The sequence below is a fragment of the Pseudomonas kuykendallii genome (genome assembly GCF_900106975.1).
GTDB lineage: Bacteria > Pseudomonadota > Gammaproteobacteria > Pseudomonadales > Pseudomonadaceae > Pseudomonas_O > Pseudomonas_O kuykendallii.
This window is the reverse complement of sequence record NZ_FNNU01000006.1, coordinates 57672-109429: the sequence shown is the minus strand read 5'-3', so window position 1 is coordinate 109429 and position 51758 is coordinate 57672. Positions and strand designations below refer to the sequence as shown.

Here is a 51758-nt window from a genome sequence, read left to right as displayed (position 1 = left end):
CACGCCCTTGTCGGCCAACGCCGCTGTCGGCGTCGGCCACCCAGAACAGGCGGTCCCGGATGTGCGGAGCACCGACGCTCGAAGACGGGAACGGGATGGCCCCGAAGGCGTAGCCCATGGCTTCCACGTCAGCTTGTACAAGGTCGAGCCAAGGTTCTGCGTCCTTGCTCGCAACCTGTTCTCCAAGAACGACTGGAGGACGCCGCTTGCCGATGAGCCAACCGAACGCTGGCCAAAGATGGCGCGGGTCATCAAACCCAGCTCCTTCGCCTGCCGTGGAGAAAGGTTGGCACGGACAGGAACCGGTCCAAACAGGTCGATCATCTGGCCAGCCGGCGCGGCGAAGGGCGAGGGACCAAACGCCGATGCCGGCGAAGAAGTGGCACTGGGTGTAGGGCTTGAGATCATCAGGGTGCACATCCTCGATCGAGCGTTCATCGACATCACCGGGCGCGATGTGGCCCGCCTCGATGAGGTTGCGGAGCCACTGCGCGGCGTAGGGTTCGTGTTCGTTGTAGTAGGCGGCGTGCATGCAGAATCCCCTTCACTCACACAGCCCGTAAATCGAAGTGCAAAGCTCTACCGGGCTGTCCACGCGCAACATGTCGTACTGCCGGCCGCCGCGGGATGTCTTTGCCCACTCCACCCGGGCGTTGATCCCATGGGTAAGGGTTCCGGCGTCTGCTGCTGAGGTCGCACCCAGGTCCGAGGCAGGGAAGAACGTGCCAACGTTGGTCTTGCTGACCAGCGAGACGATTCGCTCCCATTCGGCGATGCGCTTCAACTCCTCCGGGAAGCGCTTGCTGATCTCCAGCAGCTCGTCCTTTCCAGCGTTGATGCAAGGCATGCAGCCGACACGCTTCATGCCTTGGGCATAGAGTGGGTTCGCCTTCAGGCCATGCTTGCGGTGCATCTTGAAACAGTCCTCGGCTTTCCAGGCCAGGATCGGGCGGAAGCTCCACAGCTCGGCGCCGTTCGGGCGCGTCATCGAGAGTTCGGTGGCAGTCAGCAGGTGCCGCTTACCTCCTTCGTCTGATCGGACGCTCTGCCAGGACTGGACGTCGTCGCCTGCGTCCAGCAGCGGAAGGTGGACCTGTTTGGTGAGCTGGTCCCGCTTTAACTCCTTGCTGCAGAAGGCCACCTTTGTGGAAGGGAACCGCCCATGTACGAGGCACATGTCCAGGAAGGGATTACCTGTTGGCCGCAGGATCTCCAGCGCTCGATGAGCGATAGCAGGCGTCCACTCATAGCGGCCTTGATTCTTGTGCGTGCCAGCGATGACGTTTCGCATCATCTGCCGGCGCCCTTCGATCTGCTGTGTGAAGTCCGCCCTGATCCAGCGGATAGGTACGCCGGTGGCTTGCTCGACATAGCGCACGTATTCGTAGGTGGACGGGTGCTCGTTTCCGGTGTCGGCGAAGACCACCTGCAGGTTGGGAGTTTCTCGCTCCAGAGCGAGCAGCAGCATGGCTGTGCTGTCCTTTCCGCCGCTGTAGCTGATGATGTTGTGCTCGGTCATGCCGCAGGTTCCTGATCGAGGAATACGTCGAGCTGTGAGTCGCCGTTCAGCCAGGCGGCGTCGAGCCTGGCGCGGGCGAGAGCGGCGTATTCGGGGTTGAGTTCGCAGAGGATCGAGCGGCGGCCCTCCTGCATCGCCACGAGGGCGGTGGTACCGGCGCCGCCGAACGGGTCGAGTACCATGCCGCCGCGTGGCGAACCGGCCAGGATGCAGGGGCGGATCAGGTCTGGCGGGAAGGTGGCGAAGTGGGCGCCCGTGAAACCGTGCGTTGCCACCGTCCAGACGCTGCGCTTGTTCCGCGTTAGTAGGTTGTGGGTGCTCTCGGCCCTATCTGGACGATGGGTTCCCTTGTTCTGGCCGGGGATGATCTGCTCGCGCTTCGACCCTTCGCGCTTGAAGCTGTCCCTTGCCGCCCTGGCCGCGCCGTCCTTGTGATAGCTGCCGTGGCCGCCATCCCCTGTGCTGGTGTCCCAGCCTTTCGGAACCGAGATGCGTCCTCGGCCGCGGTTATCAGCATCTGTGCCATGGCCGAACCCGACACCGGTCGGCGTCGGGCCATAGTTGGCCGGCTCGCGGATCGCATCCGAGTCGTAGTAGTACCGTCGACTCTTGCTGAGCAGGAACAGGTATTCGTGCGCCTTGGTGCAGCGGTCGCGGGTCGATTCGGGCATGGGGTTTGGCTTGTGCCAGATGATGTCTTGGCGCAGGTACCAACCGTCGTCCTGCAGGGCGAAGGCCAGGCGCCAGGGCATGCCCATGAGGTCCTTGGTCTTCAATCCAGAAGACGGAACCCGCCTCCTGTTCTGCACTACAGCTGCCATAGTGCCTGCGCCGATCCGCTGGCTTGAGCTGACTCCTCGGCTTCCGGTGTCGGAATAGCCTCCAGCGTTGCTGGCATAGCTGTCGCCCATGTTCACCCAGCAGGTGCCATCGTCGCGCAGCACACGGCGCACCTCGGCGAACACAGCCACGAGCCGATCGATGAACTCCGCCGGCGTCTGCTCGAGGCCGATCTGCCCGTTGACGCCATAGTCGCGCAGGCAGTAGTAGGGCGGGCTGGTGACGCAGGTGTGCACCGATTGCGCCGGCAGAGTGCGGAGCTGCTCAAGAGCGTCACCGATGAGTATCTGGTGGGTCGGTGGCATGCGCACCTCAGAACAGAGCCATCTGCGCGCCGGTGGCGGGCAGAGGCTGGGGAATATAGGGAGGGGCTGGCTCCGGCTCGGGCGGGGGCGCCGGTTCGTCCTGGCGCTCATCCATGGCGCTGCCCAGGGCGTAGCCGCGACGGAGCTTTGGCCCCCATAGCCCGAGGATGTGGGCCGGCGTGTACCAGTGCTCGCGCTCTTCCAGGGCCAGGGTGTTGCCGAGGATAACCACGGCCGGGATGTGCAGCAGGCTGAGCTGCAGGTAGGCCATGTGCACGGCGCGTGAGTCGACGTCCTGCGCGATGACGTGCAGGTGCTGCTGGTAGTTGATGTGCTGGTGCTGCATGGCCTCGGCCATGGCGATCACCAGCGCGCCGGCGCCGGCGGCTGGCTCGTTCAGGCGGATGAAGCCGCGCTGCTGGATGCGCTGGCGCAGGTCGGCGCCGTCGCCCACCTGGAGCCGGGCCATCGCCACACAGACTTCATACGGGGTGAAGAACTGGCCGCGGGCGGCGTTGCCCAGGTCCAGTTCACCGAACACACGCCCGAGCACGTCGTCCGGGCCGTACTCTATCGCCAGTACCAGTTCGCCGAGCATCTTCGGGAACAGCTTCTGCTCGTCGGGCTCGTAGCGCTGGATCAGCGCCAGGTAGCGCGCCTCGCGCTCGGCGAACTGGGTAAGGTTGACGCTGTTCGACATCGCCAGCGCGCCCATTTCCACGAAGTCGCCGAAGACCTCCCAGAGGTGCCGGCGGCGGCTAGCCTGGTCGAGAAGTTTGATCAGGCTTTTGCGGTGCGCAGCCGGATTGCCCGGCACGCTGTTGGCGGCTGCGGTCATGGTGACTCCGGATGCGAGGGTTATGAGCGGGAAGGCTCGCAATCGGCGTTGCGCCAATTTGGGCAGAGGAGCCAGGGGTTGGTCGGCTCCATCGTGTCCCAGCACCAGCCGGGGGGCAGTGGGTCCAGCCTGGACGGCTTCCTGCCGCACCAGAAGCACCGGGCGTATGCGAGAGCGGTCGGGGTTTTGGTGGCGAAGCACCAAGTCTCCGGATCGCTGAAGGGATCGCCCAGCCCATCATCGAAGGTCAGTTGATGCATGTGCCTCCGCCCGAGCCGGATGAACTGCCGCGCGCCACCGGGGCCATACATAGACGAGTAGGCCAAGAGGTGACGGCGATGAGTGATGAGCGAATTGAGGACTGCGACCAGGCGCGCTACCACGCGCAGCTGGCGGAGCAGCTGGGGATCACCCTCGAGGAGCTCGAGGAGTGGATGGTCGATGAGGAGGAGCTGCTGGACGATGCCGGGCACATCACCGGGCACGCCGTGCACTTCTTGAAGTCGATCCCACTGGACCTGCGCGCGCGGGTGCGCGGCATGGCGGGCGAGTACACCGCGCACACCGGCGTGGTGCCGCTGGACGAGGTGTGATGCAAGGGCGAAAAAAGGAGGCCCGTGGGCCTCCTTTTCAGTCTCGTTCCCTGAGCGCTGTTTTGCTTATCTCGCCGTTTGGGGTAGCGAGTAACGCACGCTTTAGGTCGCTGAGCTCGAACACCCGGGCGTGCTGCCCGGTCTGCTCACCCTCTCGCCTTGGAGCAACGCCAGCCTGGCGCGGCCGCTTCCTGCAGTGGGCTTACCTCATCGGCCAGCCTGGCCGATTGCGACTGCGGCCCGCCTCATCGTGATGCGGGACGTTGATAGGGCACCCCGGCGCCGGCATGGTTCCAGATCGCCATTACGAAGCGTGAACGGGTTCACATGACTGGCGGATTAGGTTTTCGGGCGCAGAATCACAGCTTCAACTGAACAGGTTGGAGTTCGCTGAGGCGTTTGGTCATGTAAGCCGATCGGCGCCGGAGGTTGGCCAGTGCTGCTATGGCGAACTCGAACAACTCGTCGCCGGTTACGCCCAGGTCCCCGTCGACGGCCAGGGCTTTCAGGAAGTCAGGGAGGGTGAGCACGCACGCGTCCTGAGGAACGGCGGTGACCACTTCCTTTCCATTCCGGTCGAAGCTCACGAGCCAACGGCGGCGAAGCAGGGAAGGCGCTGGCGCGTCGGCGGCTTTGCCCTGCTGCCAATACGCAGCCAGCGCCGCGTAGCACTCGCGCTTGTACTGGATCAACGTCGGGCGGATCGCCTCGCGGCAGCGGCTGACATCGATGCCGAACAGCCAGCCGTTCAGGTACTCAAGCGGGAGGCAGGTTACCTGGCGTCGCTGATCGTCGGGCGGCATCTGAATGTCCACCATGGACATGCAGGTCGAGAGCACTTCGTCGCGCTTCATGCGCTTGAGCTGGGCTTCCCACTGCAGGCCGATGCCTTCGCAGATTGGCTTCATGGCGACCAGGCGCTGGCCATTGGCGGTGATAACGGTAAGGGCTTGGCCGTGAAAATCCACGGTGGCGAGTTGGGTATGCGACATGGCGGTGACTCCTGTACAGATCGTGAATCCGCGCCCGAGACCAATCGGGTGAGCGGAACCGTGCGGGTTGGTCTACCGGGTACAGGAACCGGCGAGCCCGAGGGCTCCCACACACGGCCCGCCCATAACAGGATTGCCATGCTTGCGGGCACAAAAAAACCGCTTTCGCGGCGGTTGTGTGCCCCGCCTGTACATTCCGGGAGACCAATCCCAGGTCGCTGATTTTGCAGCGACCTGTGAAAGTTATTCCCGGAACGCTTTTTCGTCAATTCGCGAATTCGCTAATTAGCACCTCGTGACAGGGCGCCGTGACAGCTACGGCAGGCGGACGAGCTCGGCGAACACCGCGGGTGCCTGGTGGGCGAGTCGGTGGGCGCCGTGGATGAGGCGCTGGAGCATGTCCTGCGGCTCTTCGATGTGGGCGGTGGCCATGATCTCGATGAGCATGGCGTCGGTGCGTTTGAACAGGTCGATCTGCAGGCGGCGGGAGAGCAGGCGGGTGAGGCGTTCCTCTTCCGTCTGCCGGTCGCGCTCGCGCTTCTCGGCCTGGCGCTGCGCGGGGGTCTTGGCGGTCATACGCGGCCCCGCCCGTCGTCGCGCAGCTCGATCAGGTACTTCGCGGCGATCTGTTCGATCTGCAGGGTGTTGACCTTGATGCCGCGGGCCTTGAGCTTGCGCCGCACCTCGCTGGCGGTGTGAACGAAGGGACCGATCTTGGTTTCAGTGATCGCCACCTCGCGGATCTGCTCGGCCAAAACCTGCTGCAACAATTCGTGCTGGCGCCGAATCTTGCGCTGGCGGGTGATGCTGCTGTTCCAGCTGGTGGGCGGCGGCGGGGTGGCGGCCTGGAACCCGTCCAGTCGTTGCACCTGGCCGCCGTTGCGTTCGAAGTCCGCCACCTGGGCGGCCAGCTGCTGGCGCGCCTGCTCGCGACTCGCGAGGGTGTTGATGCGGTCGTAGATGGGTTCGTCGTGGGCCAGCATGTCAGGCCACCACCGCCGGGGTGCTGGCGGCTTTCTCGAAGCGCTCGCGGCGGGCCAGGGCCTCGACATACGAGCCCGCCCAGCCGATGACGCGGCCGCTCTGCTCGAGCTGCCAGAAGCCGGTTTGAGGTTTGGGGCCGAGCACGTGCCGGCCGGCGCTGCGAATCTGGATCGGTGCCATGGTGGTTGCCTCGGTGGGTTGATCTGCATGCGGCTGCGCTCTGCGCGCACGGCGACGTGCCCGATGGGGATCGGGGAGAGCGCATGCGGATGGGGATCGGGGTGTTGGGCCTTTTTCTGCCATGCCCAGGGCCGGACTCGTATGGCTCGCTGATTCCCAAACCGGGCGCCAACCGGACCGCCGCGCACAGATAAAACACCCGAGCGTGCGCGGACGTGGATGTCCGCTCGGGTGAGTAGCTCGACACAAGCCGCCTTATGTCCGAGCACGCGCTATCGCATGAGCTATTTCATGGGGGTGATCTCCGGTTGGGCGCGGCGTTGGAGGGGTTGGCGGCCGCTCGCCGAGGTCGAATGTCCGGGGTCTGGCACCGCGCCCGGTCGCGTTATTCGCAGGTCCCTATCAAGGGGCCGCCGGCCAGCTCTGCGGGTTGATGCTGGGGAGCATCGGGGAGTGATCTGAAACACCAGGGCGTTACCCCTGCTTACTTCCGCACCGCGCGCTTTTACGTACACGTCCGCAACTGCTCGGACACAGGGGTTTTCGCGGTCTTTCCTCTTCCTGCGTTGCAGCCCACGTGGGCACGCCTCAGATCATTCCCCGATACGCCCCATGAGGTTTCTCGGGCCGCTCTTTCGTCTCCCAGCGCAGCTACTGGGGTAGCGAGGCCGCCGCCATTCAGCGGTCGCCTCAGACTTCCGATTTACTCGAACACACGGGCGCTTTGAGCCGGGCGGTGAGCCGCCTGCTCTGCGGTTGATGTTGGCCGCGCTAACCCGTGTGCATGCCGAACCGGCACGGAGGGAGGAGTGTGTTACGGCAGCTCGGCCGGCTCTTCGACCGGGAGCGAGCGGCCTTTGATCATGTCGTCGCGGGCGATGTCCACGCCCTTCGGCGCGTTGATGCCGATACGCACCTGGTTGCCCTTGATGCCCATGACGGTGATGGTGATGTCGTCACCGATGAGGATGGTTTCGCCTACGCGGCGGGTGAGGATGAGCATTGTCCTTCTCCTTGGTCGATTGCCCGGGCGGGTGCCCATGGGAATGGTTTCAGTGATGGCGCCGGCGGGCCTTGATCCACAGCACCGCCCCGATCAGCAGACCAGACAGCACACCCGCGAGGGAAGTTGCGGTGATGTGCATAAGGTCATCCGATTGCGCGGTACTATCTGCCGACAGTTGAAAGGAGTATCAAATGGATTTGCACATAGGGATTGGTGAGGCCATCACCCTCGTAATTTCGGTGATGGTTGCTGTGTTCGAACTTGCTAAAGCGACGGATGAGCAGAGGCTTCGGATCCGGAGTTGGGCCGGCAAGGCCCTGTTTTATGCGATCCATATCTATTCCGTATTGATGCCGACTTATCAGTTGATCAAGTTCGCAGTTCAAGACGGCCCGGCGAGTAGGCATGACATAGCGTTCCTGGCGATCTACATGGTCACGTTGTCGGCGGTGCTCGCTAATTACATCGCTGGCTCGTATGCCCGAGCTATGTTAGATGCATACTTCCGCGCCAAGATCGATCGAACGCAGGCGAGAATCGATCGGCTAGAGTCGTTAATAGCGAGGTCAGGTTCTGCGGCGTCTGAAGTTTCGGACGCAATTGAAGCTGATGGGCCGACACCCAAAGCCTCGATACCCAGAACAGATACCCATAATCCTGGTAAGTGAGCCCGCCTATCTGCGATACCGGGCACCCAATCGCTTGGACGCCCGGTGATGCTTGCGCTCAGCTCAATCTCTTCCGCAGGCGCTCTAAGCTAGAAGAGAAATCGGCTCGAGCGGATGACGCCGATTTCTGCCAGCGCACTGCGGTCCAGCAGGTACTCGCAGTCCAGCTTGATGTGCTCCGCGATGAAGGTGAGTTCGCGCGCCTTGTTCTCGTGCTCGGCCTGCTTGTCGGCGATGGCTTTCTTGGGGTCGCCGTTGGTGTAGTGCATTGCTTCGATCTGGGCGTCTTCGAGGCTGGCGTGCTGCTGGGAGTACTTCACAGCGCGCTCTGCGTGGAACGCAGCCTGCTTGGCGCAGAGGTCCCGAAGCTCGGTGCCGCCTACCGTCACCTTCAGGCCTTCAATCGTTGTCGCTTGGGTCATGTCGTTACTCTCTCTTGGGTTGGCATCCCAATGCGCCCTGTTGCCAAGGCGCATCAGTGATGCGGTGGTGGTGCTCATTGCCGCCCGGTGGGCGGGGCGCAGTGCGTGCCGGGTCGTTCGCGCGGTTCGGGCGTTTCGCCCTCGATCCGCCGTCCAGGGTTGTCCTGGCGTGGGCAGGCGTTCGGGCCTGTCGGATCGCCGGTCGCCGGTAGAGGCACTACGGTCTGTTGTGTTTCCCCTGGATTCCTTTCGCCCGCCAGGAGATCGCTCGGGCTGCCTCGCCGCGTGTACGGCTAGCTGTTCATGGCGCTGGTTTTTAAAGAGCGTTCCGGTAGCCCGGGGTCTCTCGACCCATCAAGGCATTACCGCCTCGACGGGATTAAATATGCACTGGTGCAAATATAGTGTCAATGCACCAGTGCATATTATTTTTAAGCGAGCTTTACGTGGGGGAGGGTTGCGATGAGGGGCGATCCGAAATACTGTATTTACATACAGTGCATAAGGAGCTGCAGATGGCAAAGCAGAAGGGGCGTCAGGAACAAAAACCGCTGACGGCATCGGAGCGTTTGGGCCTACGCGTATCGGCGATGATCAACTCGCCCAGGGCGCAGGAGGCGCGGTCAGTGACCATCCATAGGATGGACTACGACGATGACGAGGCGTGGACCGCGGTGATGGAGCTGATCGCCGAGAACGACGAGGTCACAATCAACCAGAACGAGGACGGATCGGTGACGCTGTGCTGGGGGCTGCCGAGCGACTACGACGTGCTTTTTGAGCGAAAGGAATTCGTACCACTACAGGACGAGGCACCCTTTTGAGCAAGCTAGAATTCCGGCAGATAGCAGGCGTCGGGGCTGGGCTTGATCGCGTCGAATCTGCCTCCTAAGCGACCGATTGTATATTAACGACTACAGGCGGTGAGATCGGACTTATGACATCCATGCGGTGGAAAAGAACAGCTCTCGAAAAGCCTTCTGATGGGCAGGAATGTGTTGTCTTCAACTCATGTGATGGTTTCCGGATCGCAGAGTGGGATGAAAAGTATCAATGTTTTTACAAAAGTGTCCCCCTGGAACCGCTCAGAGATAACCTCGCGGTTTTCTGGGTAGCTCTTACTCCCTATAGCGAAATGCTAGAGCTGGATAGAGTTTTGCCTCTAAGCGGGGCGGCTAATTGATCAATGGATATAGATGCTGTTCCGCTTTACCAAGTAGCTTTTCTTTTGCGGAATCACTAGCCCCGAGTAGGCTAAGTTTGTCTATGTTGGATTTGGAGAAAAAAGTTATACCTTGGCTTATGAAACTCTCCGCAACCTCAATTGCCCTTAAAGCGTCCTGTGACATCCTCGACATTTTGTCTAGTCGTTGAGGTGACATCTCCGATATTTGCTCAGCAGATAGCTCTCGGATTTCAGAAATAGGCTTTACCAAGTTCTGCATCACTACTATTGATATCTGCTCCCTGAAGAACGAGATGCCGTCCAACACGCCTATCTGGACTTCAATTACAGGTATTCCTCCAGGGTAATCCGATCTGCGGAGCCTGTTTTGTTCTAGGTAAATATCAGCGTCACGCCCCTTCAATGCCTTCGGAACTGTGATTGCAGGATTTTTACGCCTAGCCATTCCTGAGACTTTATCACTTACATCACGCATCTCTCTTTTGAAGAGGAATGCGCAGGACGAAAGAACTTCTCCGATCCTAATGATTCTCGTTATTCGCTCCTCATGCTCACTGATGGAGCTTCTAATTTTTCCGATAGTTTCTATGTTCGATTCGACTCTCCGTCTTTCTTTTAGCGCAGCTTTGACGCTGCCGAAATTAAGGTTCAAATGCCTTTTTGCGCAATCCTTGCCTATATTGGTGATTAGGTCGTCGCTGGACGCTACGAGCCAACCATTTTGGTGGGTCTGTTTGCAGCCATCTATACCGCATACGGTTTCATCGAGTTTTGAAAAACTGTAATCGGTATATGCTATCGCAAACTTCCTGCCCGTGCCCTCGCTGAAATCTATTGATGGCGTATAACCCGGTATCTTGGAAAAGTCTTTTGGGCTACTAATTGGGTTGGCTTTTATAAAGGCGAAAATTGCTTCGTGATCCATACTCATCCTTGATTATGCGGTTTTGTTTTAAATATTTGATTGGAAATCTTGGCTCTAAATAAATGTGCGTGGACTTCTTTTTAGCTCTGTCGTATCAGGCTTTCTTTCCGTTCCAGATATAGAGAACCTTGGCGTGAATCCTTACGTCGTCGACCGGAACGACTCGGTCCTTGTGATTCCGATTGTCGGAGATCATGTCAAGATGATCGGGCACATCTGCTTTCTGGAGGCGCTTGATGTAGAGATCGCCATCCCAGGTCAGCACATAGACGCCGTCGCCTGAGAACTCGACCACACTGCGATCGATGATCAGCGGATCTTTGTCATTGATCGTAGGCTCCATCGACTGGCCCCAGCCGGTGATGATGGCGAGGCTTGAGGCCGACTCATACGCCAGGCCCATCTTCTCGAACTCGGACGAGTTGACGGCAACGTTCCGGATGAACTCCGAATACTCGGCAGGGACCTGACCGTGTCCCATGGACGCGCGCACATCGTATTGGGGTATCAGGATGTCGCCCTCGCCTATACGGACAATCTTGGAAAAATGGCCCGTAATGACATTCGACGCCGGGACGTAATCGGGCTGTGCCTCTTCAACGGCGGTCACTATCTTCTCGCGCGCGCTCTCGCTTAGGGCTTTGCCGTGCTTCGCAAGCATCTCCTTCACGATGTCAGCTGATGATCGAACCGGCGAGCTGTTCTCGGGCTCGGCATTGATTTCGGCAGCCTTGCTGTCCAGCGGCACGCGGCCGCGCAGCTGGTCTGTGCTCACTCGATAGTAGGCAGCAAGCTTCGAGACCTGCTCATCGGTTGGGCTCTTGATCCCTTTCGGGCCATTCGGCTTCAGGATGCGCGAAAGCGTCGACTGGCCGACGCCCGTCGATTTCGAGAGCGAAACCTGATTGTCGCCGTTCTTGGCCATCAGTTCCGCGAGGATTGAATCGATACCTTTATGCATCCGCGCATAGTGTTTCTGCGCGGTGCATACAGCAAGGGAGCAGTTCGTTGACATGTATGCACCAGTGCATGAAGATGTGCATATCTTCATAGGAGGAATGGTATGAGCGACGTTGCCCTGCCAGACAAATTGAATGCCCTGCTAAGCGGGGCCATGACCTACAAGGCGGTCGCAGAGCGCGCCAAGTGCGATACCTCGACGATCTTCCGCATCAGGAATGGGGAGATTGCCAACCCCAGCTACTCGGTGGGTGTCGCGATCGACGCCATGTACGAAGAGCACTTGAGCCGCGAAGCAGCTGGTGCCTAGCCAGGTGGGCTGCACAAGGCCGGCGGCTTTGACCGTACGCCTTGATGCTCGGTGAAGGGCTTCTTTCTGCACGGGTGAAATCCCTATCCGCTTTTCCATGAATCCAGCGTACGAGGTGCGCCGCCCCATGAACACGTCCAGTCCACGACATACCGCAGAGAGCCGCGACCAGGTGCTGGTGGCGCACGCCGCCGAGATGATCGCGCGCACGAGCTTCAGCCAAGACCACTTCGCCCACGCGCTGAACCGCGAGCTGTATCGGCTGGTGCCGGTGCGCGCGGCGGAGAAGGGGGTGCCCGACCTGCAAGCGATGGATAAGACCGGCGACGCCGCGGCGTACCTGACCAAGGCCGGCGCGTGGCTGAAGAAGGTGCAGCGCTGGCTTGGCGGCGACGTGGAGCTGCCGGCCTGGGTGGAAGAGGCCTGGGTGCAGGCGTTGGACGCCGAGTACCGCGAGCGCTGCCTGAACGAGCTGGCGGCGCGGCACGGGCTGATCGGCGCGCGCGCGGCCGGCACGGAGGGCTGCCCGATCAACGCCTTCGGCCAACTGGTGGTGCGCCTGGGCGAGGTGGTGGAGCACGCCGGCGCGGTGCTGGCGGACGGGAAGATCGATGCGAGCGACCTGCCGCTGCTGCCGAACGCGATCGCCGCACTGCTGGCGGTGGAGAGCCGAGCGCACGAGATGCGCCGGAGGATGGAGAACGAGCTGGCCGCGCACCGCGGGGTAAACACCCTGCACGTGGTGAGCTGAATCGCAGGCACAAAAAAGCCGGGTGGCAGCCCGGCTTCTTCAACAACACAACGCAACACAACATTCACTGGAGCGATTATGAGCCAAGTGACCAAGAGCGACAACCCGCTGACGATGTCGAGCCGGGAGATTGCCGAGCTGACCGGGAAAAAGCACTTCCACGTGAAGCGCGACATCGAGGTGCTGCTGAAGGACCTGGAAGAGGATGCATCCAAGTTTGGATGCATCTACCTGGACTCGGCGAAGCGCACGCAAACCGAGTACCGGCTGGACCGGGACCACACGGATTGCCTGCTTACCGGCTACAGCGCGCCGTTGCGGATGAAGGTGATCCGCCGCTGGCGCGAGCTGGAGGACGCTGCAAAACAACACGCCGTGACAGGTGGCCGTGACGCGGCGTGGTCGGAACAGCGCCGCATCGGCAAGGCGATGTTCAAGAGCCTGCACGACTACATCGGCACCCTGGACGGCAGCGAGAACCAGCGCCGCTGGGCGCACGAGAACGCCACCAACCGCATCTACCGCGCGCTTACCGGTGGCGTGGCGGGTACGGCCAAGGCGCTGCGCAAGCTCTACGGGATGGAGAGCGGCACGCCGCGCGACCGCATGAGCCACCACGCGCTGGCGCAGATCAGCCTGGCGGAGCGGCGCATCTGGGAGGAATGCCAGCGCCGCGGCCTGGAGACGGTGCCGCAGTTCAATGAGGTGGTGGACGGCATCTGCGAGCGGTTGGTGGTCGGCATGGGCCACCTGCTGCTCGAGGATCGCCCGGCCGACGTGCTGGAGCGCCTGCCGGTGCCGGCGCAGCTGGTGCGGCGCACGGTGGTGACTGAGGAGTACTCGGCCAGGGGGCGGCTGTGAAGCGCCCAGCCTTCCAGTTCTACCCGGCCGACTGGCGCAACAACGCGAAGCTGCGGCGCTGCAGCTGGGGTGCCCGGGGCGTGTGGATCGAGCTGATGGGGCTGATGCATGACAGCGACCACTACGGCGTGCTGCGGTGGTCCCTCAAGGAGATAGCCCAGGCCCTGGGCGCCCCTATTGCGCTGGTGCGCGAGCTGGTGGAGAAGGGCGTGCTGTACGGCGCCGAGGCCGGCCAGTGCGAGCCGATGATCTACACGCCAGTGAGCGGGCGGAAGCAGGGCGAGCCGGTGGAGCTGATCGCCGCCCAGGCCGGGCCGATCTGGTACTCGCCGCGCATGGTGCGTGACGAGTATGTGCGCACCAAGCGGGGGGAGAGTTCGCGCTTTGGTGCGAGCAATGGTGATGACCCCAACCCTTCACCCAAGGGGGGCTTTGGTGCGGGCAAGGGTGCAGCACCCAAGGCAGCACCCACCCCGCACGAAAGTGACGGCTCTACATCTTCCTCTTCTTCTTCATCTTCACCTTCGGTAGCTAACGCTACCTCCGGTGAGGACCGGCGTCGGCGGTTCGAGATGCATGCGGCCTGGCAGCCCGACGAGGTGAACCTGCGCTTTCCGCTGCGCACCGCCGGGCTGGCGCTGGAGGCGATCACGCCGGCGCTAGTCGGCGAGTTCACCGGCTACTGGCTCACCCAACCTCACGAATTCACCCACGCCGACTGGTGCCGCCGCCTGGTGCAGCACGCCGTGCGCAATCGGGCCACGCTGGCCGCTGGAGCAACCCATGACTCGACCCCAACCCGTGGCGGCGCTGCTGGCCGCAGCATCACCCTCGCCGAAAACCTCACCGACACCAGCTGGGCCGATGGGATCGACGTTCTGTGACAGCGCCGAACTGGCGGCGCGGGTGAACCTGGTGTTCGCCACGCTGCAGACCGATCTAGGCCTGGCGACGGCCTTCCGCTTCGAGTTCCCCGCCGGCGACCCGGCGAAGCTGCGCGCGGCCAAGGCGAGCTGGATGCGCATGGGCTTGGCCAAGGTGCCGAAGCCGTTGTTCGACTTGGCGCTGATGCGCCTCGGCGCCGAGCACCAGGTGGGGCGGGCCAGCAAGAGCCTGCCCAGCTACGGGGACTTCCTGGCGCTGTGCCTGCCCCGGCCCGAGGCTGTGGGGCTGCCGACAATGGACGCAGCCTACCGCGAGGCCGTGAGCCACGCGATGAACGCCCGGCACCGCTGGAGCCACCCGGCGGTGAAGATCGCCGCGATCGCTACCGGCGCGCACGACCTGCGCACCGCCGATGGCTACCGCACCGCCGCGCTGCGCAAAGCCTTCGAGGCGCACTACGAGCAACTGGTGCTGCAGGTGGCCTGCGGCGAGGAACTCACCCCGCCACGCCTGGCCCTGGCGCACGACGGCAGCAAGCCGGCCGCCCAGGTGCACGAAGAGCACGCGGAGCAGCAGATGCGGGAGCGGCTGGAGCGGGAAGGGCTGGCAGGCACCGGGCAGGGCGCCCGGGAGCAGCTGCTGAAGCGGATGGGACTGAATCGACAAGGAGCCAACCATGGCTGAACAAGAACGCGTGATCTGCATCTACCACGGCGGCTGCGCTGATGGTTTCGGCGCCGCCTATGCGGTGTGGCGCGCGCTGGGGCGCGACGTGGAGTTTCACCCGGCCAAGTACGGTTCGGCGCCGCCGGATGTCGCCGGCGCGGTGGTGCTGGTGGTGGACTTTTCCTACCCACTGGAAACGTTGCAGGCGATGGCGGACGTTGCCGAGCAAGTGCTGGTGATCGATCACCACAAGACGGCGGCCGAGGCGCTGGCGGCGCTGCCGGAGGCGCCGATGGGCTATCACGCATGGCGCCAGAGAGAGCTGCGGCTTTCGGCCATCTTCGACATTCGGCGCAGCGGAGCGGGCCTGACGTGGGATTTCCTGAACCCTGGCTGGGGTCGCCCGGCACTGGTCGATTACATCGAGGACCGCGATCTGTGGCGCTTCTCGCTGAGCGCCACACGCGAGGTGATGGCTGGCCTGTTCAGCTATCCGCAGGAATTCGAGGTGTGGGCGCACTTCATGGAGGGCGGCGTGCGCCAGTTGCTGCAGGATGGCAAGGCGATCGAGCGCAAGCAGCGCCAGGACGTTGCCGCCGTGATCCGCTCCTCGCTGCGCCGGATGATGATCGGCGACCACGACGTGCCGGTGGTCAACGCGCCGTACACCATGGCCAGCGATGTGGGCCACGTGCTGCTCGAAGGCGAACCCTTCGCGGCGACCTACTACGACGCGGCGGAGGAGCGCGTGTTCAGCTTGCGCAGCAGCGACAACGGCGTGGACGTCGGCGCCATCTCCGAGCAGTACGGCGGCGGCGGGCACCGCAACGCCTCGGGCTTCCGCGTGCCACACGGGCATGTGCTGGCGGGTGGGGTGAGCCATGGGTGATTCGCGCCAATCCAACGCCACCGCGTGCGCGTCGCTGGCGCTCTCTGTCCTGGCATCTGTTGCCATCGTAGTTCACCTGATCGGCGTGCTCGGCAGCGATGACACTGTCGGGACCTTCTACAACGAAACCATCGACGCAACCTGCGTAGTGGTCACGTCTGCTGGGCAGAAGGCGATGTCCTGCTTGCCAGGGGATCGCCGCCATGAGTGAGTCGCGTCGCTTCAAACCGGGCGATCTGGCGCTGATCATCGGCGGTAGCCGGCCAGAGAACATCGGGAAATGCGTAGTGGAAAGGAATCTCATGCCTCTGCGAGGTGACGGCTACGTTCCCCTTACCAAGGCGAGCGAGGTGCCGGCATGATCACTCGCCGCTCTTTGCTGAAGCTTATGGCCGGCGCGGCTGCGGCCGGCTTTGTGGTGCCCGCGCTTCAGTCGACGCGCTCGCCTTACGTGCTGGCTGGCGAGGTCGCTTCGTATATCGGGCATTGCCCGGGAGGCTTCATTGGCGGCCAGGTCGTCCACCAGGTACTGCCGTGGGATGGTGTCGGTTATCCCATGCAGGTCTGGAACAACGCCTTCGGCGTCCACCGCGCGCTTGAGACCTACTACGACGTGGATCTGGCGAACTTCAATCGCGAGATCCCGCGCAACTTCTGGCACAACCATTCCACCCTCGACTATCCGAACGTCCACACCTGGTTGCGCATGCAGCGCTACGGCGAGACGCGTGCCGAGGCCATCCGTGCGCTGAACTTCGTGGGTATCCGGGCATGAGCAAGCCCGCGGCCCTGCGGACGACCGGCCAGGTGCTGACTTGGTGGAGCGACCGCCTCGAACTCAACCGATCCGTCTCTGCCAGTTACCGCCGCACGATGCGCAGCCTGATCCGCCGGCACGTGATTCCTGCGTTGGGATCGGTGGTGGTGAAGAAGCTGAACCGCGCCGTGATCGACGACCGCCTGGTTTGGCCGATGCAGCAGACGCACTCGCCGCATACGGTGCACAAAGCGGTGCAGGGCTTGCAGCAGGCGCTGGCGCTCGCGGAGCGGCAGGGGCGAATCGACGAGAACCCGCTGGCGGCGGTGAACTGGCGGGACTTCTGGACCGGGCAGCTTCCGCCGCGCGCTGCCGGGTTGCTGCCGGTCGACGTGCCTGCGCTGGTGCCAGCGCTGTGCAAGGCCTTCGACGAAGACGCGGTGGGCGGCCTGCTGGCGCTGATGATGCTGGCCCATGGCACGCGGATATCCGAGACCGCCATGGCGCGCTGGCAGCACATCAGCCTGGCGGAGCGGGTGTGGATCATCCCGGCCGAGAACACGAAGACCGGTGTCGAGCTAACGGTGCCGCTGACTGCCCAGGTGTGCGCGCTGCTCGATCGCTACCGCCAGCGGCAGCACGCGGCTCGCCGGGGCAGCCCGTGGGTGTTCGCGCTGCAGGGCGGCGAGGCGCCCTCGAAGGAGCAGGCCAGCGCGATGATCCGTGCCATCAGCAAGCGGCAATGGCGTAGCCACGACCTGCGCAAGCTGGCACGCACGGTGTGGGCGGAGATCGGCATCGACTACCTGGTGGGCGAGCTGCTGCTTAACCACTCCATGGGCAAGCTGGCCGGCACCTACATCAAGACGACGGTGATCGACCTGCGGCGCGAGGCGCTCGAGCGCTGGCACGCGTGGCTGGATGAGCGCGGATTCGCCGAGGCGCACGGGCTGAAAACACCCGAAACCACATCTTCCACGAATGACGTTGCGGCTTAGTGCTGCGCGGCTTTCGGCGATAAATCCCATTTCCAATAGAGGTAGATGGAGAACATGGAAAACGAGCAGAAGCCAGGCGAAAAGCCGGATGCCTACGCCGCCCTGATCCGTGCTGCCAGCCTTGCAGAGATCGGTGTGTTCGAGCCGGATTCGGGCATCCAGATCGGCGGGCACCCAATGGAGCGCGAGGGCTGGGGAAAGGCGAGCTTCGTGGGGGTGAAAGCGCATCTGTTCAGGCCCATTTCGAGTGACCGGATCGGCGCCCAGGGCAGGGAGCGGCAATGGGTCTCGCTGTGCGGCGTGTCCGCTGTTTCGACCAGCCGCTGGCCGATGTTCGAGGCCGGGTCCTGGGAGCGCTGCAGGGTGTGCGAATCGAAAGTGCGCCGGCGGCCTCGGGGAGGAGCCATCTATGGGTGAGGCGCTGCTCAAGAAGTGGAAGCGGCCATCCACGCCGCGCCGTGCGCCTTCGGTCGACTACGAGGGGATGGAGCAAACCGCGCTGTTCCGCTGGCTGCAGGTGCGGCACCCGCTGGCGTGGAAGCTGGCATACCACGTGCCGAACGGCGGGCATCGCGTGAAGGCCGTCGCCGCGAAGTTGAAGGCCCAGGGCGTGAAGGCCGGTGTGAGCGACTTCTGCCTGCCGATGGCGCGCGGCGGTTGGTTCGGCCTGTACATCGAGTTCAAGGCGACGCCTCCGCACGCGGCGCCGGTCTCCGACTCGCAGACGGCGTTCCTCATGGCGGTGGAGCAGCAGGGGTACATGGCGATCGTGTGCCGCGGCATGGACGAGGCGATGCAGGTGATCGACGGCTACATGGCGCATTCGCCCACGCAGGCGGTGAAGGCGTGAGGCGTCAGCCCGGGCCGGACGCCCGGCTTGCCCTGCGCGCGGTGCGGGAGTGCGACGCGTGCCAAGGCAACGGCTGGGTGAAGGGAATCTTCCACCAAATGGAGTGCGCCGGCTGCGACGGCGGCGGCCTGGTTGACCGGGCCAGCGGCGAGAAGATCGAGGCGCAGGAGCTGATCTTGCTGCTGCGCATGCGGCTCAACCGGGCGATGCAGATCGTCCGGCTGTACGAACAAACCCAGCCGGCCGGGCCAGCGGCGGACTACGGCGGCAGGGACAACAAGCATCACCGCGGCGGCGGGAACTGGACGGGCGATTGAGGGGAGAAGGGCATGGTTTACCGAGACACACTAAGCGCGCTGGTTCGCTGCCTGGCGGCCGACGCGATCGATAGCACGGCGAAGCAGGCTTGGCAGAAGCTGTATTCGGCGGGTTACCAGGTGGAACCGTCCGGCATGGGGTTGCCGGCCGAGGTGATGAGGGACATCGATTGCTGGCTGCACGCGCGGTTGCACAGCCAACTGCGGCCGCTGCACTGGAATGTGCTGGTGGCGAAGTACTCGACGCACAAAGGGCGCAAGGTGCAGGCGATCGCAGCGGCGATCCCGTTCGTGCCGTCCCCGGCGGGCCGGCTGTTCGTGCAGTACGCCGTCACCACCTGGGCGATCCCGAAGCTCAAGGGCGTGGACGGCAAGCGCTCTACGGACATGCTGGTGTTACCGGACAGCTACTACGACATGAACCGCTGGGAGGGCGAGGGCCGCCCGGAGCAGACGCGCAACCGATGGCGGCGCGACATTCGCAACTGGCTGGAGGGGCGGGTGACCGAGGCGGTGAACCATGCGCACGAGGTGATGGCTGCCGAGGGGCTGCTGATCGACAACGCCGCCGCTTGACTCCAGTGAGCGACTGAGCGAAATTAATCCCATCCTGTCGATTCTGCGCGTGGTTAGGACGCAGACGACACCAGAGCCCGGCCATTGAGCCGGGCTTTTTTGTTTCAGGCGGCTGGTTCTACGCTCAGCACCAGGCGTTTGCCTAGCTTGGCCAATGCGTCTTCAAGGGCGTCCATCTTCGAGCTGTGCGTGAAGTCGACCAGGCGATCGCCCTGGGTTTGCGACACGCCGAGCAGGCGGCACAGATCAGCCTTGCGCATACCGCGCGCCACCATCTCGTTCCACAGCGCGATCTTCGCCACGGTGAGCGCCGGCAGCCGGATCGCGTGTTCGCCGGCCTCTGGCGGAGACGCGGCCGGAACCGCGCGTCGCTGGTCGACGTAGATCGAGAGGGTCGTCTCGATGGCATCCAGCGCTTCCGAAAGCGCGTGCGCTTCGTCATCGCCATAGGAGTTCAGCTCGGGCAAGTCACGGCAGAACACGGCCAAGCCTGGCGCGCTGTCGTCTTTCTCGAACCGGATTGCGTAGTCGTACATAGCTCCCCCTTATGTGGGTGGATTGGTGCGGTGAGGCAATAGCTCAGCGAAAAGGCGAAGGGGGCTCTTCAGAGCCCCAGTTGCTTAATGATCGCCTTGCGGGTCGGTTCAGGCATTTCCTTTGATCCGTGGTCCGCGAAGGTCGTCTGCTTGCCGTTCGGGGCGGTGATCTTGAAGTGGCTTCCCTTGCCGGCTTCGAAGGTCACCCCGTGGTCCTTCAACCATCGTCTGAATGCGCTGTGCTTCATCACCTCATCTCTGATGTTGGGATGGGACCAGCATACAACACTTATGTAGTAATACAACACCTTTGTGGTATTTTGGGAGAGTTCGATGGCTGAGCCAAGCACTGGGGTGGTGGTGATGACCACCGGCGCCCTCGGCGTCACTGCGGCAAGCCTGTTCCCTGGCGTTGACCTGAATGCGGTGGTGGGTGCGTTCGGCGGCGCCCTGTTCTTCATCGTGTTCAAACAGAACATTTCGCCGATCGCTCGCGCCGGCTATCTGATTGCGTCGTGGGTGTTCGGCTACTACGTCGCGGTAGAGATGCTGGGCCGGAAGTGGACTGCTACGTCCGGCCTGGCGTCGTTCCTGGGCGGCCTGCTGTGCACCGTCATCTGCGTCAGCCTGCTGGAATGGGGGCAAGGAGGCCGCGCGCCGGGCTGGCTGCGCTTCATCCTGAATCGTCGTGGAGGCCCCAATGACTGATATCTGGACCCTCATCGCTGCAGCCCTGTGCGCCGCGATCTGCTGGCGGATCGTCAGTTACCGGCGCGAGCAAGATTCCGCGTACCGGCCGACCGCTGCCCTGTGCGCCTGGCTGCTCGCTGTGGGCACTGGCTGCTTCGCGCTGTCGGTATGTCTGGGCACCTCGGGCCCGGTTTCGCCGTTCCTGCTGATCATTCTGGTGGTGCTGGCCGTGCTGGTGTTCCGCGCTCGAGGCAACGTCGCCCTGGTCGTGCGCCTGGACTGGAGCGCGAAGTGGGACGGCGAAGAGCGACGCAATACCGAGTACGACACCGGTCGCCGGATGCCGCGGCAGTGAGCGCAGACAGGGTGAGCGCGAGCACCCATGGGCCCGTGACATGTTCAAGATCGAAGCCAAAGGGCTTGCCGAGCAGCTGGGCACGCTGACTGATATCGTCGAGCGCCAGCTGCCGTTCGCTACTGCCCTGGCTCTGACCACGACCGCGAAGATGGTTGAGGCGGAGTTGCAGAGCGAGATGCGCACGGTCTTCGACCGGCCTACGCCCTACACGCTCAACAGCCTGCGCGTCTTCCCTGCCACCAAGGAGAAGCTTGTTGCCAGGGTGTGGATGAAGGATGAGTCCGACAAGGCTGCACCAGCGACGCGCTGGCTGACACCACAGGTCTACGGTGGCCAGCGCCAGGACAAGCGCAGCGAGAAGCTGCTGCGGGCTCGCGGCATCCTCCCTGATGGGAAGTACATCGTTCCAGGCAGGGACGCGAAGCTCGATCAGTTCGGCAACATCGGGCGCGGTCAGCTGCAGAAGATCATCTCGGGCCTTGGCGCTCAATTCGATCGGTATGCCAACAGCACGGACAGCAAGCGCAGCATCGGCAACCGCCGGCGCTACTTCGTGCTGCGCAACAGCGCCGGGCCGATCGGGATTGCCGAGCGTACAGGGCGAGGGCGAGACAAGGTGAAGCTGTTGCTCGCCTTCGCTGGCCGGCCTGGCTACCGCAAGGACTTCGACTTCTTCGGTGTTGGAGATCGAGTGGCAGAGGAGCAGTTGGACGTGCAGTTCCGGCTCGCTCTGGGACGAGCGTTGACGACGCGGCGCCGATGACGGTGCGGCGCGATGGACGACGGGTCCTCCCGGGGGCCACCCCGTCTGCGGGTAATTCGAGCCCCGCGCGCCAGCGATGTATGACCCAAATTCAGAGGTTGGTTGTTGTTTAGTCATGGCCAAAAACGAAACAACCAAGCAGCGCGGATGGTTGAACAAATCCGAGATGGCTTCGAGCCTGGGGATTTCTCCGCAAGCCTTTGAAAAATGGGGCGTGGAGCCAGTTGCGCGTATTGGTCGCGAGGCCTTCTACACCGTGCAGGATGTGGTCGGAAATCGCGTCGACCACGCCATGCGGAAACAGCAACCTGAGGGTGGTCTCCCTGAAGGTCTCGATCCGTTCGCTGAGCTTAAGCTCGTTCAGGAGCGGCTCCGCCTCACCACGGCCCAGGCCTATGCCCAAGAGCAAAAGAACCAGGTCAGCGACCGCATTCTGGTACCGGTGCCGTTCGCGACCTTCGCGCTCGCCAAGATTTCTGCGCAGATCGGCTCGAAACTCGAAACCGTCGGCAAGACCGTGAGTCGCCGCCACCCGGACATTGATGCCCGGGTGCTGGAGTCGATAGAGCGGGAGATCGCCCTGGCGCGCAACGTCGCCGCGGAGTTTGGCGAACACCTTCCGGAATTCCTCGATGAGTACCTTGAGTCCTTGGCTGACTGATCTTCAGAAGGGGATCAAGCTCGGACTCCAGGCGCTTTACAAGGAACCCCCGCTCACCGCCGTCGAGTGGGCGGACAAGCACTTCTACATGTCGGCCGAGTCCTCGTACAACGAGGGGAAATGGACGACCGATCCGTTCCAGGTGGCGATCCTCAACGCCATGGGGAACGACCTGATCGCTGTGGTCAACTTCGTGAAGTCGGCCCGGATCGGTTACACCAAGCTGCTGCTGGCCAACGTCGGCTACAAGATCCAGCACAAGCGCCGCAACGTGATGATGTGGAGTCCGACCGACCCGGACGCCGAGGACATCAGCAAAAGCCACGTCAACGGCCTGATCCGCGACGTGCCGGTCATCCGCGAACTCGCTCCTTGGATCGACCGGAAGCACAGCGATAACACCCTCGGTCAGAAGATCTTCGCCAACCGGCGGACGCTCTGGATTCGCGGCGGCAAGGCATCGCGCAACTACCGCGAGAAGTCCGCCGACGAGGTGATCTACGACGAGCTGTCGAACTTCGACGCCAATATCGAAGGAGAGGGCGACCCTGTCACCCTGGGCGACAAGCGCCTCGACGGCGCGGTGTACCCCAAGTCCATTCGTGGCTCCACGCCGAAGCTGGCCGGCACCTGCCAGGTCACGAAGGCGGCGGACGAGTCGCCCCACCGGCTGCGCTTCCACGTCGCCTGCCCGCACTGCCACCAGGAGCAGACGCTGAAGTGGGGCGGTAAGGACTGCGAGTTCGGGGTGAAGTGGGAGAAGAACGCCCTCGGCGAGGCGACCAAGGTCTGGTACGTCTGCGAGCACTGTGCCGCGATCTTCTTCCACCCCGACATGGTCGAGGCATCGAAGACAGGCCGCTGGGTCTGCGAGAACACCGGCATCTGGACACGGGATGCAATGGACTGGTTCGACCAGGCCGGCGAACCCGTCAACACGCCGCGCTCGGTGAGCTTCTTCGCCTGGGCCATCTACAGCACCTGGAGCACGTGGCTCAAGCTGGTCGGCGAGTGGCTCAAGGTGAAGGACGATCGGCAAAAGCTGATCACCTTCGTCAACACCACCCTCGGCGAAACCTGGGAAGACGATCAGGGCGAGAAGCTCGACTGGGAGCAACTGCACGGCCGTCGCGAAGTCTGGGCGGGCATCCCGGCGCGCGCGGTCACGCTCCAGGGCGGGATCGATACGCAGGATGACCGCTATGAGGGTCGGGTCTGGGCGTTCGGCGCCGGCGAGGAAGCTTGGCTCGTTTACCGCTTCATCCTGATGGGAGACCCCGCCAGCGAAGAGCTCCGCCGCAAAGTCGGCGTGGAGCTGCAGCGGCAGTTCACCCGCGCCGACGGCGTCGTGATGAAGGTTGACCGCTGGTGTTGGGACTCCGCCGGCCACTACACCGACGAGGTCTACGCCGAGAGCCGCAAACACGGCATCCAGTGGGTAATCCCGATCCGGGGCGCCCCTATCTACGGCAAGCCCATCGCCAACTTTCCCCGCGCCCGGACGAAGGGTTCGCGGGTCTACCTGACCGAAGTCGGCACCGACAACGCGAAGGAGCTGATTTACAGCAGGCTCAGGCTTCAGCCCGACCTGGCCAAGCAGGGCGAGTCGCAACCAGGCGTCGTGCATCTGCCGGCCAACGACGACATCTGCGACGAAACCGAACTCAAGCAGCTCACTGCAGAACGCAAAGTCCTGAAGATCGAGAAGGGCCAGCGCGTCTCGCGGTGGGACGCCGGCGGCCGCCGCAACGAGGCGCTCGACTGCTTCGTGTACGCCTTGGCGGCGCTACGCATCAGCCAGCAGCGCTTCGGCCTGGACCTTGATGCACTCGCTGCTGCGATGGCCACACCGGTGGACGGCGAAGTGGTGAAGCGCGAACAGACCAAACAACCCGCCAACGCTGCCTCGGGCGGCTGGCTCAAGCTCGGAAACGACCCATGGCTACCGTGACCACGGCACAACGGATGCTCGACAAGTACCTCGAGGCAGAGCTCGCGGTGCTCGAAGGGCGCAGCATCACCTTCGCCGGACGCAACCTTACCATGGCCGACCTGAACCAGATCCGCGAAGGGCGGCTGGAATGGGAGCGCCGCGTAGCAACCGAGCGCAATAACGCCGCCGGACGAAGCAACGGCTACTCGCTGGCGACCTTCGAATGATGAATTTCATCGACCGCCTGCTGGCTCCGTTCGCGCCCAGCATGGTTGCGCAGCGCCTGGCGGCGCGGCTGGCGATCCAGGCCTACGAAGCAGCCCAGCCCAGCCGCACGCACAAGGCAAAGGGGCAGCCGCGCAGCGCGGACCTGTCCCTGCAGGTCTCGGCCAAGTCCCTGCGTGACCAGTGCCGCAAGCTGGACGAAGACCACGACATCGTCACCGGTCTGTTCGATCGGCTCGAAGAGCGTGTGGTCGGTGGCGCCGGTATCGGCGTCGAGCCGATCCCGCTCACCTACGCCGGCGAGTTGCATCTGGATCTGGCTGCGGAGATCAAGGCGGCCTGGGCGGAGTGGTCCCTGCGTCCGGAAACGTCCGGAGAGCTGACCCGCCCGCAGATGGAGCGGCTTGTATGCCGATCCTGGCTGCGTGATGGCGAGGCCCTGGCGCAGAAGCTCCGCGGCAACGTGGCGAACTACACCTACCTGACCGAGGTGCCGTTCGCGCTCGAACTGCTTGAGGCCGACTACCTGCCCTGGGACTTCAACGACGAAGGCGCCGGCATCCTGCAGGGCATCGAGCGCGACGCCTGGCGCCGCCGCCGGGCCTACTACCTGCTCAAGCAACACCCGGGCAGCATGCAGGGCTTCGGCGTGCGTTTTCAGACCAAACGAGTCGACGCCGAGCGGATCATCCACATCGCGTATCGCAAGCGCATCGGCCAGAACCGTGGCCTGCCACTGCTGCACGCGGTGCTCATCCGCCTGGCGGACATCAAGGACTACGAGGAGAGCGAGCGCGTCGCCGCCCGTATCTCCGCCGCCCTGGCGATGTTCATCAAGAAGGGCACTCCCGACATGTACGACAGGCCCGCCAACGGCGAGCAGCGCGGCGACCGGACCTTCCCGATCGCGCCGGGCATGGTCATCGACACCCTGTTGCCGGGCGAGGAGGTGGGCACCATCTCCAGCAACCGGCCCAACCCGTTCCTCGAGAGTTACCGCAACGGCCAGCTCAAGGCCGTGGCCGCCGGCAGCCGCAGCGCCTATTCCACCGTGTCCCGCAGCTACGACGGCACCTACTCGGCGCAGCGCCAGGAGCTGGTGGAAGCGCAGCTTGGCTACGACCTGGTGCAACACGAATTCATCGACTACTGGGCGCGCCCCGTCTACCGCGAGTGGCTGGCCATGTACCTGCTCACCCGCGGGCGGCCGCTGCCGGCGGATGTCGATCCAAAGACCCTCTACGGCGCCATTTACCAAGGGCCGGTGATGCCGTGGATCAACCCGGTTCACGAAGCCACCGCGTGGGAAAGCCTGGTCGAAGCCGGCTTTGCCGACGAGGCCGAGGTTGCGCGCGCACGTGGCCGCAACCCGCAGGAACTCAAGCGCGCACGCGCCGCTGAGATAGCAACCAACAGGGAGAAGGGGCTGGTGTTCAGCTCCGACGCCTACCACCAGTTCTATGGGAAAAACGGAGGCGCCAATGGGCAGCCAAATGAAGCTGGGAATCCTGGCCGCGGCGGGCAGCCTGATGGCGCCGATGGCGAAACTGACGTCAGCGCTGACCGATGAAAACGTACCGGACAAGAGCTGGTACACCATCAAGTCGCTGTCCCGTGGCCGCGCGGAGATCTACCTCTACGACGAGATCGGTGGCTGGGGCATCACCGCGCAGCAGTTCGCCCGCGACCTGAAGGAGCTGGGTGACATCGCCAACATCGACCTGCGCATCCACTCGCCCGGCGGCGACGTGTTCGCCGGCATGGCCATCTACAACCTGCTGAAGAATCACCCGGCGCGCGTCGAGGTGTACATCGACGGTCTGGCAGCCTCGATGGCTTCGGTCGTAGCAATGGCCGGCGACACGGTCTTCATGCCCGAGAACGCCATGATGATGGTGCACAAACCCTGGGGCATCCAGGGCGGCGACGCCGACGACATGCGCCGCTACGCCGAACTGCTCGACAAGGTCGAGGACTCGCTGGTCACCGCCTACACCGCAAAAACCGGCAAGAGCGCCGACGAAATCAAAGCCCTCCTCAAGGAGGAAACCTGGATGACAGGCCGCGAGGCTGTCGAGGCCGGCTTCGCCGACCAACTTACTGAGCCGCTCGCCGCGGCAGCTCACCTCACCTCCAAACGCATGCAGGAGTTTGCCCACATGCCCGAAGCACTGAAGAACCTCATGCAGCCGCGCGCGTCAGTCACCCCGCCGGCTGCTCCGAACCCGACGCCAGCACCCGCTGCGCCGGCCGCCCAACCGCAGGAGCCGGTAGCAGCTGCACCCGCCGCACCGGTCGCAGCCGCGCCGGCTCCGGCCGCGCCAGCCACTCCGCCGGTCGACCCGATGATCGCTGCCCGCGCCCAGGTGCAGGCCGAAGAGAACGCGCGCCGCACCGCGATCAGCGCCGCGTTCGCGCCGTTCGCCAGCACCCAGGCAGAGCTGCTGCAGGAATGCCTGCGCGACATGACCATCACCGCTGCGCAGGCCGAGAAGAAGCTGCTCGCCAAGCTCGGCGAATCCACCACCCCCACGGCGGACCCCATGGCCCACATCAACGTCGGCAACGGCAACCTGATCGGCGACTCCGTGCGCAATTGCGTCGAAGCGCGCACCGGCCACGCCAAGGCCGAGAAGGAGAACAAGTTCGTCGGCATGCCTCTGGCGGAGCTGGCTCGCGCCTCGCTCATCCACCGGAACATCGGCATCGCTGGCCTGGACCGCATGGGCATCGTCGGCCTGGCCTTCACCCACTCCAGCTCGGACTTCGGCAGCATCCTGGGCGACATCGCCCACAAGTCGATGCTGCGCGGCTACGACGAGGCGGCCGAGACCTTCCAGCTGTGGACCGCCAAAGGCACGCTGACCGACTTCCGCCCGGCCACCCGCGTGGACCTCTCCACCTTCCCCAACCTGTCGAAGGTCGCGGAAGGCGCCGAGTACACCTACGGCACCGTGGGCGATCGCAAGGAACAGATCGTGCTCGCCACCTACGGCAAGCTGTTCAGCATCACCCGCCAGGCCGTGATCAACGACGACCTCGCCGTGCTGGAGCGCATCCCGCGCAGCATGGGCCGTGCCGCCATCCGTACCGTGGGTGACCTGGTGTACGCCGTGCTGGCCAACAACCCGAAGATGGCCGACGGCAAGGCGCTGTTCCACGCCGACCACGGCAACCTCCTGCCTGCTGCTGGCCTGTCCACCGCACGCCTGGACGAAGCGCTGTCCGCGATGCAGACGCAGAAAGAAGGCGATGCCGTGCTCAACATCATGCCGAAGTACTGGCTGGTGCCGGTGGCGCTGCGCTCCACCGCCAACGCGCTGATCAACGCCGAGTACGACCCGGCGCTGGTCGACGCCAAGGTCCCGAACCCGGTGAAAGGCCTGGTCGAGGTGATCGCCGATGCGCGCCTGGACGCGCAGAGCAAGATCAATACCTACCTCACCGCCGATCCGGCTGTGCACGACACCGTCGAGGTCGCCTACCTGGACGGTAACGAAACGCCGTTCCTAGAGCAGCAGCAAGGCTTCACCATCGACGGAGCCGCCTTCAAGGTCCGTCTCGACGCCGGTGTCGCCCCGATGTCCTGGCGCACCATCTCCAAACTGCCTGGCCAGGCCTGACAGCCAACCCTCTGAAAACCCCGCTCCGGCGGGGTTTTTTCACTTCAGCCAACAGGAGAATTCCCCATGGCCACGAACTACATTGAAGACGGCGAGAGCCTCACCCTGATCGCCCCGGCCGGTGGCGTTGTGTCCGGCGTTCCGCTGGCGATCAACACGCTGATGGTGGTGCCGCTCACCACTGCTGCCGAGGGCGAGACCTTCGCCGGCAAGCCTAATGGCGTCTGGAAGCTGGGCTGCACCGCGGGCCTCAAGGCCGGCGTCAAGGTCAGCCTCAAGGCCGGCGCCCTGGTTGCCGACGGCACAGCTTCGTCGGTGCCTTTCGGCAAGCTCACCGCCGACGAAGCCGGCGGCTACGCGCCGGCGCTGCTGATCCAACAGTGATGAAGGGCCGATTCGCGGCGGCGCTGTCGCGAATGCACTGCGTCGGCGCCCGCCGGCTGGCCGATTCGGTTGGCCGCTACCTGGAGCCCGGCAAGCCACCGGTGGAAGGCCTGCAACTGCAGGTGGACCGCAACCTGGTGCGCACCGGGCCGGACGGCCTGTTTCGCAGTGGGCAGGTCGGTATCACCTGGCTCAAGCGTGACCTGCCTACGGTTGCGCTCCGGGCTGGTGTGTTCGAAGTCGACGGCCAGCGGCTGCTGATCGAAGACATCGATGACGACGACGGCCACGTGGTCACCGCTGCCTGCATGGTGACCCCATGACCAACATCCTCACCGAAAGCCGCAAGGCGCTGTACGACCAGCTGCAGACCATCACCGTCGCCAACGGCTACCGGACCAACGCCGGCCAGAACGTCCGCAGCGGCTGGCTGAATGAAGTGCTCAAGGAAGAAGGCGTCTCTTTCCCCGTGATCGTCCTTCAGCCCGCGCGCGGCGCGGCGCCGGTGAAGGGGCCGAACGCGTTCAAGCTGGGCAAGGGCTTCAACGTCGCCGGCGCCGTGAGCGTAGGGATGGATTACGAGGACGCGCTCGACGACATCGAACTCGACCTCATCCAGTGCCTGGTCACCGAACAGGGCCGCTTCCCGAAGTGGCTGCCGCTGGGCGTCACCGCGCTCACCCTGGGCGCGCCGGAAAGCTTCCCGCCAGGTGAGGGGATGCTCGCCGCCGCCGTGCTCCTACCCGTCAACCTCAGCACCATCGTCGAAGGTAAATAACCATGACCGAGAAGACTACGGCAGCCGCCACCGCGCCTGCCGAGCCGAAGGCTGCCCCTCGTTTCGAGGTGAAGCTCATCGCCCCCCACACCCACGCCCGCAAGGATTACGTGGCCGGGGACACCATCAAAGTCACCGCCCGCCAGCGCCAGTTCCTGGTCGAAGCCGGCGTTATCGAGGGGGCCAAATAACATGGCGCGCAAAGTCGAAACCGTGATTCTGGGCGCTATCGTCAAGATGCGCCCGGCCAACACCGGCATCCCGTTCCGCGATGTGGGTCTCGTCTCCACCGTCCAGCAGGCGACCGAGACCAACGACATCACCCTGCCCAACACCCGCACCCCGGAAGGCGGCAACTACGACAAGCTCACGCGCATCAACGCCATGACGCTGTCGCTCAACTTCCGCGAGTTCAACTCCGAGAACATCGCCGCCAACCTCTGGGCCGATATCAGCGCGGTTCCCAGCGCGGCGGTCACCGGCGAGGAGCACATTGCCCAGGTCGGCAAAACCTGCGCGCTGGACAAGATGCCGCTCACCATCACCTCGGTGGTCGACGCCGCCACCGGCCTGGTCGAGTTCGAGGAAGACGAAGACTTCCGCATGACCGGCTCCGGCATCGAGGTCCTCGAGGGCAGTGCCCTGGCCACGGCGATCGCGGCAGCGACCGGCGACTACTCGCTTGAAATCGACTACACCTGCGCGGCTTTCGACGACATCGAGGCGCTGGTCAACTCCGGCGAGGAGTGGGAGATCCTGCTCGAAGGGCAGAACGGCGCCGGCACCAAGGGCCGCATCAACCCGCGCTTCTGGCGCTGCAAGTTCGCCCCAGCCGAGAGCCTGGACTGGATCGGCACCGACGACTTCATGGGCATGACCGTCGCCGCCGAAGTACTTGCCGACTCCACCCGCGGCACGGGCAAGTCGGCGTACATGAAGGTGCAGAAGGAGAAGAAGGGGGCCTAGTCTGCCCTCGTAAGCCGCGCTACGGCTGTGGATGGATAGCCAGTATCGACCATGGCTGGGCTTGGCCGTACTCTGTTGCGTTATCCACGCAACTTAGGGGCGCTCAATGGCTTCCCAGCCAGAGTCGATTGGAAATGCCATCGCCAAAGAAAGGCAGGACATTTTTAATGCATTGACACAAACACATAAATTAAACGAGCTTGCGGTTAAGCGGCTGCAGAACAAGATCACTCAAACACTGTCGCAACCTGGCGTACCTAGGTTGACCAAGGCTTTTTTGAATCATGAATTGGCTTACCTCTTTGCCTATCAAAGAAAGTTAGAGCGAGCCGTTAGTCTTGTTGAACTAGCTCTTTCCGATGGCTTGCCTGAAACGGCAGTGAAACTGTCTAAAGCACATATCAACTGGATGAATGGGAGAATCCTTATGTCAAAGGAAATTCTCCAAACGATAGAGCCGAATGGCGAGCGACAGATGCTGAGCACTCTAATAGGATGTTCTACATCGGTAGGAATGATTGCTCGCGCTGTAAGTTGTTTGAATGATGTTGGTGGAGAAGTCAGGCCTGAAGATAGAAATATAAAAGCCGCCTTATCGATACTTCAGCGGCAAGGGTTTGACGATTCACAAGTTTCGTTACGCCTTCAAACTGCAGCTGACATTATTCGGCAGTCGATTGGACATCCACTGTTGGCTTATGACCTATTTGCCACAGAGGAAGAAGGGATACTGTTTCAGTTTGTCGTTGATGGCAGTGTTCAAGATATTGTCGAACTTGATCAGAAAATGACTGAGGCTTTAGTAGATTTATATGATGATCCCATAGATTCTGTGTTCTCTGTTGGTATAAAGCCGCATGTGTTTACGGAAAGTAATACTTCGTACGGGCCATACTATGCCAGCATCTAGTGATAAAATGTTGGAGCTCGCACGGGCTCTTTTGGAAAATGATTCAGGAGAGATATTTCTTAGAGCATCGGTCGGTCGTAGCTACTACGCTTTATACCATGAAGCATTGCATGTGGCCGAGCAAATTGGGCTGCCAGATAATTCGGTTACGGAAAAGGGTGTGCATGATCGTTTGATCTCGCGATACAGGGTGGCAAGTAAACGACTTAGGGTCATCGCAGCGTGTATACATCGAGCGAAGCTACTAAGAGTTAAGGCTGACTATTATCTCGATGATCAAATCACTTCAAAAGATGCTCAAGTGCATTTGGCTGAATGCGTAGGGTTAGTTAATGACCTGCGTAAGATTGCCGAAAGGAATACCGCGACCACCGGGTAAATCTATTGGCCAATTAAAAAGCATGGCCCTAGCGAAAATCCGGGTTGACGCATCAAGTAGAGTACTGGCGCGGGCAGCTCCAGCTCACCCTCGGGCTTTAACCGGCCAAGGCTGCGCTCGGACTGCCCAGACTGTGCAACAACGCCCCAGCCCCTGTGCTGGGTTTCGGGGCTGCTGGTGCGGTGGTAGATTCCCTCGAACTTCACGGGAGGGACCCTATGTCAGAGCCGACAATCAAATCCGACGTCGTCGAGAAAGCACGCGCTATCAATCAGGCAAACCGCCGAGCCCCGGCGACGAGCAGCTATCTGGCAGCAGCAACAAAAGGCCTTGATGGCGTGCAGCCTGTTGTAGTGGTCGACGTGCACATGCGCTTCGGTTCAATGGTGATGTTCATGATCAAGTGGGCGATCGCGTCGATCCCTGCTTTCTTAATTTTGCTGGTGATTGGCTGGATCGTGGCCCGACTCTTTGGCGGACTACTGCTCGCGATTTCGTGATACCTGGTAACCCAAACAACCCGCTTCGGCGGGTTTTTTTATCCCCGGAGGAATCATGCAAGAAACCAACAGCCGAGAGATCGTGGTCGGCGGCCAATCGATTATTTGCCGAGAGCTGACCGTTCTGCAGGTGCGGAACTGGCTGAAAGATACCGAGCTCGAAACCGATCCGTTTGAGGCGATGCTTTTCACCGATTGCACGCTGGGGGACATCAAGCGCATGACCAGCCTGACGGACGAGATGATCGACGCCATGCGGCCGAGTCAGGTCGATGAAGTGATCAGCGTCTGCAAGGAGCTGAACCCGCATTTTTTCGGGCTGCTGGGTCGGCTGACCAAGGTTGTTCAACAAGCCAGAAGCTAGCCGATCTGGATGCCACGCTGAACGCGTTGATCCGCCTGGGTCACGTGCACGCTCCGTACTACCCCTGGACCTACTACCTCGCGGCTATCCGCGCGGCTTCTAAAGGCTGATTCTCATGTCTGATGTCGAACTGCGCCTGGTCGCGAACCTTGACCAAGCCACCAAGGAGGTGGGCGGCTTCCGGAAGGAATACGCGGAAATGGTCCGGGCGGTTGAAAAGCCGATCCGTCAGGTCCAGGCGCTGCAGCAGACACAGGAGGCGGCGAAGGCCGCATCCTCTGCATTTTTTGCCGCCAAGAAGCGCGTCGATGAATTGAAGACCGCTATTGCCGCGGCAGGCCAGCCCGTACGCGCATTGGATAGGGACCTTGGGCAGGCTCAGCGGACCCTTGCATCCACCACGCGCGAATTCGAAAAGCAGAAGGCTAAGGTCAGGGAGCAACGCGCGGAATTGCGTGCAGCAGGCGTCGATACGCGCAAGCTTGCTACGGAGCAACAGCGGCTGCAGTCGGAGTTGGCTGGTCGCATAGGATCTGGCCGTAACGATGCGGCTATGCAGGGGGCACTGCAAAGTCTGGGGGTTTCCCAGTTTCGCGGCACTCGCGAAGCCATCGCCGAGCAGCAGCGTCAGTTTGAACTGCTGCGCAAATCCGGCGTGCTCAGTACCACCGAGATCGCAGTTGCTCAAACCACTCTGCGCCAGAGCATCGCCGCGGCGTCTCGGGAAACCCAAGGGCTCACTGCGGTATCGGGCACTTGGCTTGATGTCCTCGGCCGCATCCGGGGAGAGGTGATAGCCGGTGCGGCGGCGTTCGGCGGTTTCGCAATGCTGGCACGCAGTTCGTTCAGCGACTACGCGGAGTTCGAGCAGCAGGTGGCCGGCATCGCCACCATTACCGATCTCACCGGAACGCAGTTGGAGGCGACCTCCCAGCAGGTCCGGCAGATCAGCACGGATCTCGGCAAACCTGCCGCCGAGAGCGCCGCCGCTCTAAGGGACATCCTGGGAAGTGGCGTTGAAACCGCCAAGGCCATGGACGTGCTGGCCCAGTCGACGAAGGCCGCGATAGCGGGCATGACCGACACCAAGACGGCCGCCTCCGTTGGCGTTTCGATCATCAATGCCTATGGCGAGGATGTGGGCAAGCTCGGTGAGCGCTACGACCAGCTCTTCCTGACCATTCAGGATGGTGTGGTTGAGTTCGACGAACTTGCAGCGGGCTTGGGTCAGGTACTGCCGAGCGCTGCCGCTGCTGGCGTGGGGTTCGATGAGATCGGTGCGGCGATCGCCCGGATGACCGTGCAAGGCATCAAGGCGCCGATTGCGATCACCGGGTTGCGTAGCGCCATCAACCAGCTCGCCGCGCCGTCGCCCGAAGCTGCCAAAGCCATGGAAGAGCTGGGCATCCGCTGGAACGGCCTTTCCGGCACGCTCCAACAGATCGCGCAGAAGAAGCTGGGGGCCACAGCCATGCGCCAGATCATCCCCGATACCGAGGGGCGCACGGCGGTGTTGGCGCTCACCAACCAGATCGGCGCCTTCAACGAGCAGTTGGGGCGGATGGACCAGGCGGCGGGCTCGACAGAGCGGGCCTATGACATCATGAAGGACACGCCGCAAGCGCAGATGGATCGTTTCAACGCGAGCCTTGGCGAGCTGAAGCTAGCTTTCGGTGAAGCGGTTGCCGCCGGCCTTCCCGTCATCAACCTCCTGACCGGCCTGCTCAATGCCTTCAACAGCTTGCCGGAAGGGTTACGTGTCTCGCTTGTCGGACTGGTGGCATTCGGTGCCGGCGCCAAGGCTGTTGCGGTAATCGTGAAAGGTCTGCGCAGCTCGTTCGGTGGCTTTCTCGGCACGCTGGGGCAGACCCCTTCCGGGGCGCAGGCCGCAGGTGTCGCGCTGGACGGCCTGGCAGGGAGCATGGGCAGACTGGGCAAGGTGAGGCTGGCAAGCGTTGCGAAAGGAGCTGGCCTGCTCTCCGTGGTGGGCTTCACCGCTGACCAATTATCCGAGCTATACGGCTTGTACAAGGAAATGCAGGAACTCGAAAAGTCCCAGGTGAGCGATCAGGCCGCACTGACTGGCAAAGCCACCGCAACTCGGCAATACGCCGCCGTGGTGATCCAGTCCGCCGATGCAGTGAAGCAACAAACCGAAACCGAGCGCAATGAGTACACGAAGCAACTGAGGCTGGCGGAGCAGCACTGGCGCGCGCAGGCCGAGTTGATCAGCCGTGCGGATATGGAGAAAAACGGGCCAACCGCGCCTGTCAGCCAGGAGGCGCTTTCTGCGGCCAAGCAGGCCCGTGCCTACCAAACCACTCGGGAGGCTATCCAGGCAGAACTGGATTCCCGCGCAAAGAGCGAATCCGCCTTTACAGCTCGGATTGGAAAAATCAAAGACGACGAACTGAAGATCGTCCGAGACAAGCTTTCACAGCAGCTCATTGCGTACGACGAGGCTAACAATCGCCTTGAGGCTAGTCGCAAAGCGCGAGAAGGCATCCAGAAGGAGTTCGCTAAGCTCGCCGCCGAGATGGCTGGAGGGACTGCTGCAACCGGCGGTAACTCCTTCGCCGATCTTAGTCAGGCCAAGTACAGCGCCCGTTCAGCAGTTCGGTCCGGGGATAGCGAAACTGCGCTGGCCGAAGCCCGCCGCGCCGCGCAGATCATGAAGGAGTTGAAAGCGGCTGGTGCAAACACCTACGGATTTGAGGGTATCGCCAAGGAGCTGGGCCAGATAGCGGACCAAGCCGCGAAAATCGATGAGCAGAATGCGCAAGGATCGCTCGATGAAGAGAAGGCCAAAGTGGATGGCTTCCTTCAGTATGCTCAGGCGCTAAAGCGCATCAGCGTCGGCTATCAGTCGGATGCTGAATCGGAGGAGCAAACGAAGCAGAGGCTGATAGCTCTCGCGCAGCAATGGGCACAGTACCTGCAGGTTCCTGTCACCTACGTGGCCACTAACACAGCCAATGATGCGCGTGCTGACGGGCTGATTGACCCAACCACTCTCCCCGCGAAGGCCGCGGGCGGACTCCTGCGCGGACCTGGCAGTGGCACCAGCGATAGCATCCTGGCGAGGGTGTCCAACGGCGAGTTCGTCATGAGAGCAGCCGCTGTTCGTCACTATGGCCCGCAGCTTCTGAGTCAGCTCAACGCAATGCGACTTCCCAAGTTCGCCGAGGGTGGGCAGATCAGCACGCGTGCTATGCCAACCATCCCTGTTCTGGCGCCGGCGCTGGCCGCCGCTGCGGGCGGAGGCAGCAGCGACGTCGAGTCCTGGGGCACCCTGTCGCTGGATCTGGGCGGCAAGACCTACAACGTCAAAGCCACCCGCAGCACCGCTGAAGACCTGCGGAACGAGGCCCTGAAGTTCGGCCGAACTCACCGCAAGTAGCACCCGACCCAGCCCGCTTCGGCGGGCTTTCTTTTGCCTGGAGTTCCGAATGTCTCTACCGATCATGCTCGGCGGCGTGCCGATCGTGCTGCTCGCCGGCGCGCCGGATCAGTCGTCCGAGCCGCTCGGCGGCGAAACCGTGGTGCGGATGAGCAACGGCCAGGGCGTGAAAATGTCGCACTGGGCGAAGGAGTCCGGCTCGATCAGCGGCCAGGGCTGGATGCCGGCCGGGCTCGATGGCCTGGACTACAGCCAGCCCCTGGAACTGCGCCTGGCGCTCGCCGAGTGCATCACCGGCAGTGCGCTGCAGGTGCCGCTCACCAGCACGCCGCGGCCGGATGCCGAACCCTGGTGCGTGGCGCTGATCGGCGACACCGGGCAGTGGGCCGAAACGCCCTGCAGCTTCGCCGATGGCGTGGTGACCATCACGCCGGCGGCCGGCGCCACCCTCTACGCCACGTACTGGTACCCGGTCTACCAGGTGTTCGCCAGCAAGCCGCCGAAGTCGCAATCCGCCGGCAGCCACGGCTGGACGATCAACTGGGAGGAGGCGTAGATGCTGATCGGTGGCGTACCCCTCGCCAGTGCTCCGCTGGCCTCCCTCGCGGGGGCTGGCGACGTACCGCCGGAGCCCGGCCAAGTCGAGCTGGTCAGTGCGTTCCGCTGGAAGCTGCGGCTGCTGGTGGGCGACCAAGACGTTTCCGCGCGCCTCACCGGTACGGTCGAGGTGGACCGGGAAGAGGGTGCCGCCGGCATCGCGCGGTTCGACCTGTGCCTTGCCGCCGGGCCGGTGACGCCAACGGACTGGAAGGGCAAGCCGGTCACGCTGGACTTCATCTGCGAAGTGGCCGGCGTGACCACGCAAACGCGCCGCTACACCGGCCGCATCGCTGACCCGAGCTGGGACAGCAGCACGCGCACGCTGAGCTGCACCTGTTCGGACCAGTTGCAGCAGCGCGTCGAGGCGCTGACCATCGCCGAGATCGATGCGCTCACGCCCGGCGCGGTGTGGTCGGAGGACGTGTTCGAGCCCGTCGACGGCCGCAGCCGCTTTGACTACATGAACGAGCGCCTGAGCACCATGGCCGCCAGCCTCGACTGCGCGGTGGATGGCTCGATGCGCGTCACCAGCTGGTTCGCTGGCACGCCGGCGTTTGTGTTCGGCCTGGGCACCACGATTTACCAGTCGATCCAGGTCGACCTCGCGGACCTCGACTCGCAGACAAACGTCGTCGAGATCGAGGCCGACTACCGCTTCAGCCGGCTCTGGCAGTTCAACTTCTCGTTCGGGTGGACCCATCCGGATACAGACGGTTTCGGTGGACTGCAGGGCTTCTGCGCGTGGCGGGACGATACGTCCGAGCTGCCGACCATGGCCATGGTGCAGGAGGCCACAGAGAGCGCCGGCCTGACCATGCTCTCCGCCGCGAACTACAACCGCCTGCCGCCGAACATGGCGAACCCCTGCGGCGACGGCTCGCCGTGGATCAACAACAGCTATGCGGAGGGCCTGATACTCGGCGCTTCCTGGCGCGGCGCGTTGCGCGAAGTGCAGGCCGTCACCGAGAGCTACCCGCTGCGGGTGGAAGTCCCTCAATCGGTCGCGGACGCCGGCGAGGTCATCACCCGCCAGCGCATCGCCATCGAGATCGAAAGCGATCGCGCAGACAAGTGGGAAAGCGAGCCCTATGGCGTGAACGCGGGCAGCACCGGCACGCCCGGCGCCATCGGCGACGGTGACGACGAGGCCCCGGATGACGACGACATCGATCCCGTCGACGGCATCAACGGCAACCTCGACCTGCGCAACGAGGCGCGTCGCATCGCGGGGCTGAGGTGCGGGCTGCAGCAGGCGCGGACGACACTCATCGAGGCGCACCGCGGCACGACCGTGTCGTGGCAAGTCCCGACGCCGATGGCCCTGGGAATCGACCTTGTGCACACGCTCGAGCTGGACGATCAGATCCGCGCCGCCGGTAAGTGCCGGCAGATCACCCACGAGTTCGACCTCGCCAGCGGTAGGGCCCTGACGACGATCAGCGTGGCGGTGATGCGCGGCGGCGGCAATGTCAGCGACCCGCTGACGCCTCCGCCGCACAGCACGAGCACTGCCGCGCGGCCGGTCGGCGGCGGCAGTTTGCCCACGCAGTTGGGCGGGCGCACGTCGAGCCCGCCGTACAACGAGGAGCTGGACGGTTTCAGCGGCAACTACTCATCGGGCAACGCCGGCGAGCAGTTCCCGCGGCAATTCAAAGTGCCGGCGCCCCAAGTCTCGGACGCCCTGCGCGATGAGTGGAAAGTGGAAATTGCCGGGACCTACCGCTTGGCAATACCGAACGACCTCCTGGAGCTGTGATGGCAACGAGCGAGCAGATTCGCCGAGCGATCGGCGCGAACAACGAAGCCTCCCGCCGCAGCCTGGCCGACGACCTGAATCGCTTGGTGAGCCCTGGCAGCGCAAACAAGGCGCTGAAGACCATCGATCCACGCGGCGCCCGGGCAGCGAAGCGCGGCGTCTCCACCTACTCTGCGCCGGCCGCGGGCGGTACCGGCGGTGGCATCGCCAGCCCGCTGACGGAAAAGCTGACGCCCACCGGTGGAAGCACGCGCACCTATTACGCCCAAACCAGCAACCTCTACAGCAGCGACTACCTGCTCGCCGTGGAGATCGAGCCGCTCAAGAGCATCACCATGATCGATGCGACCGGCGCCGAGGTGCTGTTCAACTTCGCGTCGCCGCCCAACGTCGGAGGCTGAGATGTTCGATAGTGCGTTATCGGATTGGAAGCCGGGCAAGCCCGTGATCTTCGGATGGCCATGGCATGGCCGGATCGACCTGCGCAAAGACTCGGGAGGTTTCCTGCCACGACTCACGCTGCCGAACGGCCAGGTCATCCAGTTCGGCTGGTCGAGTGCGTTGCCCTTGGTTTCGCCGGCACACCAGGCGGGCAATGTGTTGCGCTTCCGCGACCCGCGAGCGTCCGTGATTCAGCGGTCCACCGAGCAGCTCGCGGCCGACCAGTCCGCCGGGCGCGAGTGGCGATCCGCAGCGCTCTACAACCCGCGCGAATCCATCATCTATGGGCAGAAGTACACCTATGGCTCTGAGCTGGGCATGGCGAGGTGGATCTACCACGACGGCGAGCGGAACTGGCAGGCGAGCCTCAGCAGCACGCTATCAACAGTTCGCCTGATCCCCGGGCCGAAGCTGGCTCGCCGGCCGCAGCCGGAGTCGCTGGACATCGATGTTTCAAAGCCCGATGGGGCGCCGGTGACCGCCGCGGGGTCGAACTGGGTTGTGGTCGATTCGGTAGCGTCTGGGGGCCGAGTGATCCTGGCGCACATGACCAGCACGGGTAGCTCGCTGCCGGACGGGAGTTACTCGTCCATCGAGGGGGGCGGCTGGCACTGGCCCATTCTGGAGTTCTGGGAACTCACCCTCAGCAACGTGGATGCGGTCCGGTCCGCCGTGCTGCGCCCGCTGAAGACGACTGCCCAGACATCTGGGACCGTGACCGAGCGCGTCGTCCCGCAGTTGTCGGATGAGGCAGTGGTGGTCACCACGCAATGGGTGCGTGGAGAGCCGGTCGGGGAGATGTACCGCTGGAACGGCTCCCTGGTAGCGACGCGTTCAACACCCTCCACCATCGGCGGGAACGGGCTGCGCGTCCCTGGGCATGGCAGCTACGACATCAGCTACGGCGCGGTTGGCATGGTGCTGGCGATGTACTACCGCCCGGATGGCTCGGTGGCCAGCGTCACCGCAGATGCGGTCGTGAATGAGCACTACACCGGGTCGGGGGTTGGAGGTGGTGCCAGCGGGACGGGCGTGATTATTGGGGCGGATATCGGGGGCGGCCCCTCAAACTGGCACGCGGAGACTTTCGGATCAGGCACGGGCACGTTCAACGCTTCGAAAACCTACACCCAAACTGCCACCTTCAGGCTTGTGAATGACGGCACTCAGGTTGCATCGGCCAGTTTCACTGCTACCGCAACCACCGAGATGACCGCGCAGTTGGCTTACCAGATACCCGGGGACGTCCTCAACTTCCCGACCGTAGGGGAGCGGTCTCGAACCGTGTCGCAAAACTGCGAATGGTCGGTGCACCTGGACACCGCTTTCGATTCGGGCTCTTCGAACTACTCGAACACCGCCGCAAGTGCGGACATGTACCCCGGACCGTGGGCATCTACGGTACCGGCATCGCGGCTTGCTCGTTCTCTCGCGTTGCGTTCGCCGGCGGCCAATGACGCGGCCTCCACCAACCTGATTCTCGGGTCGGTGCGGTACTGCGCGCAGATGCCGTGCGTGTTCGCCCTTCGCGCGAATGAAGGCGCAGCGCCGACGAAGGTCCGGCTGGGCAGCGGCGCGTTGCCCTATGCCGATGGCGTGTTCACCAACGGCCGTGACCTAACGGGCGTGATAGCTGAGCGCTTCGGCAGCTACAACCCCATCACCCGGCAGTACGTCCGCGACGCCCCAGGGCCGGTTTTCTGGATCTAGGAGATTCACATGCGCTTCATCAACAACTGGATCACCCAGCTCGACGCCGAGCTGCCGGTGGGCGGCACCACATTGCCCATTCCCGCCGCCGCGCTTGATCGGCTGGACCTGAGCGAGTCGGGCTACTACCTCCTCACCCTCGTGCCGTCGATGGACCCGCTGGAGCAGCAGAACGCCGAGGTCGTGCGGATTTTCATGGGCCAGGATGGGCCGGAGATCGAGCGCGGGGTAGAGCAGACCACCGAACGGGCCTGGTCGGCTGGCGCTTACGTCATCGCCGGCGTCACCGCCGGGATGATGCGGCGGCTGACTAAAGCGGGGCAGTTTGAGGTGTATTCGCCAGGCGAATACGCGTTCGGGCTGGACACCGGCTTCCTCTATGTCCAGTCCGAATGGGAGCCGGGCGATTACGCCATCGAGACCCAGGTGCTGGCTAGTCCGGAGACGACCGCGTTTGATTTTCACTTCAAGGGCGGCGGCGGATCGACGCGCATCATCCTCTCTGGCGCCGGACAATTCGCCAGCGCGCAGGTTTATGGGATGCCGGCTGGGAGGGCAACTTCGGTCGAGATCGACGGCTCCTCGACCATTATCACGGGGCTCACCGGGGGTGTATTCGGGCGTTGCGTGATAACCGGCTACAACGCCGTGTACTACGTCACCAGCGAATTCCACTAACACCTTCAGCACATGGAGTAGCCAGCGATGCAGCCGGCCCGCCTAGACCTGCCCGTCATTCCGGGCACCACGACACGACAACCCCTGCTGCTCATGCAGCCCAGCTACCTCTACAAACCCATCGCGGCGATCCAGCGCACGGCGCCGTTGCTGATCACCGTGCCCGGCCACGGCCTCCCGTCGGAGTGGCCGGTGTGGTTCGAAGACGTCGTGGGCTGGAGCGAATTGCGCAGCGACAAGACCCGCCAGCCGTTCCGCATTGCGCGCACGGTCGACGCCGACACGATCGAGCTGAACGGCCTCAACGGACTGAATCAGAAGGCCAGCGGCGGGGTGCTGGTGTACCAGCCGCCGGTGGACCTCACGGGGTGCACCGGGCTGCTGCGGATCACCAGCAAGGACGGCGCCGTCCTCGACCTGACGACCGAAAACGGTGGCCTGCTGATTCAAGGGCCAGGGCAACTGCTGGTCGTCATCACTCCCGCCCAAGCCGACGTGCTGGCCCTGGCTCGGAGCGACTATTGGCTGGACCTCACCATGAGCGACGGCAGCGTTATGCGCTGGCTGCAGGGCGACGTCGTGGTCGGTACGGGAGGTGCGCATGGCTGCTGACTGCTGCCCGCTCGTCGTTACCGCGCCGCGTCCGACTGCTGCCGTCGTCGTTGCACCTGGCACGCAGGGGCCGCCAGGCCCGCCGGGACCAGCCTCGCCCGGGAGCGGTGACGCCCCGCTGATCAGCGAGGACCCGAACAATCGCCTCACCCAGGGCAGCGATGACGGCCTCTTCGTCAACGACGACCTGATTCCCGATCCACTCGCCTTCTACATACTCGCAAAGGGATAGACCATGAGCCTCGAAACCAAAATCATCTCGCTGGCCCAGGCCATCGGCGCGGACGTCAAAGCGCTACGCACAGCTCAGGGCGACCTGACCAGCTTGCCCACCACCGCAAAAGGAAACCTGGTCGCGGCGATTGCCGAGATCTACGGTTTGCTTGGCCAGGCCGGCGCAGTCATCGACGACAACGCCGGCAACGGCGCCACCAGCGTCACCTGGTCCGCGGACAAGATCTACGACAGCCTGGAACTGGCGAAGCAGGCGGTGAAGGCCGAGATCCTCGGCGGCGCCTCCGAGGCCTACGACACGCTGCTCGAGCTGCAGGAGTTGGCAACGGGTAACGCCTCCACCGCCGCGGCGTTGGCGACTGCCGTGAACAACCGCGTTCGCTTCGACGCTGCACAAACGCTGACGACTGCCCAGAAGCTGCAGGCCTGCACGAACATTGGCGTGGGTGATCCGGAGCACGACTTCGCGGCCGACTACGCAACCGCCAAGGCCTGATCATGAGCCTCGCCTCTCGTCTGACCGCCCTGGCCCAGGCCATCGGCGCGGATATCAAGGCTATAGCAACCAAGTTGGGTGGCATCGAGGAGGGCGCGCAGAAGAACGCCTGGGACCAACTGAAGGCCGTTGCCCTGGTCGGCGGCGTGGCCACGCTCGATCTCTCCAGCCCGGCCGGGTTCCGCGTGACTCTCACCGGGAACACCGCCCTCGCATTCAGCAACGTGCCGACCGGGCGCGTGGTCGTCTTCACGGTGACGTTCGTGCAAGACGCCACCGGCGGGCGGCTGGTGATCTATCCCGGTAACGTGAAAGCGGACGGCGGGGGAGTCGTTGCACAGCCTGCAACAGCTGCCGGCGCGGTCACCGTCCAGTCGTTCTATACCGACGACGGCGGCGCGACGATCTGGCAGGCGCGGGATCTGAGCGGGCTTGGAACTGGCGACAATCTGCTTATCAACCCATTGTTCAGAATCAATCAGCGCGGTTACGTAAGCGGCACAGCGACTACCGGGGCAAACCAGTACACGCTCGATCGATGGCGCGTCGTCACCAGCGGGCAGAGCCTGACATTCTCGGCGGCAAGTATCGGCAACCAGATCACCGCGCCGGCGGGGGGCGTTGAGCAAGTAATTGAAGGCGTCAACAACCAGGGCGGGGTTCACACACTTACTTGGTCGGGCACCGCCACAGCGACCGTTAATGGCACGGCGATCAATAATGGTGGGCAGACGGCAAGCCTGACAGCCGGTGCGAACGTCACTGTTCGCTTCATTGGCGGCACAGTGCGAGAGGCCAAATTCGAATCGGGAGCGGTTGCCACTCCGTTTCGGTCCCCCCTTTTCAGCGCTGACCTGCTGCTATGTCAGCGATACTGCGTCGTCTACACGCTCGGCAACGGGGAGGGGCTCGCGAACGGCACAGTCACAAGCTCGACCTCTGCTTACAGCTGGCTGCTACTGCCGACAACGATGCGCACGTCCTCCGCGGCAGTGGTGGTGTCCTCCGGCCTGGCATTTTATGACCCGTCGTCACGCTCCGGCACGATTGCCGCGAAGCTACAGACGCCCTTCATGTTGCAAGTTGGTATCACCGGCTCGTCTGGAATGAGCCCGGGCGGCTCTGGCTACTTCGCCTGGTTGTCTGGCGGGAAAATCACGATCGACGCGGAGCTTTGATATGTACCAGCTGATCAAAGACGACGAGAACGCAGTACTCCGTCTTGATGACGGCGCGCGGATTCCTGAAGGGCATCGATGGTGGAGCGACTATCAGGAGTGGTTGGAGGCGGGGAACGTGCCGGAGCCGGCACCCGAGATCGACTATCCGATCCTGATCGCGACCCGGCGTTATGAAGCTGAGACGGCAGGCATCGTATTCGGCACCGCGCGAATCGACACCGGTCGCGATAGCCAGGCGCTGATCACCGGCGCGGCCGTAAGTGCCCTGATCGATCCGGAATACGTGTGCAACTGGAAAACCCCAACGGGGTTTGTTCAGCTGGACGCGCAGACGCTACTTGGTTTTGCAACGAAAATGCGAGCACACGTCCAAGCATGTTTCGATCGCGAGGCTGAGTTGCTGGAAGCGCTCGACGCAGGCGAATTCAGCGAGGGCATGCTCGAGGAGGGCTGGCCGGATGAATCGGTTTCCGCTACCCCTGAAGGTTGAGCTGCAGTCCGACCGCAAACGATGGCGCCTTCTGGCGCCATTTTCGTATCTGGACTCGGAGCACGGCCGCGTCGACGTGCCTGCGGGCTTCGAGACCGACTTCGCCTCTGTCCCTCGCTTGCCGCTGACCTACGCGCTGCTCGGCGCATACGGGCATGCGGCGGCGGTTCTGCACGACTACCTCTACACCAGCGGAGCGCTCAGCCGTTCGAAGGCCGACCGCGTGTTCCGCAACGCCCTGCGCTCCAGCGGTATTGCGCGCTGGCGCGCCTGGCTGATGTGGTCGGGCGTGCGGGTGGGCGGCCGCAATCGATTCGAGGTGGCGGCATGAGGTCCGGCATGTACGGCCGGATCAGATCCGGCTTCATCCCCCGCGTCACTGCTGAGAAGCTGCTGATCGAGCAGTGGCTGGCGATCGACGCTGCGGCCGCGGACGGTGCCCGGGTGCCGCAGTGGGTCGGACGGCTCAATGGCATGCCCGCGTCCCAAGCCACGGAGGCACGGCAGCCGCGCTTCTACGGCGGCGTGGTAGGTGAACCGGCGATGCTGTTCGCCGGCAGCCTCCTCAATACGCCGGCTTTCGTCGCGCCGCCCGACATCACTGTGTTCGCGAAAGTGCTGTTCAGCACCGCGCCCACCAGCGCAAACAACTCGACGATCCTGTGTCAGGACAGCGGCGGCAACACTCGGAGCTGGCACAGCGGCGTGTCGAGCACAAAGAGCGCGCGGTTCGTGTCGTTCAACACCGGGGTTACCGGCGTGGCCGCTGAGTTGGCGGGAACGATCGGCCTCAACGCCTGGCAGCTCATCGAGGGCTCCCGCGACGGCGACACGGCTGCGGCCGGCACGATGCTCGCTGGCTGCAACGGCGTGAACACCGATCCCGTGGCCACGGGCGCCGTATACAACGGCGCGGTCGCCCTCAGCATCGGCGCACGCGGGGCGTACATCGAGCAGATGAACGGCTACATCAGCGAGCTGCGCGTCTACGGCGACAAGCTCAGCGAGCAGCTGAAAGCGCGAATCCGCTTGGAGATGGGATTTCAGAGCTGACCGCATCACCACCCACCAGCCCGCCGCGCGCGGGCTTTTTCATGTCTGGAGAAAAGCATGGCAACAGCAACTCGCGGGGTGCGGAACAACAACCCCGGCAATATCGATTTCAACCCTCGCAACAAATGGCAAGGGCAAGTCGGGCTGGAGGAGGGCGTGGCGCGCCCGCGCTTCGCTCGATTCGACTCGCCGGAGAATGGCATCCGCGCGCTGGGTAAGCTGCTGATCAACTACCGCGGCAAGGACGGCCAGCCGGGCGTTGGCGAGCGCGGTGTCGACACGGTGCGCGAGACCATCAACCGCTGGGCACCGGGCAACGAGAACGACACCGAGGCCTACATCCGCGCCGTCGCCTGGAGCGTCGGCGTCGACCCGAACGAGGTCATCGACATCAAGGCCCAGCCCGTGCTGCTCGCTGTGACGACGGCGATCATTCGCCACGAGAACGGCGGCAACCCTTACGCGCCGGCAGTGATTGCCGAAGGTGTGCGGCGGGCTCTGGCATGAGCCTCAGCGATCTGATCCCAGCCCAGTACCGCGTCGCCGCCCTCGCTGTTGGCGCCATAGCATTGCTCGGCCTGGGCGCCGGCGGCGGCGCGGCAACGGCGTGGTGGCTCACCGACCGGCATTACTCGCCGCAGCTGGAAGTGGCGCGGGCCGTGGCTACGGCGAAGGGTGAACAGTTGGTCGCATGCACTGCCGCGCGCGACAACCTCGCCGAGCTGACGGGCGAGCAGGGCAGGGCGCTTGGCAAGCTGCAGAACGAGGCAGCGCAGCGCGAACAGGCTGCTGAGGCGGCACAGAACGCCGCACACGCCCAGGCACAAACCGACTACCAAGCCGCCAATCGCCTGCAGCAGGAACGCACCGGCGGCGATCCCGCGGAGGCAGCGGAATCCATCATCGACAAGGAGTTGGGCCTATGAGGGCTGTGCTGATCATCGCCGCACTGATGCTGTTGGCGGGCTGCGCTGGGAATCCCGAAACGGTCGATCCGCAGCCACGCGTAGTGCGGGTGGAAGTGCCGGTGCCGGTTCCGTGCCGCACGAAGGACGTAGCCGTGCCGTCCTGGGCCGCTGCTGGCCTCCGGAAATCGGATTCGCTCGAGGTGAAGGTGCGCGCGCTGCTCGCCGAACGCCGGCAGCGTATGGGTTACGAGGGGGAGCTGCTGGCGGCGAATCAGGCATGTCGATGACCAGCGCTATGGCTGGCGACGGTAAATTGCGGCGAACTACGATCTCTTGGCTGCTGGATCTATACAGGGCGGGTGGACGCCGGGCTGGCCGGCACCCCTCCTCATTTCTTCAGGTAGGCGCGAACTTTATCCGCCATCACACCGACTGCTTTGACTGCGGCCCGAAGCTCCGCCTCCGTTACCCCAAGCGTTTTTGTCCAGTAGCGAAGCTCATGCTCTTCGCCGACGTTTATCCGTGCGCGGTCTTGCGGTCCTCGATTACTGAGATCATCCATGGCTTTCTCCTTTCTTGGATGGGTGGTGGAAGTGCCACCTTTCTAGCTAAGCAGTGAAATCGAAATCGTCCACTGCGTCAGATTCGCCTACATGGGGACTCAATGGCCGTATCAGCCCCGGCCCTTCATTCCTTACGTTCCCCACCGCCCTGTCCACCTCGAACCACTCGAACTCCTCCACCGGCGTGCCCAGCGTCCTCACGATTTCCTCGGCGCGCTCGGCCCCCAGGTCCGGCTCGATCCATTCGCGTGCCAGCTCGGGCGACAGCACAACAGGCCGGCGGTCGTGGATGTCCACCATTCCCTGATCGCTTTCGGCGGTGATGATCACGAAACCGTCTCCCTCGCGCTCTTCTAACTGACCCTCACGATTGAACTGGCCCAGCGCCGCAAACCACATTGGCTCTTGGCTCTTCAGCCTGATGTAGAAGGGCTGTTTCTTCTTGGGGTCGTTGGCATCCTTCACCCACTCGTACCACCCGTCCGCCATCACCAGACAACGACCGTTGCGCCACACGTCCCGGAAGAATCGGCTGGTGGCTGCCGTCTCCACTCTGGCGTTGATCGCCGGCGGCCTTTTCCCCTTCGCCCAGAACGGCTCGTAGCCCCAAGGGATCTTGGCGAAGCGCGCGCCTTCGTCGTTCTCGAACAGCATCAGCACACGCGACCGTGGGGCGACGTTGTAGCGCCCGATCGGCTCCGGATCGAACCCGCCCATGATGTCCTTCTCATAGCGCAATGCTTCGAGATATTCGATGGCTGTCCGGTACTGGGTGAATCGTCCGCACATCTCGTTCTCCGGTCGTCGTCCCACTGCGTGTTCCGTTTGACCCCGCCATCACGCCCTTGTTTAACTGTACGTATAAACAGTATTCGGACCCTTCCACATGAACCTCCCCATCGTCGGCCAGATAGCGCCCGGCGGCGTGCCGCTGCCGGTGTATGGTTTTCGCGTGCCAGCCGGCTTCCCATCGCCGGCGCAGGATCATCTCGAGCAGACGATATCCCTCGACGCGCTGTTCGACATACGCGCGCCTCACACCTACCTGGTCTACGTCGACGGCGAGAGCCTTCGGGACATCGGCATCTTCGACGGCGACCTGCTAGTCGTGGACCGCTCCCTGCCGGCCGAGCATGGCGCCGTCGTTGTGGCTGCGCTCAATGACGAACCGATGGTGAAGATCCTTCACAAGCGCGGCACCGACATCCGGCTGCTTTCGGCGAACGACAAATACCCGCCGCGCTTCGTGCTCGAGGGCGACGAGCTGCGCATCTGGGGCGTTGTGAAATTCAGCGTGCGCAGCCATGGCTGCACGTGAACCCGTCTTCGCGCTGATCGACTGCAACTCCTTCTACTGCAGCTGCGAGCGCGTCTGGCGGCCGGACCTGCTGCGCACTCCGATCGTGGTGCTCAGCAACAACGACGGCTGCGTGATCAGTCGCACGCCGGAGGCGAAGGCCCTCGGGGTCAAGATGGGCGCCCCGTATTTCCAGATCAAGAACGACCTGCGGCGGTGGGGCGTGGTGGCGTTCAGCTCAAACTACGCGCTCTACGGCGACATCAGCCAGCGCGTGATGACGGTCATCGAGAGCCTGGTGCCGGCGCTCGAGGTGTACAGCATCGACGAGGCCTTCGCCGACCTGACCGGCATAGCCGGCGCCGAGCCGCTCGGCCGTGAGATTCGCCGGCGCGTGCTGCAGTGCACCGGCATCCCGGTCGGCGTCGGCATCGCCGGCACGAAGACCCTGGCCAAGCTCGCCAACCACGCTGCGAAGCGCTGGCAGAAGCAGACCGGGGGCGTGGTAGACATCCGCGACCCCGAGCGCCGGGACAAGCTGCTCCGCGCCCTGGACGTCGGCGAGGTGTGGGGCGTCGGCCGCAAGCTGCAGGCGCACTTCGAGGGAATGAAGATCAAGACCGCATGGGACCTGGCGCAGACCGATCCCTGGATGCTGCGGAAGAAATTCAGCGTGGTGGTCGAGAAGACGGCGCGGGAGCTGCGCGGCACGCCTTGCCTGCAACTCGACGACCCCGATCCGCCGAAGCAGGAGATCTGCTGCAGTCGGATGTTCGGCCAGCGGCTGAAGGCAATCGAGCCGATCCGCGAAGCGGTGGCCAGCTACACCGCGCGCGCCAGCGAGAAGCTCCGCGCCCAGGGTTCCCTGTGCAAGCGCCTGCGCGTGAGCGTGCGCACCGGTATGTTCAATCCGGAAGAGGCGAAATACGCGAACGGCGTGCTCTGCGAACTGCCGTACCCGACCGACGACGTGCGCATGCTCACCGCCGCGGCGCTGGCCGGCCTCGATCGCGTGTTCCGGGAGGGCTACAACTACAGCAAGGCGGAGATCTTACTGCTCGATCTGTGCCAGCGCGGCGAGTACACCGCCGACCTGTTCGCCACTACTCAGCCCGAGGCGAGCGAACGGGTCATGAGCGTGCTGGACGAGATCAATGCGAAATGGGGAAGGGGGACGCTTCGACCCGGACGGGTCACGTCGAGCCCCGAGTGGGGCATGAGGCGGGAGCTGATGAGCCAGTCGTTCACGACCAAGATGGATCAGCTGTGGAGGGTGCCGAGCCGCTGAACAGCGGAGGATTGTCGTGGTTTGCCTGGCGCAGCTGTATGAAAATACAACGCCAAGTTGTTGATTTTCATGAGGGTATAGTGCAGTTTTCAGGCACTTGATGGTGGCTAAGAAAGCCTTAAATATCAATAAGGTAGCGATGGCCCTGATGCCACCTTGACATGGTGGGGGTCGTTGGTTCGAATCCAATTGTGCCTACCAAACAAAACCCGTACTGCACGGGGCTTGGAAGGCGATCCGAAAGGGTCGCCTTTTTTGTTTGTGTGGATTTTGTCTTCGCTCGATGCTGGCCTTCGCTGTCAAAGAACCCGGCAGGTGACTCTGGCGGGATCGGTCTGCTTGGCCATCTACCTGTGATGGGTCAGTCATGAGTGCGTGGTGTCTGCCCATGACGCTGATCGTCGCTCCATCTTCAGCGTTCACGTTTTTTTCACCCGGGCCTGCTACGCTCCGCTGCCTCTTTGGGGAGTAACCTGCCTGTGCGTGATGCGCGGGCGCGCTGGTCAACATACTCGGCGGTCAGCCGTGGTCAGCGCATCCAGCCGGATTGGTGAGACCAACGACATTGCTGCGCTCAAGCTGGGCGCGCGGCGTGTCGTGGACTCATGCCCGGCTGGAGCTGCACCTTGAACACCCTCTCGCTGATTTTCCTTTCCTTCGCCATGTCCACCGACGCCTTCGCTGCGGCGGTAGGCAAGGGCTCGAGCCTGCACAAGCCATCTCTCGCCGAAGCGCTCCGTACCGGTCTGATCTTCGGTGTCATCGAGGCCATCACGCCCGTCGTCGGTTGGCTCATCGGGCAGGCTGCCAGCAGCTACGTGACCGAATGGGATCACTGGATCGCCTTCGGCCTCCTGTTGCTGCTCGGCCTGCACATGATCTACGCCGGCTTGAAACCGGAAGCTGGAGCGCCCGAGGGCAGGGCCACGCAGCATTCGTTCTGGATTCTCGCCGCGACGGCGGTCGCTACCAGCATTGATGCGCTGGCCGTAGGGGTGGGGCTGGCGTTCGTGGATGTGAACATCGCCGTCGCGGCGCTGGCGATCGGCTTGGTGACCATGACGATGGTGACGATGGGAACGCTGCTGGGTCGGGTGCTGGGCACGATGGTGGGGCGGCGCGCGGAAATTGCCGGCGGGATCGTTCTGATCCTGGTTGGCGGCACCCTTCTTTACGAGCATCTGGGTGGCGCCTGAGGCGCGCCATGCCTGTTTCCGCGACAGGACATTCCGAACTCGCGCGTAATCGATGCGTCGTAGTTGTGCATTTCGCGGTCTGCCGCGAGTTCCGAAGAGCCGTTGGAGTCACGTGTGCAGAAGAAGACCAAACCGAAACCCCTGATGATCGCGGCCACGCCGTTGCTGTGTTGTGGCGTGGCCTTCGCGGCGGTGGGGATGGGCGGCGGAGGCGACACTTTTCTGTACATGGCGCCGGCGTTTCTCGTGCCGGGTTTCCTGCTGCTGGCGTTCTCCATGCGTAGGCGGTAGTGCCGTCCTGAACGGGCCAAGGCTCCACCCAGGCGATTGATTTCGGAACGCGCAGCCGGCGGCGGCCTCAAACGGGTACAGGTCTACTCCAGGCCGGGTGAGGAGGTCGCTATGAGTACGGAATCGAACGAGGGGAAGGGGCATCAGGACCTCGGCGAGGGGTCGCTGATCAACGATCCTGGCAACGAGGACCCCGGTTCTATCATCGAGGACGCGCCGGTGCCGCTGAAAAACGATCCCGATGCAAAACCGCCGATGCAGAAGCAGGTCGAGCCGCCCTATGACCTGCCCAAAGTGCACATCGGCGGTGAAGGCCGGGAGGCGGATAGCTGATCCGGGCAATCGGCGGTCCTGGCATGCGCTCGGGAGCAAATTTCACCGGCGGGTGTCTGACGCATTGTCCTCTCTTGGTTAACTGAAGGAGTCACTTATGAAGCATTGGATGTTTGCCGCGTTCTGTGTGCTGGGCCTCGCCGGCTGTGCCAGCGATTACGTGATCAGTACCAACGACGGTCAGATGATCACCGCCCACGGCGAGCCGAAGCTGGACGAAGACAGCGGCCTCTACGAGTACGAAGACGCTGACGGCCGTACCCAGCAGATTCCGCTGACGCAAGTGAAACAGGTGATGGAGCGCTGAGTTTCCTGCAACCGAGAAGCCCCGCCGATGCGGGGCTTTTTTATGGCCTCGCTGCGGCCAGAAGCCCGTTGTCGCTGGCGTGGTCCTTGCAAAAGACCCTGAAAGCTCCGGGTATGCGCCATTTCTCTGGCGACGCCCTGTACTGCAAAAGGAACCCAGCATGAGCATCATCTCCGGCGGCGTGGCGGGCTACTACTCGGCGAATGCGTCCTCGCTGTACGGCCAGAAGACCTCGGTGGCAAGCGCACTGGAGGCCTCGACGGCGAGCCTTGCGAACACGGCCGCGTCTACGACCTCCGGGCATTCGTCGACCGTTACGCTCTCCAGTGCGGGCCAGCAATCCAATGCGCTGAGCAACTACTACGCGCAGTTCTTCCCCAGTCGAACCGGAATGACTTCGGATGCGTTGGTTCGCGGCGTCATCAGTCCGGGCTCCGTTTCCAGTTCGCAGGGCAAGACATTGGCGGACGTCGCTACCGACGCGCGCAGTCGCATGGACGCCAACTACGCGACGATGAAGGCCAGTGGCACGCCTTACGATGCAAACAGCCCGGGCAATGTCGACACCATTTCGCT

At 63.4% G+C, this 51758-nt stretch carries 71 protein-coding genes and 1 tRNA gene (2 of these 72 cut by a window edge); 56 read left to right on the top strand and 16 right to left on the bottom strand.

Going from position 1 to position 51758, the window contains the following annotated elements; translation table 11 throughout:
* The 4 genes in view from BLV15_RS18590 to BLV15_RS18575 are tightly spaced (at most 12 nt apart) and all read right to left on the bottom strand, a layout consistent with a single transcriptional unit that may run on beyond the window.
* Nucleotides 1-532: the 5' portion of a DNA cytosine methyltransferase gene (locus BLV15_RS18590; RefSeq protein WP_090231201.1), read on the bottom strand. It extends 515 nt beyond the left edge of the window; only the first 532 of its 1047 coding nucleotides appear in the window; it begins with the start codon at nt 530-532; its stop codon lies off the left edge, out of view.
* Between the two features lie 12 nt (nt 533-544).
* Nucleotides 545-1519 (bottom strand): phosphoadenosine phosphosulfate reductase domain-containing protein, encoded by a 975-nt coding sequence (locus tag BLV15_RS18585; RefSeq protein ID WP_090231200.1) that lies wholly within the window; start codon nt 1517-1519, stop codon nt 545-547.
* On the bottom strand, nt 1516-2664 hold the full coding sequence (locus BLV15_RS18580; protein ID WP_090231199.1) for a DNA-methyltransferase: 1149 nt from the start codon (nt 2662-2664) through the stop codon (nt 1516-1518). The genes BLV15_RS18585 and BLV15_RS18580 overlap by 4 nt, the downstream gene beginning before the upstream one ends.
* A 7-nt stretch (nt 2665-2671) precedes the next feature.
* Complete coding sequence (locus tag BLV15_RS18575) at nt 2672-3502, bottom strand: N-6 DNA methylase (protein WP_139210755.1); 831 nt, start codon at nt 3500-3502, stop codon at nt 2672-2674.
* 338 nt (nt 3503-3840) lie between these two features.
* Here BLV15_RS18575 and BLV15_RS18570 point away from each other — a divergent pair, with 338 nt between their 5' ends.
* Complete coding sequence (locus BLV15_RS18570) at nt 3841-4095, top strand: hypothetical protein (protein ID WP_090231198.1); 255 nt, start codon at nt 3841-3843, stop codon at nt 4093-4095.
* Nucleotides 4096-4454: 359 nt separating this feature from the next.
* On the opposite strand, the gene BLV15_RS18565 is transcribed toward BLV15_RS18570, so the two are convergent.
* The 5 genes from BLV15_RS18565 to csrA form a co-directional block, all read right to left on the bottom strand.
* A complete protein-coding gene (locus tag BLV15_RS18565; RefSeq protein WP_090231197.1) occupies nt 4455-5087 on the bottom strand; it encodes a phage antirepressor N-terminal domain-containing protein in 633 nt (210 codons plus the stop codon).
* Nucleotides 5088-5402: 315 nt separating this feature from the next.
* Nucleotides 5403-5663 carry a hypothetical protein gene (locus tag BLV15_RS18560; protein WP_090231196.1) on the bottom strand — a complete coding sequence of 87 codons (261 nt, stop codon included), beginning with the start codon at nt 5661-5663 and terminating at the stop codon, nt 5403-5405.
* Nucleotides 5660-6070 (bottom strand): hypothetical protein, encoded by a 411-nt coding sequence (locus BLV15_RS18555; protein WP_090231195.1) that lies wholly within the window; start codon nt 6068-6070, stop codon nt 5660-5662. Before BLV15_RS18555 ends, BLV15_RS18560 begins: the two co-directional genes overlap by 4 nt.
* Nucleotide 6071: 1 nt before the next feature.
* Entirely contained in the window at nt 6072-6251 is a 180-nt protein-coding gene (locus BLV15_RS18550) for a hypothetical protein (protein ID WP_090231194.1), read from the bottom strand.
* A gap of 814 nt (nt 6252-7065) precedes the next feature.
* Complete coding sequence (gene csrA, locus BLV15_RS18545; protein WP_090231193.1) at nt 7066-7254, bottom strand: carbon storage regulator CsrA; 189 nt, start codon at nt 7252-7254, stop codon at nt 7066-7068.
* A 194-nt stretch (nt 7255-7448) separates the two neighbouring features.
* Between csrA and BLV15_RS18540 the strand changes: the two genes are divergently transcribed.
* A complete protein-coding gene (locus tag BLV15_RS18540; RefSeq protein WP_090231192.1) occupies nt 7449-7925 on the top strand; it encodes a hypothetical protein in 477 nt (158 codons plus the stop codon).
* A gap of 89 nt (nt 7926-8014) precedes the next feature.
* On the opposite strand, the gene BLV15_RS18535 is transcribed toward BLV15_RS18540, so the two are convergent.
* Entirely contained in the window at nt 8015-8425 is a 411-nt protein-coding gene (locus BLV15_RS18535; RefSeq protein ID WP_139210754.1) for a hypothetical protein, read from the bottom strand.
* 437 nt (nt 8426-8862) lie between these two features.
* On the opposite strand from BLV15_RS18535, the gene BLV15_RS18530 reads away from it, so the two are divergent.
* Complete coding sequence (locus tag BLV15_RS18530) at nt 8863-9171, top strand: DUF1654 domain-containing protein (RefSeq protein ID WP_090231190.1); 309 nt, start codon at nt 8863-8865, stop codon at nt 9169-9171.
* A 351-nt stretch (nt 9172-9522) separates the two neighbouring features.
* On the opposite strand, the gene BLV15_RS21955 is transcribed toward BLV15_RS18530, so the two are convergent.
* Both BLV15_RS21955 and BLV15_RS18525 read right to left on the bottom strand, forming a co-directional pair.
* Nucleotides 9523-10458 (bottom strand): hypothetical protein, encoded by a 936-nt coding sequence (locus tag BLV15_RS21955; RefSeq protein ID WP_139210753.1) that lies wholly within the window; start codon nt 10456-10458, stop codon nt 9523-9525.
* Nucleotides 10459-10552: 94 nt separating this feature from the next.
* Nucleotides 10553-11473: a S24 family peptidase gene (locus BLV15_RS18525; protein WP_245728226.1), complete on the bottom strand. Its 921-nt coding sequence runs from the start codon at nt 11471-11473 to the stop codon at nt 10553-10555.
* 48 nt (nt 11474-11521) lie between these two features.
* Between BLV15_RS18525 and BLV15_RS18520 the strand changes: the two genes are divergently transcribed.
* The 14 genes from BLV15_RS18520 (at nt 11522) to BLV15_RS18460 (ending at nt 19278) form a co-directional block, all read left to right on the top strand.
* The gene (locus tag BLV15_RS18520) at nt 11522-11728 is read left to right on the top strand and encodes a hypothetical protein (RefSeq protein WP_090231188.1); all 207 of its coding nucleotides are present in this window, start codon (nt 11522-11524) and stop codon (nt 11726-11728) included.
* Nucleotides 11729-11855: 127 nt separating this feature from the next.
* A complete protein-coding gene (locus BLV15_RS18515; protein WP_090231187.1) occupies nt 11856-12479 on the top strand; it encodes a hypothetical protein in 624 nt (207 codons plus the stop codon).
* Between the two features lie 78 nt (nt 12480-12557).
* Entirely contained in the window at nt 12558-13340 is a 783-nt protein-coding gene (locus BLV15_RS18510; protein WP_245728225.1) for a Rha family transcriptional regulator, read from the top strand.
* A complete protein-coding gene (locus BLV15_RS18505) occupies nt 13337-14224 on the top strand; it encodes a DnaT-like ssDNA-binding domain-containing protein (RefSeq protein ID WP_090231186.1) in 888 nt (295 codons plus the stop codon). Before BLV15_RS18510 ends, BLV15_RS18505 begins: the two co-directional genes overlap by 4 nt.
* Nucleotides 14205-14909: a replication protein P gene (locus BLV15_RS18500; RefSeq protein ID WP_090231185.1), complete on the top strand. Its 705-nt coding sequence runs from the start codon at nt 14205-14207 to the stop codon at nt 14907-14909. The genes BLV15_RS18505 and BLV15_RS18500 overlap by 20 nt, the downstream gene beginning before the upstream one ends.
* On the top strand, nt 14902-15780 hold the full coding sequence (locus tag BLV15_RS18495; protein ID WP_090231184.1) for a phosphohydrolase: 879 nt from the start codon (nt 14902-14904) through the stop codon (nt 15778-15780). The genes BLV15_RS18500 and BLV15_RS18495 overlap by 8 nt, the downstream gene beginning before the upstream one ends.
* On the top strand, nt 15773-15991 hold the full coding sequence (locus tag BLV15_RS18490; protein ID WP_090231183.1) for a hypothetical protein: 219 nt from the start codon (nt 15773-15775) through the stop codon (nt 15989-15991). The genes BLV15_RS18495 and BLV15_RS18490 overlap by 8 nt, the downstream gene beginning before the upstream one ends.
* Nucleotides 15984-16142, top strand: a complete 159-nt coding sequence (locus BLV15_RS22170) for a hypothetical protein (protein WP_175534398.1) — start codon at nt 15984-15986, stop codon at nt 16140-16142. Before BLV15_RS18490 ends, BLV15_RS22170 begins: the two co-directional genes overlap by 8 nt.
* On the top strand, nt 16139-16555 hold the full coding sequence (locus tag BLV15_RS18485; protein WP_139210752.1) for a hypothetical protein: 417 nt from the start codon (nt 16139-16141) through the stop codon (nt 16553-16555). The genes BLV15_RS22170 and BLV15_RS18485 overlap by 4 nt, the downstream gene beginning before the upstream one ends.
* A complete protein-coding gene (locus BLV15_RS18480) occupies nt 16552-17535 on the top strand; it encodes a tyrosine-type recombinase/integrase (protein ID WP_090231181.1) in 984 nt (327 codons plus the stop codon). The genes BLV15_RS18485 and BLV15_RS18480 overlap by 4 nt, the downstream gene beginning before the upstream one ends.
* A gap of 45 nt (nt 17536-17580) precedes the next feature.
* Nucleotides 17581-17952, top strand: a complete 372-nt coding sequence (locus tag BLV15_RS18475) for a hypothetical protein (protein WP_090231180.1) — start codon at nt 17581-17583, stop codon at nt 17950-17952.
* Nucleotides 17945-18385: a VRR-NUC domain-containing protein gene (locus BLV15_RS18470; protein ID WP_090231179.1), complete on the top strand. Its 441-nt coding sequence runs from the start codon at nt 17945-17947 to the stop codon at nt 18383-18385. The genes BLV15_RS18475 and BLV15_RS18470 overlap by 8 nt, the downstream gene beginning before the upstream one ends.
* Nucleotides 18382-18702, top strand: a complete 321-nt coding sequence (locus BLV15_RS18465; protein WP_139210751.1) for a hypothetical protein — start codon at nt 18382-18384, stop codon at nt 18700-18702. The genes BLV15_RS18470 and BLV15_RS18465 overlap by 4 nt, the downstream gene beginning before the upstream one ends.
* Nucleotides 18703-18714: 12 nt before the next feature.
* Nucleotides 18715-19278 (top strand): hypothetical protein, encoded by a 564-nt coding sequence (locus BLV15_RS18460; RefSeq protein ID WP_090231177.1) that lies wholly within the window; start codon nt 18715-18717, stop codon nt 19276-19278.
* Nucleotides 19279-19382: 104 nt separating this feature from the next.
* Here BLV15_RS18460 and BLV15_RS18455 read toward each other — a convergent pair whose 3' ends face one another.
* Complete coding sequence (locus BLV15_RS18455; protein ID WP_090231176.1) at nt 19383-19814, bottom strand: type II toxin-antitoxin system HicB family antitoxin; 432 nt, start codon at nt 19812-19814, stop codon at nt 19383-19385.
* 68 nt (nt 19815-19882) lie between these two features.
* Complete coding sequence (locus tag BLV15_RS18450) at nt 19883-20062, bottom strand: type II toxin-antitoxin system HicA family toxin (protein WP_090231175.1); 180 nt, start codon at nt 20060-20062, stop codon at nt 19883-19885.
* Between the two features lie 85 nt (nt 20063-20147).
* On the opposite strand from BLV15_RS18450, the gene BLV15_RS18445 reads away from it, so the two are divergent.
* The 31 genes from BLV15_RS18445 to BLV15_RS18300 all read left to right on the top strand — a co-directional run bounded on the left by BLV15_RS18445 (nt 20148) and on the right by BLV15_RS18300 (nt 46194).
* Nucleotides 20148-20522 (top strand): putative holin, encoded by a 375-nt coding sequence (locus BLV15_RS18445; protein ID WP_090231174.1) that lies wholly within the window; start codon nt 20148-20150, stop codon nt 20520-20522.
* Nucleotides 20515-20859, top strand: a complete 345-nt coding sequence (locus BLV15_RS18440) for a phage holin family protein (protein ID WP_090231173.1) — start codon at nt 20515-20517, stop codon at nt 20857-20859. The genes BLV15_RS18445 and BLV15_RS18440 overlap by 8 nt, the downstream gene beginning before the upstream one ends.
* Before the next feature lie 40 nt (nt 20860-20899).
* Entirely contained in the window at nt 20900-21625 is a 726-nt protein-coding gene (locus BLV15_RS18435; RefSeq protein WP_090231172.1) for a hypothetical protein, read from the top strand.
* A 115-nt stretch (nt 21626-21740) separates the two neighbouring features.
* Complete coding sequence (locus BLV15_RS18430; RefSeq protein ID WP_090231171.1) at nt 21741-22286, top strand: terminase small subunit; 546 nt, start codon at nt 21741-21743, stop codon at nt 22284-22286.
* Entirely contained in the window at nt 22258-24237 is a 1980-nt protein-coding gene (locus BLV15_RS18425) for a phage terminase large subunit family protein (protein WP_090231170.1), read from the top strand. Before BLV15_RS18430 ends, BLV15_RS18425 begins: the two co-directional genes overlap by 29 nt.
* Nucleotides 24225-24446: a primosomal replication protein PriB/PriC domain protein gene (locus BLV15_RS18420; RefSeq protein ID WP_090231169.1), complete on the top strand. Its 222-nt coding sequence runs from the start codon at nt 24225-24227 to the stop codon at nt 24444-24446. The genes BLV15_RS18425 and BLV15_RS18420 overlap by 13 nt, the downstream gene beginning before the upstream one ends.
* Entirely contained in the window at nt 24446-26014 is a 1569-nt protein-coding gene (locus BLV15_RS18415; protein ID WP_090231168.1) for a phage portal protein, read from the top strand. The genes BLV15_RS18420 and BLV15_RS18415 overlap by 1 nt, the downstream gene beginning before the upstream one ends.
* Nucleotides 25926-28067, top strand: a complete 2142-nt coding sequence (locus BLV15_RS18410; protein WP_090231167.1) for a ClpP-like prohead protease/major capsid protein fusion protein — start codon at nt 25926-25928, stop codon at nt 28065-28067. The genes BLV15_RS18415 and BLV15_RS18410 overlap by 89 nt, the downstream gene beginning before the upstream one ends.
* Before the next feature lie 66 nt (nt 28068-28133).
* On the top strand, nt 28134-28451 hold the full coding sequence (locus tag BLV15_RS18405) for a DUF2190 family protein (protein WP_090231166.1): 318 nt from the start codon (nt 28134-28136) through the stop codon (nt 28449-28451).
* Nucleotides 28451-28774, top strand: a complete 324-nt coding sequence (locus BLV15_RS18400) for a hypothetical protein (protein ID WP_090231165.1) — start codon at nt 28451-28453, stop codon at nt 28772-28774. The genes BLV15_RS18405 and BLV15_RS18400 overlap by 1 nt, the downstream gene beginning before the upstream one ends.
* On the top strand, nt 28771-29229 hold the full coding sequence (locus BLV15_RS18395) for a hypothetical protein (protein WP_090231164.1): 459 nt from the start codon (nt 28771-28773) through the stop codon (nt 29227-29229). The genes BLV15_RS18400 and BLV15_RS18395 overlap by 4 nt, the downstream gene beginning before the upstream one ends.
* Before the next feature lie 2 nt (nt 29230-29231).
* Nucleotides 29232-29420 carry a DUF7210 family protein gene (locus BLV15_RS18390; RefSeq protein WP_090231163.1) on the top strand — a complete coding sequence of 63 codons (189 nt, stop codon included), beginning with the start codon at nt 29232-29234 and terminating at the stop codon, nt 29418-29420.
* A 1-nt stretch (nt 29421) separates the two neighbouring features.
* Nucleotides 29422-30195 carry a phage tail tube protein gene (locus BLV15_RS18385; RefSeq protein WP_090231162.1) on the top strand — a complete coding sequence of 258 codons (774 nt, stop codon included), beginning with the start codon at nt 29422-29424 and terminating at the stop codon, nt 30193-30195.
* Nucleotides 30196-30301: 106 nt separating this feature from the next.
* Nucleotides 30302-31105, top strand: coding sequence for a hypothetical protein (locus BLV15_RS21950; RefSeq protein WP_139210750.1), 804 nt, complete (start codon nt 30302-30304; stop codon nt 31103-31105).
* Nucleotides 31106-31702: 597 nt separating this feature from the next.
* Nucleotides 31703-31984: a hypothetical protein gene (locus BLV15_RS18380; protein ID WP_090231161.1), complete on the top strand. Its 282-nt coding sequence runs from the start codon at nt 31703-31705 to the stop codon at nt 31982-31984.
* Between the two features lie 55 nt (nt 31985-32039).
* Complete coding sequence (locus tag BLV15_RS18375) at nt 32040-32348, top strand: hypothetical protein (RefSeq protein ID WP_090231160.1); 309 nt, start codon at nt 32040-32042, stop codon at nt 32346-32348.
* A gap of 115 nt (nt 32349-32463) precedes the next feature.
* Nucleotides 32464-35748: a phage tail tape measure protein gene (locus tag BLV15_RS18370; RefSeq protein WP_090231159.1), complete on the top strand. Its 3285-nt coding sequence runs from the start codon at nt 32464-32466 to the stop codon at nt 35746-35748.
* A 49-nt stretch (nt 35749-35797) separates the two neighbouring features.
* Nucleotides 35798-36304, top strand: a complete 507-nt coding sequence (locus BLV15_RS18365; RefSeq protein WP_090231158.1) for a hypothetical protein — start codon at nt 35798-35800, stop codon at nt 36302-36304.
* Entirely contained in the window at nt 36305-38104 is a 1800-nt protein-coding gene (locus BLV15_RS18360; RefSeq protein ID WP_245728224.1) for a hypothetical protein, read from the top strand.
* The gene (locus BLV15_RS18355; RefSeq protein WP_090231157.1) at nt 38104-38505 is read left to right on the top strand and encodes a hypothetical protein; all 402 of its coding nucleotides are present in this window, start codon (nt 38104-38106) and stop codon (nt 38503-38505) included. The genes BLV15_RS18360 and BLV15_RS18355 overlap by 1 nt, the downstream gene beginning before the upstream one ends.
* A gap of 1 nt (nt 38506) precedes the next feature.
* Entirely contained in the window at nt 38507-40255 is a 1749-nt protein-coding gene (locus BLV15_RS18350; RefSeq protein ID WP_090231156.1) for a hypothetical protein, read from the top strand.
* A gap of 9 nt (nt 40256-40264) precedes the next feature.
* Nucleotides 40265-40933: a hypothetical protein gene (locus tag BLV15_RS18345; RefSeq protein WP_090231155.1), complete on the top strand. Its 669-nt coding sequence runs from the start codon at nt 40265-40267 to the stop codon at nt 40931-40933.
* A 27-nt stretch (nt 40934-40960) separates the two neighbouring features.
* Complete coding sequence (locus BLV15_RS18340) at nt 40961-41545, top strand: hypothetical protein (RefSeq protein ID WP_090231154.1); 585 nt, start codon at nt 40961-40963, stop codon at nt 41543-41545.
* A 235-nt stretch (nt 41546-41780) separates the two neighbouring features.
* Nucleotides 41781-42275, top strand: coding sequence for a hypothetical protein (locus tag BLV15_RS18335; RefSeq protein ID WP_090231153.1), 495 nt, complete (start codon nt 41781-41783; stop codon nt 42273-42275).
* A 2-nt stretch (nt 42276-42277) separates the two neighbouring features.
* Nucleotides 42278-43453: a hypothetical protein gene (locus BLV15_RS18330; RefSeq protein ID WP_090231152.1), complete on the top strand. Its 1176-nt coding sequence runs from the start codon at nt 42278-42280 to the stop codon at nt 43451-43453.
* 1 nt (nt 43454) lies between these two features.
* Nucleotides 43455-43946, top strand: coding sequence for a DUF4376 domain-containing protein (locus tag BLV15_RS18325; RefSeq protein WP_090231151.1), 492 nt, complete (start codon nt 43455-43457; stop codon nt 43944-43946).
* Nucleotides 43915-44277 carry a DUF1353 domain-containing protein gene (locus BLV15_RS18320; protein WP_090231150.1) on the top strand — a complete coding sequence of 121 codons (363 nt, stop codon included), beginning with the start codon at nt 43915-43917 and terminating at the stop codon, nt 44275-44277. Before BLV15_RS18325 ends, BLV15_RS18320 begins: the two co-directional genes overlap by 32 nt.
* An 8-nt stretch (nt 44278-44285) precedes the next feature.
* Nucleotides 44286-44999, top strand: a complete 714-nt coding sequence (locus tag BLV15_RS18315; RefSeq protein WP_090231149.1) for a LamG-like jellyroll fold domain-containing protein — start codon at nt 44286-44288, stop codon at nt 44997-44999.
* A gap of 57 nt (nt 45000-45056) precedes the next feature.
* Nucleotides 45057-45506 (top strand): structural protein P5, encoded by a 450-nt coding sequence (locus tag BLV15_RS18310; RefSeq protein ID WP_090231148.1) that lies wholly within the window; start codon nt 45057-45059, stop codon nt 45504-45506.
* Nucleotides 45503-45925, top strand: a complete 423-nt coding sequence (locus tag BLV15_RS18305) for a hypothetical protein (RefSeq protein ID WP_090231147.1) — start codon at nt 45503-45505, stop codon at nt 45923-45925. Before BLV15_RS18310 ends, BLV15_RS18305 begins: the two co-directional genes overlap by 4 nt.
* Nucleotides 45922-46194 (top strand): hypothetical protein, encoded by a 273-nt coding sequence (locus tag BLV15_RS18300; protein ID WP_090231146.1) that lies wholly within the window; start codon nt 45922-45924, stop codon nt 46192-46194. Before BLV15_RS18305 ends, BLV15_RS18300 begins: the two co-directional genes overlap by 4 nt.
* 101 nt (nt 46195-46295) lie before the next feature.
* Here the strand turns inward: BLV15_RS18300 and BLV15_RS18295 are convergent, their stop codons facing one another.
* Nucleotides 46296-46469 (bottom strand): DUF3606 domain-containing protein, encoded by a 174-nt coding sequence (locus tag BLV15_RS18295; protein ID WP_090231145.1) that lies wholly within the window; start codon nt 46467-46469, stop codon nt 46296-46298.
* A 46-nt stretch (nt 46470-46515) separates the two neighbouring features.
* Entirely contained in the window at nt 46516-47259 is a 744-nt protein-coding gene (locus BLV15_RS18290) for an SOS response-associated peptidase family protein (protein WP_090231144.1), read from the bottom strand.
* 97 nt (nt 47260-47356) lie between these two features.
* On the opposite strand from BLV15_RS18290, the gene BLV15_RS18285 reads away from it, so the two are divergent.
* From BLV15_RS18285 to BLV15_RS18260, 8 genes are all read left to right on the top strand, one after another.
* Nucleotides 47357-47788, top strand: a complete 432-nt coding sequence (locus tag BLV15_RS18285) for a LexA family protein (RefSeq protein WP_090231143.1) — start codon at nt 47357-47359, stop codon at nt 47786-47788.
* Entirely contained in the window at nt 47775-49055 is a 1281-nt protein-coding gene (gene umuC / locus BLV15_RS18280; protein WP_090231142.1) for a translesion error-prone DNA polymerase V subunit UmuC, read from the top strand. The genes BLV15_RS18285 and umuC overlap by 14 nt, the downstream gene beginning before the upstream one ends.
* A 91-nt stretch (nt 49056-49146) precedes the next feature.
* Nucleotides 49147-49256: transfer RNA gene (locus BLV15_RS22165), tRNA-Val, on the top strand.
* A 425-nt stretch (nt 49257-49681) separates the two neighbouring features.
* A complete protein-coding gene (gene mntP, locus BLV15_RS18275) occupies nt 49682-50251 on the top strand; it encodes a manganese efflux pump MntP (RefSeq protein WP_090231141.1) in 570 nt (189 codons plus the stop codon).
* Between the two features lie 114 nt (nt 50252-50365).
* Complete coding sequence (locus BLV15_RS22160; RefSeq protein ID WP_175534397.1) at nt 50366-50542, top strand: hypothetical protein; 177 nt, start codon at nt 50366-50368, stop codon at nt 50540-50542.
* Between the two features lie 111 nt (nt 50543-50653).
* On the top strand, nt 50654-50875 hold the full coding sequence (locus tag BLV15_RS18270; protein WP_090231140.1) for a hypothetical protein: 222 nt from the start codon (nt 50654-50656) through the stop codon (nt 50873-50875).
* Between the two features lie 97 nt (nt 50876-50972).
* Entirely contained in the window at nt 50973-51182 is a 210-nt protein-coding gene (locus BLV15_RS18265) for a YgdI/YgdR family lipoprotein (protein WP_090231139.1), read from the top strand.
* A gap of 160 nt (nt 51183-51342) precedes the next feature.
* On the top strand, nt 51343-51758 hold the beginning of the coding sequence (locus BLV15_RS18260; protein ID WP_090231138.1) for a hypothetical protein. 451 nt of this gene lie beyond the right edge of the window; only the first 416 of its 867 coding nucleotides appear in the window; its start codon is at nt 51343-51345; the stop codon falls past the right edge of the window.

Excerpts from the sequence above, each read along its gene's own strand:
- BLV15_RS18440 (WP_090231173.1), top strand. The coding sequence starts at position 20,515 with ATGACTGATATCTGGACCCTCATCGCTGCAGCCCTGTGCGCCGCGATC.
- BLV15_RS18350 (WP_090231156.1), top strand. The coding sequence starts at position 38,507 with ATGTTCGATAGTGCGTTATCGGATTGGAAGCCGGGCAAGCCCGTGATC.
- BLV15_RS18300 (WP_090231146.1), top strand. The coding sequence starts at position 45,922 with ATGAGGGCTGTGCTGATCATCGCCGCACTGATGCTGTTGGCGGGCTGC.
- BLV15_RS18475 (WP_090231180.1), top strand. The coding sequence starts at position 17,581 with ATGGAGAACATGGAAAACGAGCAGAAGCCAGGCGAAAAGCCGGATGCC.
- BLV15_RS18345 (WP_090231155.1), top strand. The coding sequence starts at position 40,265 with ATGCGCTTCATCAACAACTGGATCACCCAGCTCGACGCCGAGCTGCCG.
- BLV15_RS18430 (WP_090231171.1), top strand. The coding sequence starts at position 21,741 with ATGGCCAAAAACGAAACAACCAAGCAGCGCGGATGGTTGAACAAATCC.
- BLV15_RS18535 (WP_139210754.1), bottom strand. The coding sequence starts at position 8,425 with ATGAGCACCACCACCGCATCACTGATGCGCCTTGGCAACAGGGCGCAT.
- BLV15_RS18415 (WP_090231168.1), top strand. The coding sequence starts at position 24,446 with ATGAATTTCATCGACCGCCTGCTGGCTCCGTTCGCGCCCAGCATGGTT.
- BLV15_RS18565 (WP_090231197.1), bottom strand. The coding sequence starts at position 5,087 with ATGTCGCATACCCAACTCGCCACCGTGGATTTTCACGGCCAAGCCCTT.
- BLV15_RS18320 (WP_090231150.1), top strand. The coding sequence starts at position 43,915 with ATGAATCGGTTTCCGCTACCCCTGAAGGTTGAGCTGCAGTCCGACCGC.
- BLV15_RS18270 (WP_090231140.1), top strand. The coding sequence starts at position 50,654 with ATGAGTACGGAATCGAACGAGGGGAAGGGGCATCAGGACCTCGGCGAG.
- BLV15_RS18410 (WP_090231167.1), top strand. The coding sequence starts at position 25,926 with ATGGGCAGCCAAATGAAGCTGGGAATCCTGGCCGCGGCGGGCAGCCTG.
- BLV15_RS18500 (WP_090231185.1), top strand. The coding sequence starts at position 14,205 with ATGGGATCGACGTTCTGTGACAGCGCCGAACTGGCGGCGCGGGTGAAC.
- BLV15_RS18365 (WP_090231158.1), top strand. The coding sequence starts at position 35,798 with ATGTCTCTACCGATCATGCTCGGCGGCGTGCCGATCGTGCTGCTCGCC.
- BLV15_RS18450 (WP_090231175.1), bottom strand. The coding sequence starts at position 20,062 with ATGAAGCACAGCGCATTCAGACGATGGTTGAAGGACCACGGGGTGACC.
- BLV15_RS18355 (WP_090231157.1), top strand. The coding sequence starts at position 38,104 with ATGGCAACGAGCGAGCAGATTCGCCGAGCGATCGGCGCGAACAACGAA.
- BLV15_RS18510 (WP_245728225.1), top strand. The coding sequence starts at position 12,558 with ATGAGCCAAGTGACCAAGAGCGACAACCCGCTGACGATGTCGAGCCGG.
- BLV15_RS18490 (WP_090231183.1), top strand. The coding sequence starts at position 15,773 with ATGGGTGATTCGCGCCAATCCAACGCCACCGCGTGCGCGTCGCTGGCG.
- BLV15_RS22170 (WP_175534398.1), top strand. The coding sequence starts at position 15,984 with ATGAGTGAGTCGCGTCGCTTCAAACCGGGCGATCTGGCGCTGATCATC.
- BLV15_RS18295 (WP_090231145.1), bottom strand. The coding sequence starts at position 46,469 with ATGGATGATCTCAGTAATCGAGGACCGCAAGACCGCGCACGGATAAAC.
- BLV15_RS18550 (WP_090231194.1), bottom strand. The coding sequence starts at position 6,251 with ATGGCACCGATCCAGATTCGCAGCGCCGGCCGGCACGTGCTCGGCCCC.
- BLV15_RS18265 (WP_090231139.1), top strand. The coding sequence starts at position 50,973 with ATGAAGCATTGGATGTTTGCCGCGTTCTGTGTGCTGGGCCTCGCCGGC.
- BLV15_RS18395 (WP_090231164.1), top strand. The coding sequence starts at position 28,771 with ATGACCAACATCCTCACCGAAAGCCGCAAGGCGCTGTACGACCAGCTG.
- BLV15_RS18555 (WP_090231195.1), bottom strand. The coding sequence starts at position 6,070 with ATGCTGGCCCACGACGAACCCATCTACGACCGCATCAACACCCTCGCG.
- BLV15_RS18495 (WP_090231184.1), top strand. The coding sequence starts at position 14,902 with ATGGCTGAACAAGAACGCGTGATCTGCATCTACCACGGCGGCTGCGCT.
- BLV15_RS18285 (WP_090231143.1), top strand. The coding sequence starts at position 47,357 with ATGAACCTCCCCATCGTCGGCCAGATAGCGCCCGGCGGCGTGCCGCTG.
- BLV15_RS18390 (WP_090231163.1), top strand. The coding sequence starts at position 29,232 with ATGACCGAGAAGACTACGGCAGCCGCCACCGCGCCTGCCGAGCCGAAG.
- BLV15_RS18445 (WP_090231174.1), top strand. The coding sequence starts at position 20,148 with ATGGCTGAGCCAAGCACTGGGGTGGTGGTGATGACCACCGGCGCCCTC.
- BLV15_RS18560 (WP_090231196.1), bottom strand. The coding sequence starts at position 5,663 with ATGACCGCCAAGACCCCCGCGCAGCGCCAGGCCGAGAAGCGCGAGCGC.
- BLV15_RS18310 (WP_090231148.1), top strand. The coding sequence starts at position 45,057 with ATGGCAACAGCAACTCGCGGGGTGCGGAACAACAACCCCGGCAATATC.
- BLV15_RS18385 (WP_090231162.1), top strand. The coding sequence starts at position 29,422 with ATGGCGCGCAAAGTCGAAACCGTGATTCTGGGCGCTATCGTCAAGATG.
- BLV15_RS18330 (WP_090231152.1), top strand. The coding sequence starts at position 42,278 with ATGAGCCTCGCCTCTCGTCTGACCGCCCTGGCCCAGGCCATCGGCGCG.
- BLV15_RS18370 (WP_090231159.1), top strand. The coding sequence starts at position 32,464 with ATGTCTGATGTCGAACTGCGCCTGGTCGCGAACCTTGACCAAGCCACC.
- BLV15_RS18380 (WP_090231161.1), top strand. The coding sequence starts at position 31,703 with ATGTCAGAGCCGACAATCAAATCCGACGTCGTCGAGAAAGCACGCGCT.
- BLV15_RS18420 (WP_090231169.1), top strand. The coding sequence starts at position 24,225 with ATGGCTACCGTGACCACGGCACAACGGATGCTCGACAAGTACCTCGAG.
- BLV15_RS18335 (WP_090231153.1), top strand. The coding sequence starts at position 41,781 with ATGAGCCTCGAAACCAAAATCATCTCGCTGGCCCAGGCCATCGGCGCG.
- BLV15_RS18470 (WP_090231179.1), top strand. The coding sequence starts at position 17,945 with ATGGGTGAGGCGCTGCTCAAGAAGTGGAAGCGGCCATCCACGCCGCGC.
- BLV15_RS18400 (WP_090231165.1), top strand. The coding sequence starts at position 28,451 with ATGAAGGGCCGATTCGCGGCGGCGCTGTCGCGAATGCACTGCGTCGGC.
- BLV15_RS18540 (WP_090231192.1), top strand. The coding sequence starts at position 7,449 with ATGGATTTGCACATAGGGATTGGTGAGGCCATCACCCTCGTAATTTCG.
- BLV15_RS18460 (WP_090231177.1), top strand. The coding sequence starts at position 18,715 with ATGGTTTACCGAGACACACTAAGCGCGCTGGTTCGCTGCCTGGCGGCC.
- BLV15_RS18375 (WP_090231160.1), top strand. The coding sequence starts at position 32,040 with ATGCAAGAAACCAACAGCCGAGAGATCGTGGTCGGCGGCCAATCGATT.
- umuC (WP_090231142.1), top strand. The coding sequence starts at position 47,775 with ATGGCTGCACGTGAACCCGTCTTCGCGCTGATCGACTGCAACTCCTTC.
- BLV15_RS18525 (WP_245728226.1), bottom strand. The coding sequence starts at position 11,473 with ATGTCAACGAACTGCTCCCTTGCTGTATGCACCGCGCAGAAACACTAT.
- BLV15_RS18340 (WP_090231154.1), top strand. The coding sequence starts at position 40,961 with ATGCAGCCGGCCCGCCTAGACCTGCCCGTCATTCCGGGCACCACGACA.
- BLV15_RS18290 (WP_090231144.1), bottom strand. The coding sequence starts at position 47,259 with ATGTGCGGACGATTCACCCAGTACCGGACAGCCATCGAATATCTCGAA.
- BLV15_RS18405 (WP_090231166.1), top strand. The coding sequence starts at position 28,134 with ATGGCCACGAACTACATTGAAGACGGCGAGAGCCTCACCCTGATCGCC.
- BLV15_RS18515 (WP_090231187.1), top strand. The coding sequence starts at position 11,856 with ATGAACACGTCCAGTCCACGACATACCGCAGAGAGCCGCGACCAGGTG.
- BLV15_RS18315 (WP_090231149.1), top strand. The coding sequence starts at position 44,286 with ATGTACGGCCGGATCAGATCCGGCTTCATCCCCCGCGTCACTGCTGAG.
- BLV15_RS21950 (WP_139210750.1), top strand. The coding sequence starts at position 30,302 with ATGGCTTCCCAGCCAGAGTCGATTGGAAATGCCATCGCCAAAGAAAGG.
- BLV15_RS18485 (WP_139210752.1), top strand. The coding sequence starts at position 16,139 with ATGATCACTCGCCGCTCTTTGCTGAAGCTTATGGCCGGCGCGGCTGCG.
- BLV15_RS18580 (WP_090231199.1), bottom strand. The coding sequence starts at position 2,664 with ATGCCACCGACCCACCAGATACTCATCGGTGACGCTCTTGAGCAGCTC.
- csrA (WP_090231193.1), bottom strand. The coding sequence starts at position 7,254 with ATGCTCATCCTCACCCGCCGCGTAGGCGAAACCATCCTCATCGGTGAC.
- BLV15_RS18325 (WP_090231151.1), top strand. The coding sequence starts at position 43,455 with ATGTACCAGCTGATCAAAGACGACGAGAACGCAGTACTCCGTCTTGAT.
- BLV15_RS18585 (WP_090231200.1), bottom strand. The coding sequence starts at position 1,519 with ATGACCGAGCACAACATCATCAGCTACAGCGGCGGAAAGGACAGCACA.
- BLV15_RS18455 (WP_090231176.1), bottom strand. The coding sequence starts at position 19,814 with ATGTACGACTACGCAATCCGGTTCGAGAAAGACGACAGCGCGCCAGGC.
- BLV15_RS18570 (WP_090231198.1), top strand. The coding sequence starts at position 3,841 with ATGAGTGATGAGCGAATTGAGGACTGCGACCAGGCGCGCTACCACGCG.
- BLV15_RS18360 (WP_245728224.1), top strand. The coding sequence starts at position 36,305 with ATGCTGATCGGTGGCGTACCCCTCGCCAGTGCTCCGCTGGCCTCCCTC.
- BLV15_RS18480 (WP_090231181.1), top strand. The coding sequence starts at position 16,552 with ATGAGCAAGCCCGCGGCCCTGCGGACGACCGGCCAGGTGCTGACTTGG.
- BLV15_RS18305 (WP_090231147.1), top strand. The coding sequence starts at position 45,503 with ATGAGCCTCAGCGATCTGATCCCAGCCCAGTACCGCGTCGCCGCCCTC.
- BLV15_RS18425 (WP_090231170.1), top strand. The coding sequence starts at position 22,258 with ATGAGTACCTTGAGTCCTTGGCTGACTGATCTTCAGAAGGGGATCAAG.
- BLV15_RS18530 (WP_090231190.1), top strand. The coding sequence starts at position 8,863 with ATGGCAAAGCAGAAGGGGCGTCAGGAACAAAAACCGCTGACGGCATCG.
- BLV15_RS21955 (WP_139210753.1), bottom strand. The coding sequence starts at position 10,458 with ATGGATCACGAAGCAATTTTCGCCTTTATAAAAGCCAACCCAATTAGT.
- BLV15_RS18575 (WP_139210755.1), bottom strand. The coding sequence starts at position 3,502 with ATGACCGCAGCCGCCAACAGCGTGCCGGGCAATCCGGCTGCGCACCGC.
- BLV15_RS18435 (WP_090231172.1), top strand. The coding sequence starts at position 20,900 with ATGTTCAAGATCGAAGCCAAAGGGCTTGCCGAGCAGCTGGGCACGCTG.
- BLV15_RS18520 (WP_090231188.1), top strand. The coding sequence starts at position 11,522 with ATGAGCGACGTTGCCCTGCCAGACAAATTGAATGCCCTGCTAAGCGGG.